The sequence below is a fragment of the Parasphingomonas halimpatiens genome (genome assembly GCF_036663795.1).
Classification (GTDB): Bacteria; Pseudomonadota; Alphaproteobacteria; order Sphingomonadales; family Sphingomonadaceae; genus Sphingomonas.
The window spans coordinates 230,687-285,958 of record NZ_JAXOJP010000001.1; the positions used below are offsets into that span (position 1 = coordinate 230,687).

At 67.5% G+C, this 55,272-nt stretch carries 57 protein-coding genes (2 of these 57 only partly in view); 25 read left to right on the top strand and 32 right to left on the bottom strand.

The window, feature by feature from the left end; genetic code table 11:
- On the top strand, positions 1-573 hold the 3' portion of the coding sequence (locus U1839_RS01055) for an HlyD family secretion protein (RefSeq protein WP_332801819.1). The gene continues 549 nt to the left of window position 1, outside the view; 573 of the gene's 1,122 nt are visible here — the last part of the coding sequence; its start codon lies off the left edge, out of view; the stop codon is at positions 571-573.
- Between the two features lie 6 nt (positions 574-579).
- On the opposite strand, the gene U1839_RS01060 is transcribed toward U1839_RS01055, so the two are convergent.
- Positions 580-1,224, bottom strand: a complete 645-nt coding sequence (locus tag U1839_RS01060) for a TetR/AcrR family transcriptional regulator (protein WP_332801820.1) — start codon at positions 1,222-1,224, stop codon at positions 580-582.
- A gap of 96 nt (positions 1,225-1,320) precedes the next feature.
- On the opposite strand from U1839_RS01060, the gene U1839_RS01065 reads away from it, so the two are divergent.
- The 4 genes from U1839_RS01065 to U1839_RS01080 all read left to right on the top strand — a co-directional run bounded on the left by U1839_RS01065 (position 1,321) and on the right by U1839_RS01080 (position 6,405).
- Positions 1,321-1,986: an O-methyltransferase gene (locus U1839_RS01065; protein ID WP_332801821.1), complete on the top strand. Its 666-nt coding sequence runs from the start codon at positions 1,321-1,323 to the stop codon at positions 1,984-1,986.
- A gap of 237 nt (positions 1,987-2,223) precedes the next feature.
- The gene (locus U1839_RS01070; protein WP_332801822.1) at positions 2,224-3,915 is read left to right on the top strand and encodes an MFS transporter; all 1,692 of its coding nucleotides are present in this window, start codon (positions 2,224-2,226) and stop codon (positions 3,913-3,915) included.
- Position 3,916: 1 nt separating this feature from the next.
- Positions 3,917-5,023 (top strand): HlyD family secretion protein, encoded by a 1,107-nt coding sequence (locus U1839_RS01075; protein WP_332801823.1) that lies wholly within the window; start codon positions 3,917-3,919, stop codon positions 5,021-5,023.
- The gene (locus U1839_RS01080) at positions 5,020-6,405 is read left to right on the top strand and encodes an efflux transporter outer membrane subunit (RefSeq protein ID WP_332801824.1); all 1,386 of its coding nucleotides are present in this window, start codon (positions 5,020-5,022) and stop codon (positions 6,403-6,405) included. The genes U1839_RS01075 and U1839_RS01080 overlap by 4 nt, the downstream gene beginning before the upstream one ends.
- A gap of 58 nt (positions 6,406-6,463) precedes the next feature.
- On the opposite strand, the gene U1839_RS01085 is transcribed toward U1839_RS01080, so the two are convergent.
- Together U1839_RS01085 and U1839_RS01090 are read right to left on the bottom strand one after the other, a co-directional pair.
- A complete protein-coding gene (locus U1839_RS01085; RefSeq protein ID WP_332801825.1) occupies positions 6,464-6,754 on the bottom strand; it encodes a type II toxin-antitoxin system RelE/ParE family toxin in 291 nt (96 codons plus the stop codon).
- A complete protein-coding gene (locus tag U1839_RS01090) occupies positions 6,747-7,133 on the bottom strand; it encodes a type II toxin-antitoxin system ParD family antitoxin (RefSeq protein ID WP_332801826.1) in 387 nt (128 codons plus the stop codon). The genes U1839_RS01085 and U1839_RS01090 overlap by 8 nt, the downstream gene beginning before the upstream one ends.
- A gap of 44 nt (positions 7,134-7,177) precedes the next feature.
- Here U1839_RS01090 and U1839_RS01095 point away from each other — a divergent pair, with 44 nt between their 5' ends.
- From U1839_RS01095 to U1839_RS01105, 3 genes are all read left to right on the top strand, one after another.
- Positions 7,178-8,335 carry an acyl-CoA dehydrogenase family protein gene (locus U1839_RS01095; protein WP_332801827.1) on the top strand — a complete coding sequence of 386 codons (1,158 nt, stop codon included), beginning with the start codon at positions 7,178-7,180 and terminating at the stop codon, positions 8,333-8,335.
- An 89-nt stretch (positions 8,336-8,424) separates the two neighbouring features.
- A complete protein-coding gene (locus tag U1839_RS01100) occupies positions 8,425-9,096 on the top strand; it encodes a thioredoxin domain-containing protein (protein WP_332801828.1) in 672 nt (223 codons plus the stop codon).
- Positions 9,097-9,281: 185 nt separating this feature from the next.
- The gene (locus U1839_RS01105; RefSeq protein WP_332801829.1) at positions 9,282-10,604 is read left to right on the top strand and encodes a methyltransferase family protein; all 1,323 of its coding nucleotides are present in this window, start codon (positions 9,282-9,284) and stop codon (positions 10,602-10,604) included.
- A gap of 21 nt (positions 10,605-10,625) precedes the next feature.
- Here the strand turns inward: U1839_RS01105 and U1839_RS01110 are convergent, their stop codons facing one another.
- From U1839_RS01110 to U1839_RS01145, 8 genes are all read right to left on the bottom strand, one after another.
- Positions 10,626-11,207 (bottom strand): hemerythrin domain-containing protein, encoded by a 582-nt coding sequence (locus U1839_RS01110; RefSeq protein ID WP_332801830.1) that lies wholly within the window; start codon positions 11,205-11,207, stop codon positions 10,626-10,628.
- Between the two features lie 51 nt (positions 11,208-11,258).
- A complete protein-coding gene (locus U1839_RS01115; protein ID WP_332801831.1) occupies positions 11,259-11,618 on the bottom strand; it encodes a ribosomal maturation YjgA family protein in 360 nt (119 codons plus the stop codon).
- 137 nt (positions 11,619-11,755) lie between these two features.
- On the bottom strand, positions 11,756-12,787 hold the full coding sequence (gene mtnA / locus U1839_RS01120) for an S-methyl-5-thioribose-1-phosphate isomerase (RefSeq protein WP_332801832.1): 1,032 nt from the start codon (positions 12,785-12,787) through the stop codon (positions 11,756-11,758).
- Positions 12,788-12,797: 10 nt separating this feature from the next.
- Positions 12,798-13,436, bottom strand: a complete 639-nt coding sequence (gene mtnC, locus U1839_RS01125; RefSeq protein ID WP_332801833.1) for an acireductone synthase — start codon at positions 13,434-13,436, stop codon at positions 12,798-12,800.
- Positions 13,433-13,984, bottom strand: a complete 552-nt coding sequence (locus U1839_RS01130; RefSeq protein ID WP_332801834.1) for a 1,2-dihydroxy-3-keto-5-methylthiopentene dioxygenase — start codon at positions 13,982-13,984, stop codon at positions 13,433-13,435. The genes mtnC and U1839_RS01130 overlap by 4 nt, the downstream gene beginning before the upstream one ends.
- Positions 13,981-14,613 carry a methylthioribulose 1-phosphate dehydratase gene (locus tag U1839_RS01135; RefSeq protein WP_332801835.1) on the bottom strand — a complete coding sequence of 211 codons (633 nt, stop codon included), beginning with the start codon at positions 14,611-14,613 and terminating at the stop codon, positions 13,981-13,983. Before U1839_RS01135 ends, U1839_RS01130 begins: the two co-directional genes overlap by 4 nt.
- 482 nt (positions 14,614-15,095) lie before the next feature.
- Positions 15,096-15,395, bottom strand: coding sequence for a HigA family addiction module antitoxin (locus U1839_RS01140; protein WP_332801836.1), 300 nt, complete (start codon positions 15,393-15,395; stop codon positions 15,096-15,098).
- On the bottom strand, positions 15,395-15,682 hold the full coding sequence (locus tag U1839_RS01145) for a type II toxin-antitoxin system RelE/ParE family toxin (protein WP_332801837.1): 288 nt from the start codon (positions 15,680-15,682) through the stop codon (positions 15,395-15,397). The genes U1839_RS01140 and U1839_RS01145 overlap by 1 nt, the downstream gene beginning before the upstream one ends.
- A gap of 198 nt (positions 15,683-15,880) precedes the next feature.
- Here U1839_RS01145 and U1839_RS01150 point away from each other — a divergent pair, with 198 nt between their 5' ends.
- Complete coding sequence (locus tag U1839_RS01150; RefSeq protein ID WP_332801838.1) at positions 15,881-16,216, top strand: hypothetical protein; 336 nt, start codon at positions 15,881-15,883, stop codon at positions 16,214-16,216.
- Positions 16,217-16,250: 34 nt separating this feature from the next.
- Here U1839_RS01150 and U1839_RS01155 read toward each other — a convergent pair whose 3' ends face one another.
- The 5 genes from U1839_RS01155 to U1839_RS01175 form a co-directional block, all read right to left on the bottom strand.
- Positions 16,251-16,454 carry a hypothetical protein gene (locus U1839_RS01155; protein WP_332801839.1) on the bottom strand — a complete coding sequence of 68 codons (204 nt, stop codon included), beginning with the start codon at positions 16,452-16,454 and terminating at the stop codon, positions 16,251-16,253.
- 725 nt (positions 16,455-17,179) lie between these two features.
- Entirely contained in the window at positions 17,180-18,553 is a 1,374-nt protein-coding gene (locus U1839_RS01160; RefSeq protein ID WP_332801840.1) for a glutamate--cysteine ligase, read from the bottom strand.
- Positions 18,554-18,644: 91 nt separating this feature from the next.
- Entirely contained in the window at positions 18,645-19,046 is a 402-nt protein-coding gene (locus tag U1839_RS01165; protein WP_332801841.1) for a hypothetical protein, read from the bottom strand.
- A gap of 380 nt (positions 19,047-19,426) precedes the next feature.
- The gene (locus tag U1839_RS01170) at positions 19,427-20,167 is read right to left on the bottom strand and encodes a 16S rRNA (uracil(1498)-N(3))-methyltransferase (RefSeq protein WP_332801842.1); all 741 of its coding nucleotides are present in this window, start codon (positions 20,165-20,167) and stop codon (positions 19,427-19,429) included.
- Positions 20,168-20,604: 437 nt separating this feature from the next.
- Positions 20,605-21,039, bottom strand: coding sequence for a DUF2147 domain-containing protein (locus U1839_RS01175; RefSeq protein WP_332801843.1), 435 nt, complete (start codon positions 21,037-21,039; stop codon positions 20,605-20,607).
- A 136-nt stretch (positions 21,040-21,175) separates the two neighbouring features.
- On the opposite strand from U1839_RS01175, the gene U1839_RS01180 reads away from it, so the two are divergent.
- The 4 genes from U1839_RS01180 to U1839_RS01195 all read left to right on the top strand — a co-directional run bounded on the left by U1839_RS01180 (position 21,176) and on the right by U1839_RS01195 (position 25,399).
- Positions 21,176-21,598 carry a hypothetical protein gene (locus U1839_RS01180; protein WP_332801844.1) on the top strand — a complete coding sequence of 141 codons (423 nt, stop codon included), beginning with the start codon at positions 21,176-21,178 and terminating at the stop codon, positions 21,596-21,598.
- 254 nt (positions 21,599-21,852) lie between these two features.
- Entirely contained in the window at positions 21,853-22,767 is a 915-nt protein-coding gene (gene ubiA / locus U1839_RS01185; RefSeq protein WP_332801845.1) for a 4-hydroxybenzoate octaprenyltransferase, read from the top strand.
- 519 nt (positions 22,768-23,286) lie between these two features.
- Positions 23,287-24,633 (top strand): TldD/PmbA family protein, encoded by a 1,347-nt coding sequence (locus tag U1839_RS01190; RefSeq protein WP_332801846.1) that lies wholly within the window; start codon positions 23,287-23,289, stop codon positions 24,631-24,633.
- Complete coding sequence (locus U1839_RS01195) at positions 24,626-25,399, top strand: 3'(2'),5'-bisphosphate nucleotidase CysQ (RefSeq protein WP_332801847.1); 774 nt, start codon at positions 24,626-24,628, stop codon at positions 25,397-25,399. Before U1839_RS01190 ends, U1839_RS01195 begins: the two co-directional genes overlap by 8 nt.
- 19 nt (positions 25,400-25,418) lie before the next feature.
- Here the strand turns inward: U1839_RS01195 and U1839_RS01200 are convergent, their stop codons facing one another.
- From U1839_RS01200 to U1839_RS01210, 3 genes are all read right to left on the bottom strand, one after another.
- Positions 25,419-25,763, bottom strand: coding sequence for an energy transducer TonB (locus tag U1839_RS01200; RefSeq protein ID WP_332801848.1), 345 nt, complete (start codon positions 25,761-25,763; stop codon positions 25,419-25,421).
- A 90-nt stretch (positions 25,764-25,853) separates the two neighbouring features.
- A complete protein-coding gene (locus U1839_RS01205) occupies positions 25,854-26,258 on the bottom strand; it encodes an energy transducer TonB (RefSeq protein ID WP_332801849.1) in 405 nt (134 codons plus the stop codon).
- A gap of 145 nt (positions 26,259-26,403) precedes the next feature.
- On the bottom strand, positions 26,404-28,947 hold the full coding sequence (locus U1839_RS01210; RefSeq protein ID WP_332801850.1) for a TonB-dependent receptor: 2,544 nt from the start codon (positions 28,945-28,947) through the stop codon (positions 26,404-26,406).
- A 193-nt stretch (positions 28,948-29,140) separates the two neighbouring features.
- Here U1839_RS01210 and U1839_RS01215 point away from each other — a divergent pair, with 193 nt between their 5' ends.
- The 3 genes from U1839_RS01215 (at position 29,141) to U1839_RS01225 (ending at position 33,348) form a co-directional block, all read left to right on the top strand.
- On the top strand, positions 29,141-30,799 hold the full coding sequence (locus U1839_RS01215) for a M23 family metallopeptidase (RefSeq protein ID WP_332801851.1): 1,659 nt from the start codon (positions 29,141-29,143) through the stop codon (positions 30,797-30,799).
- A gap of 83 nt (positions 30,800-30,882) precedes the next feature.
- Positions 30,883-31,911, top strand: a complete 1,029-nt coding sequence (locus U1839_RS01220; protein ID WP_332801852.1) for a hypothetical protein — start codon at positions 30,883-30,885, stop codon at positions 31,909-31,911.
- Between the two features lie 135 nt (positions 31,912-32,046).
- Positions 32,047-33,348 carry a dipeptidase gene (locus tag U1839_RS01225; protein WP_443030553.1) on the top strand — a complete coding sequence of 434 codons (1,302 nt, stop codon included), beginning with the start codon at positions 32,047-32,049 and terminating at the stop codon, positions 33,346-33,348.
- 334 nt (positions 33,349-33,682) lie between these two features.
- Here U1839_RS01225 and U1839_RS01230 read toward each other — a convergent pair whose 3' ends face one another.
- Complete coding sequence (locus tag U1839_RS01230) at positions 33,683-34,384, bottom strand: hypothetical protein (RefSeq protein WP_332801853.1); 702 nt, start codon at positions 34,382-34,384, stop codon at positions 33,683-33,685.
- Between the two features lies 1 nt (position 34,385).
- Complete coding sequence (locus U1839_RS01235; protein ID WP_332801854.1) at positions 34,386-35,588, bottom strand: toxic anion resistance protein; 1,203 nt, start codon at positions 35,586-35,588, stop codon at positions 34,386-34,388.
- A gap of 303 nt (positions 35,589-35,891) precedes the next feature.
- Here U1839_RS01235 and U1839_RS01240 point away from each other — a divergent pair, with 303 nt between their 5' ends.
- Together U1839_RS01240 and U1839_RS01245 are read left to right on the top strand one after the other, a co-directional pair.
- The gene (locus U1839_RS01240) at positions 35,892-37,178 is read left to right on the top strand and encodes a Xaa-Pro dipeptidase (RefSeq protein ID WP_332801855.1); all 1,287 of its coding nucleotides are present in this window, start codon (positions 35,892-35,894) and stop codon (positions 37,176-37,178) included.
- Between the two features lie 41 nt (positions 37,179-37,219).
- Positions 37,220-38,083 (top strand): RMD1 family protein, encoded by an 864-nt coding sequence (locus tag U1839_RS01245; RefSeq protein ID WP_332801856.1) that lies wholly within the window; start codon positions 37,220-37,222, stop codon positions 38,081-38,083.
- Positions 38,084-38,338: 255 nt separating this feature from the next.
- Here the strand turns inward: U1839_RS01245 and U1839_RS01250 are convergent, their stop codons facing one another.
- Both U1839_RS01250 and U1839_RS01255 read right to left on the bottom strand, forming a co-directional pair.
- Complete coding sequence (locus U1839_RS01250; RefSeq protein WP_332801857.1) at positions 38,339-38,764, bottom strand: DUF1810 domain-containing protein; 426 nt, start codon at positions 38,762-38,764, stop codon at positions 38,339-38,341.
- A 9-nt stretch (positions 38,765-38,773) separates the two neighbouring features.
- The gene (locus U1839_RS01255) at positions 38,774-39,541 is read right to left on the bottom strand and encodes an EF-hand domain-containing protein (protein ID WP_332801858.1); all 768 of its coding nucleotides are present in this window, start codon (positions 39,539-39,541) and stop codon (positions 38,774-38,776) included.
- Positions 39,542-39,754: 213 nt separating this feature from the next.
- Here U1839_RS01255 and U1839_RS01260 point away from each other — a divergent pair, with 213 nt between their 5' ends.
- Together U1839_RS01260 and U1839_RS01265 are read left to right on the top strand one after the other, a co-directional pair.
- Complete coding sequence (locus U1839_RS01260; protein ID WP_332801859.1) at positions 39,755-40,048, top strand: hypothetical protein; 294 nt, start codon at positions 39,755-39,757, stop codon at positions 40,046-40,048.
- A gap of 64 nt (positions 40,049-40,112) precedes the next feature.
- Entirely contained in the window at positions 40,113-40,514 is a 402-nt protein-coding gene (locus U1839_RS01265; protein WP_332802083.1) for an EVE domain-containing protein, read from the top strand.
- 236 nt (positions 40,515-40,750) lie between these two features.
- On the opposite strand, the gene U1839_RS01270 is transcribed toward U1839_RS01265, so the two are convergent.
- The 5 genes from U1839_RS01270 to typA form a co-directional block, all read right to left on the bottom strand.
- A complete protein-coding gene (locus U1839_RS01270) occupies positions 40,751-41,194 on the bottom strand; it encodes a DUF805 domain-containing protein (RefSeq protein ID WP_332801860.1) in 444 nt (147 codons plus the stop codon).
- Positions 41,195-41,222: 28 nt separating this feature from the next.
- Positions 41,223-41,666 (bottom strand): DUF805 domain-containing protein, encoded by a 444-nt coding sequence (locus U1839_RS01275; protein WP_332801861.1) that lies wholly within the window; start codon positions 41,664-41,666, stop codon positions 41,223-41,225.
- 25 nt (positions 41,667-41,691) lie between these two features.
- Positions 41,692-42,141, bottom strand: a complete 450-nt coding sequence (locus U1839_RS01280; protein WP_332801862.1) for a DUF805 domain-containing protein — start codon at positions 42,139-42,141, stop codon at positions 41,692-41,694.
- A 69-nt stretch (positions 42,142-42,210) separates the two neighbouring features.
- On the bottom strand, positions 42,211-44,319 hold the full coding sequence (locus U1839_RS01285; RefSeq protein ID WP_332801863.1) for a tetratricopeptide repeat protein: 2,109 nt from the start codon (positions 44,317-44,319) through the stop codon (positions 42,211-42,213).
- A gap of 560 nt (positions 44,320-44,879) precedes the next feature.
- Positions 44,880-46,703, bottom strand: a complete 1,824-nt coding sequence (gene typA, locus U1839_RS01290) for a translational GTPase TypA (protein ID WP_332801864.1) — start codon at positions 46,701-46,703, stop codon at positions 44,880-44,882.
- Positions 46,704-46,841: 138 nt separating this feature from the next.
- On the opposite strand from typA, the gene U1839_RS01295 reads away from it, so the two are divergent.
- The 3 genes from U1839_RS01295 to U1839_RS01305 all read left to right on the top strand — a co-directional run bounded on the left by U1839_RS01295 (position 46,842) and on the right by U1839_RS01305 (position 50,118).
- Positions 46,842-47,189: a hypothetical protein gene (locus U1839_RS01295; RefSeq protein WP_332801865.1), complete on the top strand. Its 348-nt coding sequence runs from the start codon at positions 46,842-46,844 to the stop codon at positions 47,187-47,189.
- A gap of 162 nt (positions 47,190-47,351) precedes the next feature.
- Entirely contained in the window at positions 47,352-48,503 is a 1,152-nt protein-coding gene (locus tag U1839_RS01300) for an aldose epimerase family protein (protein WP_332801866.1), read from the top strand.
- Positions 48,504-48,528: 25 nt separating this feature from the next.
- On the top strand, positions 48,529-50,118 hold the full coding sequence (locus tag U1839_RS01305; RefSeq protein WP_332801867.1) for an alpha-N-arabinofuranosidase: 1,590 nt from the start codon (positions 48,529-48,531) through the stop codon (positions 50,116-50,118).
- A gap of 292 nt (positions 50,119-50,410) precedes the next feature.
- On the opposite strand, the gene U1839_RS01310 is transcribed toward U1839_RS01305, so the two are convergent.
- Entirely contained in the window at positions 50,411-50,698 is a 288-nt protein-coding gene (locus U1839_RS01310) for a type II toxin-antitoxin system RelE/ParE family toxin (RefSeq protein WP_332801868.1), read from the bottom strand.
- A 2-nt stretch (positions 50,699-50,700) separates the two neighbouring features.
- Complete coding sequence (locus tag U1839_RS01315; RefSeq protein WP_332801869.1) at positions 50,701-51,009, bottom strand: antitoxin; 309 nt, start codon at positions 51,007-51,009, stop codon at positions 50,701-50,703.
- A 160-nt stretch (positions 51,010-51,169) separates the two neighbouring features.
- Here U1839_RS01315 and U1839_RS01320 point away from each other — a divergent pair, with 160 nt between their 5' ends.
- Positions 51,170-52,573 (top strand): amidase, encoded by a 1,404-nt coding sequence (locus U1839_RS01320; RefSeq protein WP_332801870.1) that lies wholly within the window; start codon positions 51,170-51,172, stop codon positions 52,571-52,573.
- 20 nt (positions 52,574-52,593) lie between these two features.
- A complete protein-coding gene (locus U1839_RS01325) occupies positions 52,594-53,208 on the top strand; it encodes a hypothetical protein (RefSeq protein ID WP_332801871.1) in 615 nt (204 codons plus the stop codon).
- A gap of 102 nt (positions 53,209-53,310) precedes the next feature.
- On the opposite strand, the gene U1839_RS01330 is transcribed toward U1839_RS01325, so the two are convergent.
- Both U1839_RS01330 and U1839_RS01335 read right to left on the bottom strand, forming a co-directional pair.
- The gene (locus tag U1839_RS01330; protein ID WP_332801872.1) at positions 53,311-53,949 is read right to left on the bottom strand and encodes a hypothetical protein; all 639 of its coding nucleotides are present in this window, start codon (positions 53,947-53,949) and stop codon (positions 53,311-53,313) included.
- A gap of 165 nt (positions 53,950-54,114) precedes the next feature.
- Positions 54,115-55,272: the 3' portion of a TolC family protein gene (locus U1839_RS01335; RefSeq protein WP_332801873.1), read on the bottom strand. Its footprint extends 294 nt past the window's final position; 1,158 of the gene's 1,452 nt are visible here — the last part of the coding sequence; its start codon lies beyond the right edge, outside the window; its stop codon occupies positions 54,115-54,117.

Genomic DNA, 55,272 nt, shown 5'->3' on the forward strand with positions numbered 1-55,272 from the left:
GGCGCCGCCGCGCAGCGCGAGCGCAGCCGGGCCGATCTCGGGGTCAGCGGCGAGCAGGAAGCGGTCACCCGCGCCCGCCGTCCGGTGTTGCAAGCGCAACTCGCCCAGGCCGAGGCGAATGCGGCAAAGGCGCGCGCCGCGCGCGACCTCGCGCTGCAGGATCGCGACCATGCGCTGGTCGTCGCGCCGATCGACGGCGTGGTCGGCAATCGCCAGGTGCAGGTCGGCGATTATCTCCAGCCCGGCTCGCGCGTGCTGACGCTGGTGCCGCTCGCCTCGCTCTATGTCGTGGCCAATTTCAAGGAGACGCAGACGCGCGACATGCGCGTCGGGCAGGCGGCGCAGATCACGGTCGATGCGCTGGGCGGCGCCGTGCTTACCGGCCGGATCGAAAGCTTCGCGCCCGGCGCGGGCAGCGCCTTCACGCTGCTGCCGTTCGAGCCGGGCTCGGGCAATTTCACCAAGATCGTCCAGCGCGTCGGCGTGCGGATCAGGCTCGACCCCGGCCAGCCGGCGCTGGCGCGCCTGCGGCCCGGCCTGTCGGTGACGGCGAAGGTGGCGCTGCGGAGCTGAGGCGCCTCAGCTGCCGTGCGCCGCCCCCATGAGGCGGTGGAGATAGGCGTCGAACATGTCGGCGAGCGCCTCGGCATAGGCATGGATCTCGTCCGGCGTGCGCGGCGTCGCCGAGAAGGACGCGCCGACCTCCCTGATGGTGGTCTTGATCAGGTCGGCGGCCAGCACGCGCACTGGATCGGGCGCGTCGGGCAAGGCCTCGCGCATGAACGCCTCGACCACGCCGGCGCTTGCGGCGCGTATCTCGACCGCTTCCGCGGCATCGCGGTAGAGCGGGGCGGCGTCGTTGAGCGCGCCGCGCACCGCTGCCTCCTCGCATTCCGAGCGGAGGAAGGCGTGGACGAGGCGCCGCAACCGCGCCGGCGGCGACGGCGTGCGATCCTCGAGGATGTCGCGCAGCATCTGCGACGTCTCGCGCCACTCGTCGCTTTGCAGGCGAAACAGGATCGCCGCCTTGTTGGGGAAATATTGGTAGAGCGACCCCACGCTGACGCCCGCGCGTTCCGCGACGCGCGCGGTGGTGAACCGCGCCGCGCCCTCGCGCGTCAAAACCTGAACAGCGGCGTCGAGTACGGCCGAAACCAGCGCGGCTGAACGCTGCTGGCGTGGCTGCTTGCGCGAGGAGACGGCGGTGGTTTCGGCGCCTGCCATGGGGTGTCGCTGCCAATGCGAATAGGGAACGCGACGGATTAGTCGTATTTTCCGGGGCGGGCAAACACCCATCCGCCCGCACCATGGAGATACGCAATGACCACCCTGACCAGCGCCCCGGTGGCGCCCCTGCTCGCGCGCCTGTTTGCCGAGGCCGAGGCGCAATCGCCGGCGACCGACCCCGCCTTTGCCGCCATATCGCCCGAGGAACGCGAACGGCTGATGCGCAGCCGGGCCGATTATCGCATGCTCTATGCCGGGCTGAAGGATTATGCGCTGCCTGTCTCCCCGGACACTGGCCGGCTGCTCTACATGCTGGCGCGGGCGGTGCGGGCGCGGTCGATCGTCGAGTTCGGCACGTCGTTCGGGCTGTCGACGCTGCACCTAGCGGCGGCGCTCCGCGACAATGGCGGCGGCCGGCTGGTGACGAGCGAGTTCGAACCGTCGAAGGTGGCGCGGGCCAGCACCAACCTCGCGGCGGGCGGGCTGGCCGACCTGGTCGACATCCGCGTCGGCGATGCCCTGCAGACGCTGGCAAGCGATCTCCCCGAGACGGTCGACCTGTTGCTGCTGGACGGCGCGAAGTCGCTTTATGGCGACATCCTGGCGCTGGTCGAGCCACGCTTGCGGCCGGGCGCGGTGATCGTCGCCGACAATGCCGACTATTGCCCGGCCTATGTCGCGCATGTCGGCGCCGTCGCCAACGGCTATATCAGCTTGCCGTTCACCGACGAGGTCATGCTATCGGTCCGGCTGGGATGATCGCAGTGCAACAATTCGTTGCCGAGGCGGAACAAGCCGCCGGGCACGGACGTTGCGCGCCATGCGGATGACCAACCGTCGCCTGCCCCGTGACGGCTGTCATGGGGCGGCGCGGTGGCGCGCCGCGTGTTGCTTTACGACTATAAGACAGGGGTGGGCTCCGGCCGACCTCACCCAAGATATCGACACCGCCCGGTCGCTCGCCTGACGACCGCCGGACCGCAAGGCAGAGTTTTTTTGGCCGACCAGACCGCCGATCCTGAAGGCTATACATTCCAGCCGCACGAGCGCCCGACGCTGCCAGGGTCGCCGGCCAACCCCGATCATCCGACGCGCCGCCGCGTCGGCTATTTCGCGATCGGCGGGCTGATCGGCGTCACCGCCGGGCTCGGCAATGCGCTGGTGCTGGTCAACCTCAATTTCGCGCAAGGCACGCTCGGCCTGGCGCCCAACGAGAGCGCCTGGCTGACCGCAGCCTATTACATGACCAACGTCACGGCGAACCTGTTGCTGGTGAAGTATCGCCAGCAATTCGGGCTGCAGCCGTTCATTCGCTATGCGCTCGTCGTCTATGCGCTGAGCACGCTGCTGCACCTGTTCGTGCACGGTTTCTGGACCTCGGTCGCGGTGCGCGCGATCAGCGGCGTCGCGGCGAGCGGCCTGTCCACCCTGACCATCCTCTACTTCATGCAGAGCATGCCGGCGGCCAAGCGGCTTGCCGGGGTGATGTTCGGCATCTCGATTCCGCAGCTCGCCACCCCGCTGGCGCGCGCGCTGTCGCCGGGGCTGCTCGACTGGGGCGACTGGCACATGGTCTATTGGTTCGAGCTTGGCCTCGCGCTGCTCTCGCTGGTCGCGGTGATGGCGCTGCCGCTGCCGCCGAGCGAGCGCGAAAAGGTGTTCGAGCCGCTCGATTTCCTGACCTTCGCGTTGCTCGCGCCGGGGCTGTGGCTGCTCATCGCGGTGCTGTCCGAAGGACGGATCGAATGGTGGCTGGAGCGCGACTGGATCGGTTATGCGCTGGTCGCGAGCGTCGTGCTGATCGCGGCGGCGGTGGTGGTCGAGCATCAGCGCGTCAATCCGCTGATCGATACGCGCTGGCTCGCCACGCGCGAGATCGTGCGGCTGATGCTCGTCGCCGGCTCGGTGCGCATCCTGCTGTCGGAACAGGCGTTCGGCTCGGTCGGGTTGTTGACGGTGCTCGGCATGCTCAACGACCAGATGATCACGCTCAACCTGATCATCGTCGCCGCATCGCTGCTCGGGCTGGTCGTCGCCGTGCTGACCTTCCGGCCGGCGAGCCTCGCCCGGCCGATCAACATCGCGGTCATCCTGATCGCGATCGGGGCCTTCATGGACGCATTCTCGACCAACCTGACGCGGCCCGAGAGCTTTTATCTCAGCCAGGCGATCATCGGTTTCGCCTCGGTCCTGTTCCTGGCGCAGGCGATGGTGATCGGCATGGCGCGCGCGATCCTGACCGGCGGCAAGCATTTCATCACCTTCGTCGTGCTGTTCTCGATCAGCCAGAGCATGGGCGGGCTTGCCGGCAGCGCGCTGCTCGGCACCTTCCAGGTGGTGCGCGAAAAGGTCCATTCGCACGAACTGGTCCAGGCGATCGTGATGACCGATCCGCAGGTCGCGGCGCGGATCCGCGGCGGCGCGGGTATCTATGCCGGGACGATCGGCGACCAGACGCTGCGCGGCGCGGCGGGGGCGGCAACGCTCGCCCGGCAGGTCGCGCGCGAGGCCAATATCCTCGCCTTCAACGACGTGTTCCTGCTGGTCGGTGTGCTCGCCGTGCTGACCGCCTTGTGGGGTTTTGCGATCCGCTGGTCGATCTGGCGGCGCGAGGAGGTGTCGCCGGTCGTGCAGCTCCAGCAAAAGATGATGCAGGCGATGGCGACGCCGGATGCCAAGGGAAAATAAGATGGACGAAACGGTCATGACGACGCCCGATCCGCAGGTCGACGCGCCGCCGCGCGGCTGGCGCCCGCCGGCGCGGAGCGGCACGACGCTGGTCATGATCGTCGTCATCGCGTTGCTCGCGGTGCTGGCGATTCTCTACGCCTGGCGGCTGCCGCCGTTCGCCGGGCTGCGCGAGGACACCGACAATGCCTATGTCCGCGGCAAGGTGACGATCATCAGCCCGCAGGTCAGCGGTTATGTCACCTCGGTGCCGGTGCAGGACTTTGCCGAGGTCAAGGCGGGGCAGGTGCTGGCGACGATCGACGACCGCATCTACCGCGCACGCGTCGCGCAGGCGCAGGCCAACGTCGCCGCGCAGGAGGCGGCGCTGGCCAATTCGGCGCAGGCGCAGCGCTCGCGCGAAACCGCGACGCTGAGCCAGGACGCCGCCATCGCCAGCGCACGGGCGCAGCGCGACAAGGCGCGCGCCGACATGCGCCGCGCCGACACGTTGGTCGCCGATGGATCGATCTCGGCGCGTGAGCATGACCAGACGCGCGCCGCGCTGCTCGCGGCCGAGGCGACGGTGCGCCAGGCCGAGGCCGGGCGCGCGATCGGCACGCAGGACGTGCGCACCGTGATGGTCGGGCGCGGCGGGCTGCAGGCGGCGGTCGAGGCGGCGAAGGCGCAGCTTCGGCTGGCGCAGATCGACCTCGACAATAGCGTGATCCGCGCGCCGGTCGACGGCCAGCTGTCGGAGATCGGGGTGCGCAACGGCGCGTTCGTCAGCCCCGGCACACAGCTGTTGTTCCTCGTGCCGCACGACGTGTGGATCGTCGCCAATTTCAAGGAAGCGCAGACCCGCGACATGCGCATCGGCCAGCCGGTGACCTTCCGCGTCGATGCGCTGGGCAACGTAAAGCTGCGCGGCCATGTCGAGAGTCTGGCGCCGGCGGCGGGGTCGGAGTTCGCGGTGATCAAGTCCGACAATGCCACCGGCAATTTCGTCAAGGTCGCGCAGCGCATCGCGGTGCGCATCGCGATCGAGCCGAACCAGTCGATGCCGCGGCGGCTCCAGCCCGGCATGTCGGTCGAGGTGGCGATCGATACGCGCGGGGGCGGGCGATGACGCGCGCGGGCGCGGCGGCGCTGCTGCTGGCGGGTGCGCTTGGCGGGTGCGCCCGGCCGCATATCGCGACCACGCCGGTCGCGCCGGTCACGCCGGCAGCGGCATGGCGCACCGACCCGGGCGCGGTGGCGCCGCTCGACCGGCTGTGGTGGCGCGGCTTTGGCGATCCGGCGCTCGCCGCGCTGGTCGACAAGGCGCTGGCCAACAACAGCGACATCGCGATCGCCGCGGCGCGGGTGCGCGAGGCGCGCGCCACGGCCGATCTGGCGCGCGCGCAGCAGTTGCCGACGCTCGACGGCGGTGCCGGCGCGGGCCGGTCGCGCGCGGTGAGCGCGTTCGGCACGCCGCAGGTGCAGAGCTATTTCCAGCCGCAGCTCCAGGCGGCCTATGAGGTCGACCTGTTCGGGCGGCTCGCCGACAGCGCCTCGGCGGCGCGCAGTGCGTGGCTGGCGAGCGCGGCGGCGCGCGACGCGGCGCGGCTCGCGGTGACCAGCGCGACCGCCAATCTCTACATCACCCTGCTCGGGCTCGATGCGCGGCTGGCGGTGGCGCGCGACACGCTGGCGGCCCGCGCCGGCGCGCTCAAGCTGGCGACCTCGCGCGACAGAGCGGGCTATTCGCCGCGGCTCGAGCTGCAACAGGCGCAGGCCGAATATGACGCGACGGCGCAGATCATCCCGCAGATCGAGGCGTCGATTGCGCGCGCCGAGAATGGGCTGAGCCTGCTGACCGGCGACGTGCCGGGGCCGATCGCGCGCGGCGGCACGCTCGCCGCGCTGGCGCTGCCGCCGATCCCCGACGGCCTGCCGTCCGACCTGCTCGAACGCCGCCCCGACATCGCCCAGGCCGCCGACCAGCTCGCCGCGGCGGATTCGTCGCTGGCGGCGGCGCGCAAGCGCTTCCTGCCGCAATTGCGGCTGACCGGGGCGGCGGGCGCGGCCTTTTCGACGCTGCTCGGCGACCCGATCACGATCTGGTCGATCGGCGGCAGCGTGCTCGCGCCCTTGTTCGAGGGCGGGCGGCTGCGCGCCCAGGCCAATGTCGCCGCCGCGCAGCGCGACCAGGCCGCGCAGGGTTATCGCCGCACCGTGCTGACCAGCTTCCGCGAGGTCGAGGACGCGCTGGCGACCAGCAGGCATCTCGACGAGCAGATCGCACTGGCGCGGCACCAGCGCGACACGCTGGCCGAGGCATTCCGCCTGGCGACCAACCGCTACCGCGAGGGCTATTCCTCCTATCTCGAACAGCTCGACGCGCAGCGCGGCCTGCTCAGCGCGCAGCTGGCGCTGGTCGGGCTGGAAACCGATGCGCGAACGGCGCGGGTGCAGCTCTATCAGGCGATGGGCGGCGGCTGGCGCGCGGGGGATGTGGACCGGCATTGACGCTCGCGCCGGATGACTTGCCGGTGTTCGCAAGCCTTTCCGGTCATGTCAGACGGCATCAAAGGTGACGGGCAGCATCCATGCGTTGGTGCAGGATGCGGACGACAGCGATGCCGGAGCGCGTTACGCGGAAATAGATGACATGTTGTTCGATGCTGCGCCGGCGATAACCCGGCCTGATGCTCGTACAGTCCTGCGCGCGCTGCGGCGCCTCGGCGAGATCGGCGCAGGCGGCCGCGATCAGGTCGGTGTAATCCAGCGCTTGCCGCAAGCCCCACTGCGCGACGCTGTAGTCGAACACCGCGTCGAGATCGCGCTGAGCGCGCGGCGTGAGGCGAAATTCAGCCATGCTCTGCGGTTTTGCGCTGCTTGAAGGCGGCAAAATCGAACCGCTCCGGCGCGCCGCTCTGCTCGCCTTCGATCAGCGCCTGGCGGATCGTCTCGATTTCGAAACTTCGTTCCTGCGCGCGCCGGATGAGATCGCGGATTGCCTCGCTGTCATTGGTGTAGCTGCCGGCCTCGATCTGGGCGGCAATCCACGCATCCTGCTGCGTGGTGAGCGTGATGGTCTTGCGTACGGTTGCCATGAAGGAATCCGATCTACCGGTCGTGAATTGGATCATCATACTATTGGTGCGTAATAGTGCAAAGCCGCCCGACAGCGTTTGCGACGCGCCGATGTGCGATGTTGCTGCGCCCGCCGACGGGTGTTCCTTGCGCTGCCGCACTGGGGCATGACGAGCGGCGGTAGGAACGTGGGACGGGTAGCGGCATGAACTTCGAACTGGATGACGAGCATCGCATGCTCAAGGAGCTGGTGCGGCGCTTCGTCGACAGCGAGCTGATGCCGCTCGAGCCGCGCGTGCTGGAGCGTGAGGCGGCGGGACAGTCGCCCGCGCTGACCGCGGAGGAAGCCGCAAAGGTCGACGCGGTGTCGCGCGACATGGGACTGTGGGGGCTCGATGCGCCGCTCGATGTCGGCGGGGTCGATCTGCCGGCGGTGGCGATGGTCGGGGTCAATGAGGAGATCGGGCGGACGATCGTGCCTTATACGCTGCCGCCCGACTCGCCCAATCTGCGCATGCTGATGGCGACCGTCACCGAGCGCCAGCGCGACGCCTATCTCGCACCCTATGTGCGCGGCGAGACGATCTCGGCGATCGGCATCTCCGAGCCCGGCGCGGGCTCCGATCCGGCGGCGATGACCACGAAGGCGGTGCGCGATGGCGAGGACTGGGTGCTGAGCGGCCGCAAGATCTGGATCAGCCGCGCGGCAGAGGCCGACTTCACCATCGTCATGGCGGTGACCGGGCGCCACGGCGACCGCAGCGCGATCTCGGCCTTTCTCGTCGACCGCGACACGCCCGGGTTCAACGTGCTGCGGCGCATCCCGATGATCGGCGGGCAGGCGACCTATGAGGTGGCGCTCGACGATTGCCGCGTCCCGGGGTGGAAGCTGCTCGGCACCGAAGGCGCGGGTTTCGCGCCGATGCAGCTGCGGCTCGGCACGCGGCGGATCGAGATGGCGGCATGGTCGATCGGCATGGCGCAGCGTGCGCTCGACATGATGATCGACTTTGCCCCGCAGCGCTCCACCTTCGGCCAGAAGCTGTCGGAACGCCAGGCGGTGCAATTCTGGGTCGCGGATGCCGCGACGCGCATCCATGCCGCGCGGCTGATGACCTATGACTGTGCGTGGAAGCTCGACCAGGGGCGTGACGTGCGGCTGGAAATCTCGATGATCAAGGCCGACGCGATCGAGATGGCATGGACCGTGGTCGACCATGCGATGCAATGCTTCGGCGCGATGGGCATGACGCGCGAGCTGCCGCTGCACCTGATGGCGAGCCGGCTGCGCGCGATGCGCATCTATGACGGGCCGACCGAGATTCACAAATGGGTGGTGGCGCGCAGCCTGTTGCGCGGCTGATCCCAGGCACTTGCGGCAAACGGCTTGTGAGCGCGGGCACGGCGGCGCAGGATCGGGCTTCCCGTCTTCCCGCGGAAAGGGCCGGACCGATGACCTGTCGCCAACTGCTCGCGCTGCTGCTGCTCGGCCTGGCATGGCCTGCCGCGGCGCAGACCGGCAGCCCGCCCGCCACACCCGCCGGGCAGACCGAGACCCCACCCGCTACGGAGGAGGATCCCGCACTGGCACCGCGGCTCGAGGACCGGCCATTCGGGGTGCCGTTCGGCCATGCCTGGCTCGGCGCGGCGGACGGCGACGTGACGCTGCTCGTCTTTGCCGACTATGCCTGCCCGGCGTGCCGCGCGGCACAGCCGGTGATCGACCAACTGATTGCCGCAGATCCGCATCTGAGGGTCGTCTATCTCATCCTCGTCAACGAGGAGGAGGGACGCCAGGCGGCGATGACCAGCGTGGCGGTCGCGCAGACCGGCGCCGACTGGAGCAAGTTCCACCACGCGCTCGATGCCGGCGGCGACCCCGGCCCGGCGGGTATCGCCGCCGCGCTCAAGGCCGCCGGGATCGACCCGGCGAGCCTGCCGCCGCTCAGCGGCGACGCGCTGATCGACAGCCCGGTACTGGCCGAGCTCAACCGCAACGACCGCCTGCTGGTTGATCACAAGGGCACGGCATTGCCGGCATGGCTTATCGGCACGGGCAAGGCGCGCAACGGTTTCGACCCTGTGGTGCTGCGCGCGGTGATCGCCAAGGCGCGGGCGAAGTAGCGGGCGGGCCTGCAAGACAATCCGTCATGCCGGACTCGTTCCGGCATCCACCGGCCCGCAAGAGCGTCGGCCTGTGAGCTTGCGGCACAGTGGACCCCGGAACAAGTCCGGGGTGACGGTGTGGGAATGCTCCACCCGCGCATCCTTCACGGGTTGCTTACCATTTTCGGGCTAGGCCAGCGGCGATGTATCACGACACCGCCCTCGCCACCGCGGCCAAGGCCGATCCGCGCCCGACCTCCGCCGTTTCGACCGGTTGCGGGCTGGCCGGCCTCGCCGGGCTGCTTTGCTGGGTCGGCGTGGCACGCTGGTACGGGATGGACGGGCCGTTCGCGGCGCTGGTCAATCTCGCGGCGTGCGGGCTGCCGATGATGGTCTGGGCGGTGCTGGTCGACAAGGTCCACCTGAACGCCTCGACCGGGATCGCCTGGGGCCATGCCAAGCCGTGGCGCGAGACGATCGATATCAGCCTGACCAAGCTTGCCGGGCTGTGGCTGACCTGGGCCGGGATCGCGCTGATCTACGGCACCGGGCGCTTCTATTGGCAGGGCAATTTCGCCTTTGCGATGTGGTGCTTCGGCTATGCCGCGCCGATCCTGTTCGTCGCCTCGATCCCTTATATCATCCTGCTCGACCAGCGCGCGACCGACCCCAAGGACGGTTGCTGGTCGCTCGGCGCATGGCTGATGGGGCTCGACGAGCCGGTCGACCGCGAGGCGATCTTCAACCATCTGCGTAGCTGGGGGGTGAAGACCTTCTTCCTCGCCTTCATGCTGGCGATCGTGCCGGGCGGCTTCGGCGATTTCGTGCGCGGCGATCTGTCGGCGGTGCTGCACGATCCGGTCGCGCTGGCCAACTGGCTGATCACCTTCATGTTCGTGATCGACGTGGCGTTCGCGACCGTCGGCTACATCCTCGCGATGAAGCCGCTCGACTCGCACATCCGCACCGCGACGCCCTATGCCGCGGGCTGGATGGCGGCGCTGATCTGCTATCCGCCGTTCATCCTGATGGCCGATGGCGGGCCGCTCGATTACCATCCCGGCACGTCCGACTGGATGCACTGGTTCGCCGGGCATCCGGTGCTCCTCGCCGCGACCGGCGCGGTGCTGGTCGGGCTGACCGCGATCTATGCCTGGGCGACGATCGCCTTCGGCTTCCGCTTCTCCAACCTGACCAACCGCGGCATCCTGACGCACGGGCCCTATGCCTTTACGCGCCACCCGGCCTATCTGTCGAAGAACCTGTTCTGGTGGATCTCGACCATCCCGTTCCTGACCACCACGGGCTCGCTGGTCGATGCGGCGCGCGCGACGATCATCCTCGGCTGCGTCAGCGGGGTCTATTACTGGCGGGCGAAGACCGAGGAGCGGCATCTGTCGCTCGACCCGGACTACCGCGCCTATTCGGCATGGATGGACCGCAACGGGCTGGTGCCGCGTGCGTTCGACTGGGCGCTGGGACGCCAGCGCCCGGTGGCTCTCGACAGCAACCCGCCCCAGGCTTGACGCCGTCGCCGACGCGGTACCTCAGCCGACGCTGCGCTCGCCATGTTCGAGCATTGCCGGGATGACCAACTCTTCCTCGTCGGCCAGATGCCGGCCGAGCAGCGCGTGCAGCCGGTCGGCGGCGGCGGCGTGGCGGTCGGTGGCGCGGCGGCGCGTGTCGTCGTCGCCCGGCAACGCGGCGAGCAGCGCGCGCGCGGTGTCGATCGAAGCGGTCAGCGCGTCATGGATGATCGCATGGTCGCTTTCGAGCAAATCGAACCCGGCGACCATGCGCGGGTCGAGCGCGCGGAATTTGGGGAAATAGGCGGCATCCTCGATCTGGTGATGGCCGTTCAGATGCTGCAGGAAATGGTTGAGGCGCGGGACGAACAGGCGCTGGAACGATTCAGCGTCGGCGCGGCGCTCGCGGAACGACGACACGATCCGCTGCAGCGCCTCGCCTTGTTCTTGCAGATTGGCATGGATCCGCAGCCAGAAGGCGGCGAGCTCGCCGAAATTGTCGTGCCCGCGCCAGGTCGGCGCCGGCCAGGCCGCGCGTAGATAGGCGATCTCCGCCGGCAGGCCGGTGCGGTCGGGCAGCAGCAGGTCGGGCGGTATCGTCATGCGGATCGCTTCTCTGGCATGCGGCACGGCCCGCAAGGCGGTGGCGCCCGGTTAGGCCGCGTGCTGCGTCAGGGCAAGGCGCCCGCGCCACGCCGCCTCGGCGACGAGCAGCATGACCACGCCGCCGGCATAAGCGAGGAAATCCCACGGGTCGAAACCGGTGCCGAGCACCACGCGCGCGACGCGGCAGTGGCCCAGGCCGATCCGGTCGACGAGATGGACGAACTGGCCGAGCTCGATCGCGCAGGCAATGGCGAAGGCGCCGACGGCGGCGGAGCGCACCCCGAGCGGCGCCACCGCGCGCAGCGCGCAATAGACCAGCACCACCGCCAGGCCGTCGCCGAGCCACGGGCGGACGAAGCCGTCATGGACGAAGGCGGCGATGGCGGCTTCGCTCAGGAAGACGAGCAAAGCGACGATGGCGTAGGAAATGCGCGACGTGATGATGCTGCTCCCCGGATTGGCCGTGCCGTCATGGCACCCGGGGATCGAGATATGATGCAGCGGCGCGGCTGATTCCGTGGAGCGCGGCGTCGCCGGCCGGCACGCTAGACCGTGGCGAGCAAGCCGCGCTCGGTAAGATACCCCGTCACCAGCCGTGCCGGGGTGACGTCGAAGGCCGGATTGGCGGCGGGCGATGCGGTCACGCGGATCGTCCCGCCCTCACCCGCGACCGTCGTCACCTCGTCGCCGCTGCGCTCCTCGATCGGCACCTCGGCGCCGGTCGCGGTGGCGGCGTCGAAGGTAGTGTAGGGCAGGGCGACATAGAAGGGCACGTCATTGTCCTGCGCGGCGAGCGCCTTGAGATAGGTGCCGATCTTGTTGCAGACATCGCCATTGGCGGTGACGCGGTCGGTGCCGACGATCACCGCGTCGACCTGGCCCTGCATCATCAGATGGCCGCCGGCATTGTCGACGATCACGGTGTGCGGCACGCCGTGCCCGGCCAGCTCGAACGCGGTGAGCAGCGCGCCCTGGTTGCGCGGCCGCGTCTCGTCGACCCAGACATGGACCGGGATGCCGGCATCGTGCGCGAGATAGATCGGCGCGGTCGCGGTGCCGTAATCGACCGTCGCCAGCCAGCCGGCATTGCAATGCGTCAGGATGTTGAGCGGCCGGTCGGGATGCCGGGCATGCAGCTCGCGGAACAGCGCGAGCCCATGCTCGCCGATCGCGCGGTTGAGCGCGACATCCTCGTCGCAGATCGCATCGGCATGCGCGAACGCCGCGGCGCCGCGTTCGGCCGGGGGCAGCGGGCGCACCGCCGCCGCGACGGCATCGAGCGCCCAGCGCAGATTGACCGCGGTCGGCCGCGACGCGAGCAGCAGCGCATGCGCCGCGTCGAGCGCGGCGTCCGAGCCATCCGCCGCTAGCGCGATCGCCAGGCCATAGGCGGCGGTCGCGCCGATCAGCGGGGCGCCGCGCGTCCACATCTCGCGGATCGCACGCTCGGCCTCTTCGACGCTGCGTAGCTCGACCCAGACGACCTCCCAGGGCAGCCGGCGCTGATCGAGGATGCGCGCGCCGCGCCCGTCGGTCGTGCGCGTGATCGAGCGCTGGTGACGGCCTTCGAGTTTCACAGCACTATCTTCACAGGTCGATCTCCTCGAACGTGGCGATGTCGCCCGTGCCGCCGGTGCGGTCGATCAGCAGCGCCTGCAGCCCGGCGGCACGCGCGGCGGCGATCTCCTGCGGGGTATCGGACAGGAACAGAATGGCCGCCGGCGCGAGGCCGATCGCGGCGGCGATCGCGTGGTACGAGGTTGCCTCGCGCTTGGGCCCGGTGGTGGTGTCGAAATAGCCCGAGAAGAGCGGGGTCAGGTCGCCGGCGTCGCTATAGCCGAACAGCAGCTTCTGCGCGGCGACCGAGCCCGAGGAGAAGATGTGCAAGCCGATGCCGTCGGCGTGCCAACGGCGCAGCGCCGCCGCCGCATCGGGATAGATGTGGCCGGTGAATTCGCCGTCGCGAAAGCCGTCGGCCCAGATCATGCCCTGCAAGGTCTTGAGCGGGGTCGCCTTGCGATCCTCGTCGATCCAGCGGAGCAGCGTTTCGACCGGATCGCCCGCTTCGGTCGCCGCGACCTCGGCGAGCAGCGGTGCGCTCTCGGCCGGATGCGCCGCGACGAAGGCCGGCAGCCGCGCGCGGGCATAGGGGAACAAAGTCTCGGCGACGAAGGCGATGCTGCTCGTCGTCCCCTCGATATCGGTCAGGATCGCGGCGGGCTTCACGCGGCGACGGGCTCGTGGCGGGGGAAGCGCGCGGCGATCGGGTCGCCGGTGAAGCGCGCCACCCAGCCATCGGGATTGACGAACAGCCGGATCACGGTGAAGCGCGGCGCGGCCCCCATGTCGAACCAGTGCTTCATCCCCGCCGGCACCGCGATCAGGTCGCCGGCGGTGCACAGCATGTTGAACACGCGGCCGCCCTCATGCAGCGTGAACAGCCCCGCGCCATCGACGAAGAAGCGCACCTCGTCCTCGGCATGGACATGCTCCGACAGGAACTTGTCGCGCAGCGTCGCGCGCTCGGGATGGTTGGGGGCGAGCGACATGACGTCGACCGAGCGATAACCGCCGCGCGCCTTGAGCCGCGCGATCTCGGGGGCGTAGAGGTCGAGGATTGCGGCGGGATCGCCGATGTCGCCGAGGTCGAGGGTCGGCCAGCGTTCGAACACGACTTCGACCTGCGCAAGCTCGGACGCGATCGTCTCGAGGTCGGCTGTGTCCAGCAGCGGCGTGGTGCCGTCGGTGTCGTCGAAGATCTGCAACCGGCTCATGGCTTGCTCCCGTGACGGAACCCGATTTCGGCGAGTTCGGCGGCGATCATCCACTCGATCCCCTCGATCACCCGCTCCGCTTCCGCCATGTCGCGGCCCCAGCCGTACAGCCCATGGCTGCGGATGAGATAGGCCGGGATCGCGCCCGGCGCCAGCAGCTGCCGCGCGACGGCGGCGTCGATCACCGCCATGTCCTGGCTGTTGTCGACGATCGGCAAAGCGACGGCCATGTCATGCGTGGTGATGCCGGGCAGGACCTTGAGCATCTCGTGCCCGCGCAGTTCATAAGAGGCGGCGGGGGCGAAGGCGCGGCTCAGCCCGACCGCCGCGGGGGAATGGCCGTGGAGCACCGCGCCGGCCTCCGGGAAGTCGCGATAGATGGCGAGATGCAGCGCGGTTTCGGCCGAGGGTTTCCTGCCGTCGAGCGAATGCCCGGCGGCGTCGACCGTCATGACATCGTCCGCGGTCAGCCGCCCCTTGTGCTTGCCCGACACCGTGACGGCGAAGCTGCCATCGGCGAGCCGCATCGAATAATTGCCCGCCGTCGCCGGTGCCCAGCCCTTGGCATCGAGCCAGCGCCCGACCGCGATGATCGCGTCCCGTCCTTCGGCAAGCGTGGTGGCGACCATTTGCGCGATGTTCCTTCGGACCTAAAGGGAGGGACGGACGAGGCGCTTTGCGTGCCGGCGCGGATTATCGGTTAGGCGGGTCGTGTACAAGCGCGCCGGTGCCGGCGGTTGCCTTCCTGTTATAGCCTGTATTTCGGCGCTTTGTTTTTTGCTCCCTGTTCCGATGGATTTCGGCAATGCAAATAGTGTGCCGCGCCAACGGGTTGAGGGCGATTGTCTGTTACGTCGGGAACAGGTCGCGCAACAGGGCGATAACAGGACCGATAACAGGAGGAACAGGCGCAATAACAGGAGCGCCGCCCCGGAGGCGTGCGCCCCTTGATGATAAACGACGATGAGAAACAGCGGGCGCGGTCGCGCGCGCCGGTGCTGCACGAGTTGCGGGGGAAGTTGAATCGCTCTCGGCGGTGAGGGACGCGGTGCAAGGCGCTGCAGTAACGGATTGTCGGTTTGCGCTGGCCCTATCTGCCTGGAGAATCGCCTTACGCCGCTTCGGTGAGCCGTTCGATCCTGACCGCGCCATGCAGGCGCGCCTGGGCAAGCTCATAGGCGGACTGCATGCGCATCATGGTGTCTGCCCGGACGCCGAAGGCCTGCTCGAAACGCAGCGCCATCTCGGCGGACAGCGCTGCGCGGCCGTTGAGCACGGCACTGAGCGCTGCCCGTGTCACGCCGAAATGCGCCGCCAGCGCGGTGACGGTCAGCCCGGCGGGTGCGACGATCTCGGCTCGCAGGAACGCGCCGGGGTGGACGGCGATCGTCGGATGTAGCTGGATAGCCATCAGTGATAATCCTCCAGGTCCAGATCCTCGATCGCGAGGGCTTGGTTGAGGCGGAATGTCATCCGCCAGTTCTTCGTCACGGTGAGCGACCATGTTCCGGCACGATCGCCGGTCAATTGATGCGCACCGAAATTCGGCGGGGTCAGCAGTTCCTCGACCGTCGCAATGGCAGTAAGGAAAGAGAGCATATTCCGCAGGCGATCGATGATGTTCGCGTTGAGGCCCCTCGTGCTGCCGGTTTCGGCAAAGCGGCGAAGTGCCTTGTGGCGAATCGACTCGATTTCCATGAGGAAATATAGGCGATCGAGGCGTATTGCGTCAAGCTACGCTATACGACTGAGCCCCGCTCGCGTTTATAGCGGAAATGACGGCGTATCGGACCTGGTTTTGCAACTCGACGATAACTGCTTGGTCGAAATCGATGGTGGCAGTCGCAGCGTGGGCGCCAGCATGATAGGCTGACACAAATAGGAGCATCGCGGGCCATGCGCATTTTGATCATCGGACTGTTGGTTGGTGGAGCGATGGCGCTCGAGGGCTGCGTCCCGATGATGGCGGCCAGCGCGGCCGGGGCGGCCATCCGTGGCGCGCGGGGCACCCCGGCGAGCAACGAAGGAGCCGAACCGGCGGCACGAGCCGCCTGTTCTGCTCGCGCCGAACAATATGGCGTTGCCCATGTTATCGATGTCGAACGCCGGTCGTCGGGTAAAATTGTCGTCTGGGGCACGGCGGGTGAGGGCGAAAACCGACGATCGTTCCAATGCGCTTATGGCAGCAAGATCACCTCTTTTACGCTGCGAGCGATTACTGCGCGGCGGTGATCGTTCTTAGCTCGTGCTCGATCATCGCTGCTGATCACGGCACAAACCGCTTCCAGAGCGCGCCACCAATTGCGCTTATTCCGACTGGTACCGGTCCCGTCTGCCACGACACGAACATCACCGTCGAGAGGATCAAGCCCAGCGCAAGCAACCCAATCCACGGGCGTTTGCTGTTGGCGATCGCCGATGGAATGTCGGCAATGCCCGTGCGGTGTCCCTTTGGTTTGGTGTCCTTCACTACACTCTTCCCGAATAGGTTTCGATGCCGTGACGTCCCCAACACGTGTTTACGAGATCGGGGCATCAACATTCGTCAAGCCTCTTTCCACAGAAAAAAACAGGTTTGAAACGGCAACGCGACAACCGCTGTCCACCACTCGAATGAGCCTCATCTATTCCCTCGCTATGCACCTTCGCAATTTCAGGATTTACCGCCTGTGATTACGGCGGGTTTGCAGCCACCGCTCGATGTGCAGAGCTAGCTCGTGGACCTATCTTGAAAAAGACCGCGCCTTCCTCGACGGCCCAGATGCTAACATTGGGAGCGATGATGCCGGGGATCAGTACCTTGTCTCCAAGGTCGAATCGGACGCATAGTAGCTGACGGGACAGGAAGACGGCGCGATGTGCCCTTTTGGAAGGGGCGCACCTTCTTGGCAGAGCGTCTTCCTGTTCCGCCCCTCACCACACCTTGGACCAGCGCAGCGAAGGCTGAGTTCCTGGGTTCGGACCCGAACTCAACATCAACAAGATTAGGTCGAGTCGGAAAAATAGCCAACCATGAAGGCGGGCCATTTCCATCCATTGGTCTCGCGCTGTCTTGGATTGCTGTTCGGCATGCGCGGACGGTGGCTACGCGAGCGTCGCTCATCGTTCGACTGACCGCGCATGGATGCTGAAACGAGTTCAGCATGACGAGCTGATTTTTGTGACGTTCCCCGGAAGGGAGGGGGCGAGATCAGATCAGAACCGCATTTCCTCATACACCTTCGACACATCCTCTCCCCACGCGCCGTAATAGCGATCGAGCAGCGCCTGCGCCGGCACCTTGCCGGTGCGGACGATGTCGCGCAGCGGATCGAGGAAACCCGTTTCGTTGCTGCCCGAGCTGTCGAAGCGCGCGCGCGCCGTCAGGCCGGCGGTGGCGATGTCGAGCACCTCGCCGGCGATATCCTTGAGCTTGCCGCCGCCGGGGATCGGCGCGTCGAGCGCGAGGCGGGGTACCGCGCTGCGCAGCGCCTCGCGTTCGTCCATCGTCCAGTCCTTGACCATGTCCCACGCCGCGTTGAGCGCGCTATCGTCATAGAGCAGGCCGACCCACAAGGCCGGCAGCGCGCAGATCCGGCCCCATGGCCCGCCATCGGCGCCGCGCATTTCGAGGAAGGTCTTGAGCCGCACCTCGGGGAAGGCGGTCGAGAGATGGTCGTTCCAGTCGTCGAGCGTCGGCTTTTCGCCGGGCAGAACGGCGAGCTCGCCCTTCAGGAAATCGCGGAACGACAGGCCGGCGGCGTCGATATATTTGCCGTCGCGGTAGACGAAGTACATCGGCACATCGAGCGCATATTCGGCATAGCGCTCATAGCCGAAGCCGTCCTCGAACACGAAGGGCAGCATGCCGGTGCGCGCCGGATCAGTGTCGGACCAGATATGGCTGCGGTAGCTGAGCATGCCGTTGGGCCGCCCTTCCGTGAAGGGCGAGTTGGCGAACAGCGCGGTCGCCAGCGGCTGCAGCGCGAGGCCGACGCGGAACTTCTTCACCATGTCGGCCTCGGACTGATAGTCGAGATTGACCTGGATGGTGCAGGTACGCAGCATCATGTCGAGCCCCATGGTGCCGACGCGCGGCATGTGGCGCAGCATGATCGCGTAGCGGCCCTTGGGCATGATCGGCAGCTCGGCACGCGTCTTGTCGGGCCACATGCCGAGGCCGAGAAAGCCGATGCCGAAGCGATCGCCGATCGCCTTGACCTGTTCGAGGTGGCGGCCGGTTTCGGCGCAGGTCTGGTGGAGATTGTCGAGCGGCGCGCCCGACAGCTCGAACTGGCCGGCGGGCTCAAGGCTGATGCTGCCGTCGGCGCCCGACATGGCGATCGCGTTGCCGCCCTCGAGCACCGGCTTCCAGCCATAGGCGGTCAGCGCGTCGAGCAGATCGCGGATGCCGCCCTTCTCGTCATAGCTCGGCGCATGATGGTCGGAGAGCGCATAGACGAACTTCTCATGCTCGGTGCCGATGCGCCACGCCGTGGGCGGTTTCTCGCCCCGGGCGAAGCTGGCGATGAGCTGGTCGCGCGACTCGATCGTCGGTGATGCGGCCTTGGTGTCGAGATGCGTGGTCATGATCGCGCCATAGCGGCCGCGCGGGTGGCCCGCCAGCGCGTTTCGAATTGCTACGGGGTTGGGCGTCCGGGGCAGCCCGCGATCCCGTCGGCTATCGGACTATGTGATCCCTGCGCCCCTCGAAGCATTTGATGTGCTGCATTGCCCGGCACAGGCGGGACGCTTCCAGCATGGCCCGAATTGCCTGCACGCGATCGCACGGCGCTGCCGGATCGGGGTTTACGATCACTTGGGGAATCGGCTGCAGCCATCCCCACCGCCTGATCCGGTCAGCCAGTTGCACGTCGGAGATTTGGGTCTCGCCATCTTCGAGCAATCTGCCCTGTGCATCGATTCTCAGTTCGTGAAACCACCCCTCGTGATCGAGACGATCCGATTCAGTGCGCCAGTGCGGTAGCGGCGTGTGACAGGCCTGCGCGTAGGTCGGGGGAGAGCACGCCGATTGCGACAGCGCGAGCGCACAGGCGAGCAACGCGATCAGTCGCACGTTCATGGTCCGATGATGCGTCAGGGGCGACCAGCATGCAATGGCCGCTGGCCGCCATCCCCGGATTAGCTGCCGTCGCATCTGTGCTCCGGATGCGCGGGTCGAGCGAAATGCCGAGCCTGCCACCCCGAGGACGCGAAGGCAGCACCTCCTGAAACAAATGCGTCGCGATGCCAACGCTGCGGGGCGCTGAGGGCCGCGCATTCTTCTCCCTCTCCCCTCAATGGGGAGAGGGTCGGGGAGAGGGGTGGCCACACGGGAGATATCGTTTTGGGGTCGCCCCCCTGTACCCGGCCAGCATTGGGTAAGCGGCGCCCCGCCGCTGTTCAGGTCATGCCGGGGGCATGACCGACCCGATGCTCCCCCAATGGGGAGAGGGAGAAGTGTCACCAATCCCCGTTCGCGGCCATCCACAGGCTGACCGCCGCCGCTGCTGCCGTATCGGCGCGCAGGATGCGCGGGCCGAGCGAGATGCCGACCGCGCCGGGCGTGGCGCGGATCGCGGCGCGTTCGTCGCTGTCGAAGCCGCCTTCGGGGCCGATCAGGATCGCGGCCGGGCCGGGGGCGGCGCGCATTGCTTCGAGCGCGGGGGTGCCGCCGGTCTCGTCGGCGAAGAACAGCGTTCGGCCGGCCGGCCAGTCGCGCAGCAGCGCGGCGAGCTTCACCGTCTCGGCCAGCTCGGGCAGCGCGGTGCGGCCGCATTGCTCGGCCGCCTCGACCATGTGCGCGCGCAGCCGATCGGCCTTGGGGTTGTCGACCACGCTGCGGCGCGTGACCACGAGCACGACGCGCGCGACGCCGAGCTCGCAGGCCTTTTCGACCATCCAGTCGATCCGGCCCTTTTTGAGCGGCGCGGCGCACAGCCACAGATCGGGCACTGCCTCGCGTTCGCGCAGCCGCTCCGTGACATCGAGCATGATGTCGCGGCGGCCGACATTGTTCGCCACGCCGAGCCATTCGCCGGTCCGGTCGTCGAACAGCTTGACCGGGTCGCCGGTCTTGAGCCGCATCACCGCGATCAGATAGTGGGCGGGCGGGCCGTCGATGCGCAGCGGGCCGGGCGCGAGCTCGCTCTCGACGTAAAGCCGTGGGGTCGATTGCGGCGGCCAGGCGGGGGTGGCGGGCATGACGCGGTCCTAGCCGGTGATGCGGCGGGCGTCATCCCGTCGATGATGCGGTTGAGGCCGGGAAGATTTTTCACGCGAAGGCGCTAAGGCGCGAAGAGTAGAAGATTGGTTCGCGCGGAGGTGTTGCGTCCGTGGTGGTGTTCCGGCTCGCTCGCGAGCCGGGGAATAGCGGCAAGGGATTCCTGCTGCGCGCTGGCCCTGCGGCGGGGCCAGTGTAGCGCAGGGCGACGGGCAAATATCTCTTCGCGCCTTCGCGCCTTCGCGTGAAACCCAGATGTTCACGCAGAGCCGCGAAGCGTCACCCGAATCTCCGCGTCTCCGCGCCTCCGCGTGAAAAAGAAAAATCGGTTCACGCGGAGACGCGGAACGAAAATTGCCGCAGGCGCGCGGCGTGGTTTTCCTGGTTGCGAACCGGGCCTGATGGATCCCGCGGCGCTTCAGCCGATGCGCCACCAATGCTGCGTCTTGCAGGCGAGGCCGAACAGCATGCAGCCCGACACCAGCATCGTGTCGCGGCCGGTCGGGGTGACGGTGCCCGAGGCGCTGGCGTTGAGGTCGGGGATGAACACCTTGCCCTTCCACGTGCCGTCGCCGGCGGGGCGGAAGTTGCGGAACAGCTGGCGGCCGATCAGGTCCTGGCCGCTGCCGCTCTTCGCATCGGCGCGCGCCTTGGGGATCGCCCAGACGACGGTGCCGCACATGCCCTGGCCGCAGCGCGCGGCGCGCAGATGGACGGTGTTGTTGGTGTTGCGCCAGGTGCCTTCCCACGCGTTCGCCGCGCCAGCGGCGGTCGGTTCGGCGGGCGGCGGGGCCGGCGCGGCGGCAACCAGCAGCGCGGCGGCGGCAAGCAGACGGAAGAAGGGTACGGTCACGCAGGCATCTCCATGCCCCCCGTCCCCGCGCATCATATGGAAGGCGAAAATGGCCGTTCCAAGGCGATATGTGGCATGAATTCCACAATCCCTATTTATATGGTATGAATTAGCCTCAACGAACGGGAGAGGGGCGATGCGCGGGCTTTTCACGGGTTTGATCGCGATGGCGGCGATGCTGGGCGGATGTCACGGGGTCCGGAGCGGCAGTGGCGAGGACGGCCATCGTGGTCGTTATGCCGGGGTCGGTCTTTACGGTGCGGACCATGGCTGGGCGCATCTCGCGGGCGCGGCGGCGCCCGCCGACAAGGCTGTCGCGAGAACGGCCGACGATACGACGGTGATCGTTACGGTCGATGGCGCGACCGGCGAGATCCGCCAGTGCGGCAATTATTCCGGCCACTGCATCGCGATGAACCCGTGGCGCGGGCCGCTCGGGCCGCAACAGGCAGAGCCGGTGACGCTGACCGCACGCGACGAGGCGGTGAGCAACGTCGTCGCCGCAGCCGGGGGCGACGAGAACGAGGTGGCGCCTGCGGGCGCGCCGGCGGAACGCTAGCGCGGCCAAAGCGGGATGCGGGAAATCTGATTCGCGAAACGCACAGCAGCGCCATCTCTCTCGCTTCCCCGGCGAAGGCCGGGGCCCAGTCGGGATAGCGGATATGATGAGCGGCGACGCCCGTCGCAGCGTCTCCCAACTGGGCCCCGGCCTTCGCCGGGGAAGTGGGGGCAGATGCGGCGATGTGGCTCAAATCTTCCAGGACACGCCAGGGCGCGGTTTGCCGGGTTGCGACATTGTGGCACAGCGCCACGATGACCACGCCCGCCGAGATCGTCCCCGATACCCAGCATCGCGGCCTTGTCGGCGCGTTGCCGGCGGGCTTGCGTGCCTTTGCCTTGCTGGCGCGGTTCGACCGGCCGATCGGCTGGTGGCTGTTGTTCTGGCCCGGCGCCTGGGGCGTGGCGCTGGCCGGCGGGGCGTTCGAGCGCTGGCGGCTGATCCTGTGGCTGCTGCTTGGCGCGATCGCGATGCGCGGCGCGGGCTGCGTCTATAACGATATCGTCGACCGCGACCTCGACCGGCAGGTCGCGCGGACGCGCAGCCGGCCGCTGGCGAGCGGCGCGGTGTCGCTGCGCGCGGCGTGGGTGTGGCTGGTGCTGCTGTGCCTCGTCGGGCTGGTCGTGCTGCTCCAGCTCGGTGTCTATGCTGCGATCGTCGCGCTCGCCAGCCTCGCGCCGGTCGCCGCCTATCCCTTCATGAAGCGCATCACCTGGTGGCCGCAGGCATGGCTCGGCATCGTCTTTTCCTGGGCGGCTTTGGTCGGTTGGGCGGAGGTGTGGGGCAGCCTCGCCGCGCCGGGGCTGCTGCTCTATGCCGGCAGCATGTGCTGGGTGGTCGGCTACGACACGATCTATGCGCTGCAGGACCGCGAGGACGATGCGATGATCGGCGTGCGCTCCTCGGCGCTGCGCATGGGCACGCGGGTGCGCGAGGGCGTGGCGGCCTTTTACGGCGCGGCGCTGCTGCTGTGGGCCGGGGCGATCTGGCTGGTGCGGCCCGAGCCGATCGCGCTGCTCGCCTTGCTGCCGATGGCGGGGCATCTCGCGCTGCAGGTGGTGCGGATCGACGCGGCCGATGGCGACCAGGCGCTGGCGCTGTTCCGCTCGAACCGCTTTGCGGGGTTGCTGATGTTCCTTGCCTGCGTGGTGGTGGGGACGGCGATCTGATCCGGCGGGCGGTTCGCGTGGGGCTTTTTGTTCACGCGAAGGCGCGACGGCGCGAAGCTAAAAGAAGATTTGTTCGCGCAGAGGCGCAGAGGCGCGGAGAGAAGGATTTTCCTTCGCGGCATCGCGCCTTCGCGTGATCATCCTTCTTGCGCGCTGGCGCGCGCTTGCGGGGGAGAGAGACGACTTGCGCAATCGATCTCTCTGCGCCTCTGCGCGAACCATTTTTCTGCCGGTGCGCCTAAGCGTCGCGGCCTTTGATGTAGCTCTCGCGAAGGCGCGAAGAAGGTTGTTCACGCGGAGACGCGGAGACGCGGAGGAGATTGGCTTCGCGCCTTCGCGTGAACAATCGCTCTGTTGCAGCGGGTTCCGGTTCGTCTGGATGAGACACCTCCGCGTCTCCGCGGCTCCGCGTGAACGATTCTTCCTGCTGCCGCGCGCGCCGGCGGCCTGCTGCCCTCACCCGTTGCCCCAACAGGGAGAGGGATTGTCGCCTTGGCCTTCCGCCCCTAAGTCGCGGGCATGCTGACCAACCAAGAGGCGCAGGAACGCGCCGCCGATATCGTGGCGCGTGCGGTTGCCGCCGGTGCCGACACCGCCGACGCGGTCTATGCCGCCGATACCTCGCTGGAGGTGTCGATCCGACTCGGCGCGCTGGAGGATGTCGGGCGCTCGGAAAGCGCCGAGCTTGGCCTGCGCGTCTTCGTCGGGCGGCGCTCGGCGAGCGTGTCGTCGTCCGACCTGTCGCACGAGGCGATGACCGCGTTGGTCGAGCGCGCCGTGGCGATGGCGCGCGAGGCGCCCGAGGATGCCTGGGCCGGGCTCGCGCCGGAGGACCGCCTGCTCAAGGGCGCGCCGCCGCAGCTCGATCTCGATGACGGCGGTGTCGTTGCGCCGGAGGAACTCAAGGCCGCCGCGCTCGCCGCCGAGGATGCCGCGCGCGCCGTCGCCGGGGTGACCAACAGCGAGGGCGGCGGCGCCAGCGCGCAGCGTTCGCAATGGGCGATCGCGACGAGCCATGGCTTTGCCGCCTGCTATGCCGCGACCAGCTACGGCGTCTCGGCCAGCGTGCTGGCGGGCGAGGGCGGCGCGATGGTGCGTGATTATGATTATCACAGCGCGCGCCACCGCAAGGCGCTGGAAGACCCGGCATCGATCGGCCGCCGCGCCGGCGAGCGCGCCGTGGCGCGCGTCAATCCCGGGCGGATGGCGAGCGGCGCGGTGCCGGTGATCCTCGATCCGCGCGCCGGGTCGAGCCTGCTCGGCCACCTGATCGGCGCGATCGGCGGCCAGGCGATCACGCGCAAGACGAGTTTCCTGCTCGACGCGCTCGGCACGCGGGTGTTCGCGCCCGGCGTCACTGTCGGCGACGATCCGCATCGCCCGCACGGGCTGCGCTCGCGGCCGTTCGACGGCGAGGGGCTGCCGGTGTCGCCGACCGCGATCATCGCCGACGGCATGCTCGAAACCTGGCTGCTCGACAGCGCCTCGGCGCGGCAATTGGGGCTCGAGCCGACCGGCCATGCCGCGCGCGGCGTCAACGGCGCGCCGGGCGTGTCGACCAGCAACCTCTATATGGCCGCCGGCGTGGTGCCGCCCGAGACGCTGATCGGCGACATCCAGAACGGCGTCTATGTCACCGAGCTGATCGGTATGGGCGTCAACGGCGTGACCGGCGATTACAGCCGCGGCGCGGCGGGCTTCCGCATCGAGGGCGGCGAGATCACCGGCCCGGTTGCCGAGTTCACCATCGCGGGCAATCTGAAGGACATGTTCCTCGCGCTGACCCCGGCCAACGACCTGGTGTTCCGCTACGGCACCAATGTGCCGACGATCCGCATCGACGGCATGACGGTGGCGAGTGGCTGATAGGCTCGCTGACGCCGTCGCCGCGATCGCCGCCGAGGCGGGGGCGGTGGCGCTGGCGCAGTGGGACGGCGACTTCGCGCGGTGGGAGAAATCGCCGGGCAATCCGGTATGTGCGGTCGACCTCGAACTCGACGCGTTGCTTCGCGAACGGCTCGAGGCGCTGCTGCCCGAGGCGGGGTGGCTGTCGGAAGAGACGATCGATGCGCCGGCACGGCTTGCCGGGCGGCTGCTATGGGTGGTCGATCCGATCGACGGCACGCGCGACTATCTGCGGCGGCGGCCCGGCTGGGCGGTGTCGGTCGCGCTGGTCGAGGACGGGCAGCCGGTGTTCGGCGTGCTCGACGCGCCGGCGCGCGGCGAGGTGTGGCGCGCCGAGGCGGGGCAGGGCGCGACGCGCAACGGCGTGCCGATCCGTGTGGCGGCGCGCAGCGTGTTCGCCGGCGCGCGCGTGCCGAGCGACGGCCTGCCCAAGGCCGACCGTGATCTGGTCGCGGTGGCCAAGCCCAATTCGATCGCGCTCAGGATCGCGATGGTCGCGGCGGGCGAGGCCGATCTCGTCGCGACCTTGCGCTGGGGCTATGAATGGGACGTCGCCGCCGCCGTGCTGATCGCGCGCGAGGCGGGCGCGGTGACGAGCGACGCGTTCGGCGAACCGCTCGATTTCAACACGCCGACGGCGCAGGCTTTCGGCGTACTGGTGACCGCGCCGGGGATCCACCCGGCGGCGGTGGACCGGCTCAGGGAGCGGGCACTGGCGTTGCGGTAGCGACCGCTGGTCACCGACTTCACGGCAGGACGTAGCGCATGGGCAGATCGTAGGTGCTTTCGACGGGCTTGCCGGCATCGTCCTTGGCGGGCGTGAAATGTACCCTGCGCAGCGCCTTTTCGCAGGCATCCGCATCAAGCGAGGGTGATCCGCTGCTTGTCGTGATCGTGCAGGCGGTCACCGCGCCTTGCGTCGATATAGTGAGGTGCATGACGACGCGACCCTGCTGGCGCAGTCGCAGCGCTTCGGCGGGATAATATTCCGGTCCGAAAAACCGGCCTTTCTTTTCCTCCGCATGGGCTGATGTGACCCCGGCGACGCAGAGCAGGATGGCGGGGCCGAGCCATGAACGTTGTCGCTTCATCTTAGCATTGTCCCTTGTCGAGGTCTCGCGCGCGGGCTTCTGGCGTGTTGGTGACCGCGCCAGGTATCCACCCGGCGGCGGTGGCGCGGGTCAGGGGGCGGGCGCTGGCGTTGCGCTAGTCTTGTCCGGCCACCCGGGCGGCGGCGGTGTGCTTGGCAGTTCGAAACGGATTGGCAGGTCGGCGACACCTTCCACGGGTTGCCCGGCGGCGTCCTTCGCGGGTGTGTAGCGCACCTTGCTGCGGGCGATATCGCACGCACCCGCATCCAGCGCCGGTGAGCCGCTGCTTACCGGTACGGTGCATGCCTTTACCCTGCCGTCGATCCCGATCACCAGATGGGTCACGACGCGGCCTTGCTGGCGTGCGCGCGCTGCCTCGGTCGGGTAGGTATCGGCAGGAAAATTGCCGCGCTCCTTCTCTTGCGCGCCCGCCGGTGTTGCGCCCGTTGCCGCAATGAGGGTGTAGAGCCCGGCACAGAGAATTTGGCGGATCATCGTCTGCGCTCTTTCCGGGTTCACTATCAGCGCGCAACGCTAGCCAATCGTCCCCCGCGCGCAATCCCTGTCAGCATTGGCATGGAGACAGGGATTGCGGCCGTTGCCCGGCCGGGTGGAGCTATCCCCACCCGGCCAGGCCACCTCAGAACCCCGCCGCCAAGGTCAGGAACCATTGGCGCGGGGCGATTGGATAGGCGGAGTAGCTGTTGGTCGCCGAGCCGACCGAGATGGTCGATACGCCGTGAACATCGGCGAGGTTGGTGACGTTGAGGCTGATCTCGGCCTTGTGCAGCGGGCCGGCCGCCTCGGACAGGTGCGCGGCGATCCGCAGCGAGGTCAGGAAGTAGGACGCGACACTGGTGTCGTTGGTAAAGGTGGCGAAGCGCTTGCCGACATAATCGCCGACCAGCTGCGCGTCGAACGGGCCGATCGCCAGTGACGCCACCGTCTTGTTCATCCATTTCGGCGAGCCCGGGATCTGCTTGCCGCAGGTCGGCACCGTGCCCGCCGTCACGGTGAAGCCGCCGATGCAGGTGCCGGTCGCGGCGCCGATGCCGCTCGCGGTTGAGGCATAGTCGCTCTTGTAGGTCGATGTGTTGTACGACAGCGCATTGTACAGCGAGAAGACCCGGCCGAGCCGCACGGTGAAGGCAGCGTCGATGCCGTCGGTATGGACGTCGCCGACATTGACCAGCACCGAGGTGCCGCCGGTGATCGCGCCGCCGGCAATGCCGCCCGGGTTGGTCGGGATGCCGAGCTGGCGGTTGTTGAACACGACATGGTAATAGTTGAGCTGCGCCTCGAAGCCGCTGATCAGGCCGCCTGAAAAGCTGCGCTTGGTGCGCAGGCCGGCCTCATAGGTCCAGCTCGACTCGGGCTTGCCCTGGTCGGCGAAGGCGTCGAACGCGGCTTGGCTGCCGGTGAACCAGGGCGAGAGCGAGCCGCCGCCGAGATAGGTCATGTACTGGTGCAGGTTTTTCTGCACGTTGAAATAGACCTGCTCATGGCCGTTGAAGTCATAGGTCGCGCCGAGTGAAGGCAGGAACCAGCGCAGCGTGTTGATGCGACCGCTGGGCAGCTTGCCGGTCAGCCCCGACAGCGAGCCCGCCACCGGCTGGACCGGGAAATAGCCATTGGCCCATTGCGCGCTGGTCTTGATGCCGCCCTCGACCAGCAGGCGATCGGTGACCTTCCAGCTGTCTTCGAGGTGCAGCTGGAGCACGTTGACGCGCGCCTCGCCCTGATATTGCGTGAACAGCGGGTTGGACGGGCGGATATAGGGCGAGCTGTCCTGCGGCTTGTTGATGTCGAGCCCGTACCAGCGGCGATATTGCGTCGCGCTGTTATGCTCGAACCAGCCGCCGAGCTGGATATGGTGATCGCCGAGCTCCAGGTCGAGATTGGAGATCACGCCCTCGCGGTCGATGCGATATTCGGTGGTGCGCGTGACCAGACCCGAGCCGCCGGTCGCGGCGACGAGCTGGTTGCCGAGCGCCGTGCCTTGTGCGGCGGTCATCGTCGTGCAGCTGGCCGGGAAGGTGCCGTTGCTGTTGCTGCCGAACTTGCAATCGCTGGCATAGTTCGGGTCGAGATAGGCCTGGATCACGGTGATCGACTGGCCGAGCGGCCCGGCCACGACGCCGACGCCGTCGTTATGATGGTAATAGCCGGTGGTCGACCAGGTCGCGTGCGCGCCAAGATGCGCGTCGTAGCGCGCATAGCCGAGATAATCGGTGCGCTGTGCGTCGGAATAATAGTTGCGGTAATTGCCGCCGACCGCCGCGGGCGTGTTGCCGAAGGCGTCCATATAGGCGCGCATGCCGCCCAGATCGTCATAGAAGAACGGGCGGGTATAGGGGACATAGGCCTGGGCCGGGGTGGTCGCCGGGATGCGGAAGGTGGTCGCGTCCTCGTTGGGCTCCTTCTTGTCGGAATAGTCGACAAACAGCGTCAGCTTGCCGGCGGCATCGTCATGGACGAACTTGCCGTTGACCTGCCAGCCGCCCTGCACGCCGTTGAAATCCCAGGCGCGCGAGCGCTGGCGCGCGACGGCGACATAACCGCTATTCTGGCCGCCCGGGCCGAACTGGCCGCTGTCGAGGCGCAGATAGGTGCGCGACGTGCCGTAGCTGCCGATCGTCTGGTTGATCTGCGCGCCCATATGCGGCGCGGGCGCGGCGGAGAAGGTCTCGACCGTGCCGCCGAGATTGCTGGTCGAAGGGGTGGCGAGATCGCCGGCACCCGTCGTCACCACGACGCGGCCGACATTCTCCGAGATCACCGCGCGCTGCGGCGACAGGCCGTTGTAATTGCCGTAATTCTGGTCGCCCAGCGGCAGCCCGTCCATGGTGTAGCCGAGCTGCTGGAAGTTGAAGCCGTGGATGAAGATCTGCGCGTTCTGCTCGTTATTCCCCCACGGGTCGGCGGTGATGTAAAGCACGCCGGGCAGGGTCCCGATCGCCTTTAGCGGCGAGACGCCGGGCAGGATCTTCTGGATCTCGCTGCCCGGAATGGCGGTCGCCGAGCGCGTCGCCTTGGCGGTCACGACGATGTCGGCGCCGTCGGCCGCGGCTTCGGGGGTGTCGGCGGCGGGCGCCGCCTGCTGCGCGCTGGCGGGCAGCGCGAGGGCGGCGACGGCGAATGCCGCGGCCGAGGCGGTGGTGCGAAGCAACAGACGAAGCGACATTGGAAATCCCCCTTTTTTCGTGCGGCATGCTGCACGTGCGAAGGGCGGCCTAGCGGCGGTTCGTGACGGGGATGTTGTGGATTAAAGACGCTTCCGTGAATGCCGGTTGGCGGCGCCGGCGTGATTCAACTGTGGATTCGCCTGCCTACTCCTGAACCGCCCGCGCCTTTGCGGGTGAGCGCAGGAGTGCAGCATGACGATCATCGTCCCGGAAGGAAATCGTGTCGGCCTTGCCGACCCGAGCGACGCGGCATTCAACGCGGCGGATTATGGCGGTAGCGGGCGCAAAGCGCCGGGTGCAGGACTGGCGACGCAGGATGACGGCGGCGAGCAACGGGCGACGGCGCGCGACGAGCGGCGTCGGCGCGAACTCGCTGCCGTCCTCGCTGCGCTGGGTGACGATCATCAACGCAACATCGACGATGCCGCGGTGAAAAAGGCCTATGTTCAGCATAGCGACGAGGCGGCGGCGCTGCTCCACGGCACGGATGGCCTGCTCAGCCGGACCGGGATCGACGCCCATGCGACGTTTCCCGAGGTGGTGCAGCGCCTCGCCGAATCCCATGATCAGGCACTTGCGCCCCTGACCGAGGATCAGCGCGGGACGGTCGCGGCGATTCTCGCCGATCGGTTGCGCAAGGACGTCGCGGTGGCCGGCGCGCATGTCCACGCCCAGGGCATCGCCGAGCAACGGTGGCAGAGCGCGCGGCTGCAACAGGCGGCCGCGCGGGACGCGATCGACCATGTCGATGATCCCGATCTCCATGACCACCATATGGCGACCGGCGAGAACGCGATCCGCCAGCAGGGGATGATCGACCATCTGCCCGATCGGGCGGTCGACCGGCAGGTCGCGGATTATCGCTCGGCGGTGTACGCCGCGAGTATCGCGGCGCTGGCGGCGCGCGAACCGCGACAGGCGGCCCAGTGGTACGCCCGCTTTGGCGATGCGCTGAACGGGCCGGATCGGCAGCGCGTCGAATCGACGCTGATCGATGCGCATATGGCGCCGCCGTCGGCGCCCACATTTGCCGCGAGCGAAGATCCCCGGCTGGCCGGGGTGGAGACCATCGCAGCTTCGCTTCGCCCCGTGTCCGCTGAGCGGCGTGCGGCCACCCCGTCGGGCGCCGGCGGCACGTCGTCACCGGTGCCCGCGCCCGCGACACCCGTGGTGATCCACGTGCCGGAGGGCAAAGCTGCCCGCAATTGGCCGCTGCTCACGCCCGGTCAGCCCGACGTGGCGGACGGTAATGGCACACGCGGGCCGAACGGCAATCACTATGCCGATGGCTGGTACGACCCCGAGCATCGGCGCACCAATCCGCAAGGTGGCAAATGGCGACTCAAAGCGCATTATGGCGTCGACTTCAAAAGCGAGGATGGCAATGACGTCTATGCCGCAGCCGCAGGCAAGGTGCTGAAGACCGGTTTCGACGGTCACGGGTGGGGATATTATGTCGCGGTGGCTTCGCCCGATGGCTATGTTCAACTCTATGGCCATTTGACGAAAACCAAATTCGCCGGGCTCGCCCCAGGCAGCGATGTCGCCCAGGGGCAGGTGCTCGGTACGGTCGGCAACACCGGCAATGCAGAACATTATGGCGACCATCTGCATTTCGAAGTGCGCCGATCCAACGGCAGCGCGACCTTGGCCCATGCCTCGAAATATCAGGGTTCGACGGTCGATCCGCTGGCGTGGCTGAGAGGCGAGTTGCCGGACGCACGGGCGGTCGGCCTGCGTGAGGCGCCTTATCTCCCGCTTGACGTGCCGACCGTCGCGAAGCGGGCCAAGGCAGCTTCGGTATCGGGTGGCACGACCCCACGGCATCCGCCGTCGCGGCGCGAAAAATGATGCGACCGGTCTTGATCGGCGCGGTGAATCGTTGTGATCTCGTCGTGCATTGGACCGGGAGAGCCAGGATGCGCAAAGCATGTGTGAGCGCAATGATTCTATTATTGCTGGCGCTGCCGGGCGGGCGCGGCGCGCTGGCGATGCCGGGTGGCGACGATGCGCCCCCGGCGGCGCTCACCTCGCCCTATCCGTTCGATAAATATCAGGGCTGGCTGTCGAGCTCGCTTCCTGATGAGGACTCCGGGAATCCCGCCATCACCCGCGTTTCGGGCGATCGCCGTTCGCGTTTCTATTATTATCTTTCCAATGGCGATTTCCGTTCGGAGGATGGTCGTCTGCTGGCACATGTCGCTGGCGACTTGAAGACATATGGCGTGCGCAAGACGGCCACGTCGCTGCACTTCTTCCTCTACCGTCGTGTCGAAAACCAACTTCCGCGCTACGACATCGTCACGCTGGCCGACGGTCGGGGAACGGTTCGTCGCTGCTCGATCGACATGTCGACCTTGAAGGGCCTGGTCGATCGGCCCGACAAGAGCGACGCGGCCATGCTGGCGAGCCATTGGAAGTATAGCAATATTGTCGTGAATGCCCTGCAGGCGGCTGAGCCGGCGTTCGCTCGCGACCATTGCCGGGTGGTGGCGAACGGCACGAACAACCGCCGCGGCGCCAGGCTGCAGCCCGTCCTGCGCCAGCCTTTCCCGCGCGTCGGCGATCGCTTCGTACCGGACGATCGTGGTCTGAAAGGTGGTTGGCTGTGGGGCGGGGTGTCGAATTACGGCCCGGGAAGCGGCTATTGCTGCGTTCTGCAATATTATGGTGAAAATCGCGATGCGATCATGTTCGCCCTTGTGCTCCGCGATAATAGCAGGCTGGTGCGGGTCCATCGGATATTCTTCGTGAAGGATTTCGTCCGTTACGGCATCGGCTGTCGGATCGACGGCGAGCTGGCGGCGATCGCCGTCGGCGATGCGGACTGGAAGCACGGCCGCGCCTATCTCATGCAGGGCAAGATCACCGAAGGCCGTGAGCCGCGCATCGTCGAATGGAGCGGGGAGGCGCCCGAGGGTTGCCGCAACTATTACCACGAGACCCCGCCCGTCCCCGGCTGATCGGCGACCGAACCGGTAACCCGGCGGCGCGCGATATCGGATGCAACAATCCATCTTCCATGCCTGCGCTTCGCCGCATCGTCGGCGGGGGCGCGGCATTGCGGTCGCGCGACAAGCGCCCTAGCCTGCGTCCCCATGAACAAGCCGCTCCTGCTCGCCGCCGTCGCGTTCGTCGCGCTTTCCGCCACCCCCGTCATGGCCAAGGGCGCCGCGCCCGGCACCGACTATGCCGCCCGCGTCGCGCGCGTCCTGAAGGAGACGCCGCTGATCGACGGGCATAATGACTGGGCCGAAACGCTGGCCGGCCGCGCCGGCGAGAAGCGCTGGACGATCGACCTGCGGCGCCTGCCGGGCAGCGGCGACGAGCGTTACAACACCGATATCGAGCGGCTGCGCAAGGGCGGGGTCGGCGGGCAGTTCTGGTCGGTTTATGTCCCGGCCGACCTGCCGCCGCTCGACCAGGTCAAGGCGACGCTCGACCAGATCGACCTCGTCCGCGACATCGTCGCGCGTTATCCCGAGACCTTCGAACTGGCGCGCACCGCCGCCGATGTGCGGCGCATCCACAAGGCCGGGCGGATCGCGTCGATGATGGGGGTCGAGGGCGGCGGGCAGATCGCCGGCGACCTGTCGGTGCTGCGCGCCTATCAGGGGCTCGGCGCGGGCTATCTCACGCTGACGCACGCGCTGACGATCGACTGGGCGGATTCGGCGACCGACAATCCGAAGCATGGCGGGCTCACCCCATTCGGCGAGGCGGTGGTGCATGAACTCAACCGCATCGGCATGCTGGTCGACCTCAGCCATGTCAGCGAGGATACGATGCGCGACGCGCTGCGCGTGACCAAGGCACCGGTGATTTACTCGCACTCCAGCGCGCGCGCGCTCGACGATCATCCGCGCAACGTGTCCGATGACGTGCTCAAGCTGGTCGCGGCCAATGGCGGCGTGGTGATGGTCAATTATGCGCCCAATTACGTCTCCGAGGCGATCCGCCACTGGTCGGCCGATCGCGCCGCGGAACGCGCGCGGCTCAACACCCCGCCTTATGGTGGCCTGTTGATCGGCCAGCCCGAAAAAGCGGATGCGGCGATGAAGCAATGGGAGGCGGACCATCCGCGCCCGCTCGTCACGCTGGCGATGGTCGCCGACCATATCGACCATATCGCGAAGGTCGCGGGGGTCGACCATGTCGGGCTCGGCTCGGATTTCGACGGGGTCGGCAACGAACTGCCGCAGGGGCTGGAGAATGTCGACACCTATCCCGCGCTGCTCGCCGAGATGATGCGGCGCGGCTGGAGCGACGCCGATGTGGCGAAGCTCGCCGGCGGCAACGTGCTGCGTGTCATGGAACGCGCCGAGGCAGTGGCGGCGTCGATGAAGGCCGAACTGCCCGCGACGGGGACGGTCGCGGAGTTGGACAAGGCTGCGAAGTAGCAGCTTTGGTTCACGCGAAGGCGCGAAGACGATAAGCCGTCGCGTACAGCCGCGATCGCACCGCCCGTGACCAGGTCAAAATGATTTGTTCACGCGGAGGCGCGGAGGCGCGGAGAGTTTCGCCTCGGTCCGGTGCCCCGCGCTATCATGAACCCGCGTGCAGCGGGCGATGAGGTCGATTGGCTGACGCCGACGTCGCGGCGGGCGGAACACCTCCGCGCCTCCGCGCCTCCGCGTGAACCAATTACCTTCTTCTGGCGAGCATGGCGCCGCAAAACCTGCGGTCCGATCGGCGGTGCTGCCCTCCCCCAACCCCTCCCAAAGGGAGGGGAGTTTAAGAAGCCACGCCGTCGTCGCGGTACTTGATCTCGAGGAACCGCCCGCGCGTCGCCAGGCCGTCGAGGTCGCCCTGCGCCAGCTTCACGGTCATCTCGGCGATTTCCTCGTCGATGACGCGCAGGCCGTCGGCGAGTTCGGTGTCGGGCGACTTGCCGTTGCGTTCCACCTTGCGCAGCGGCTCGGGGACGCGGGCATAGCCCTTGAGGAATTCGGGCAGCTGTTCGCCGACCAGCTTGCGCACCTCGACCGCCGCCGGATCGTCCTCGCCCAGTGTGGCAAGCTGCGGCGCGAGCGTGTCGAGCTTCACGCCGATGCCGTCGAGCAAGGTCCGCGCCGGCGCGGGCAAGGCCGAGCGCTGCGTGTCGAGCCAGCGCGCGGTCTGCGCCGGCAGCGCCTTGAGCGGCGTCTCGCGCAGCCGCTCCGGCGTCGGCTCGGGGCCGACCGGCATCGCCGCGAAGAACAGGGTGGCGAGCAGCAGCATCACGATGACGGCGGTAAAGCCGAGGATGCCGAGCGGCACGAACAACCCGATGACCACCGCCGCGGCGATGATCACGCCGTCAGCCAGCACCACGCGCGTCAGCCGCGCCCCCGCCTCGCCGACACGCGCGCGCTGGCGCGCGCCGACGCGGCGCTCGTCGGCCACGCGGTGGAGCAATTCGCCGGCACGGGCGACGGCGCGATCGACTTCGCTCATCTCAAACGGCCTCGAGCTTGAACTGGTCGGTCGCGGCCTTGCCGGCATTCTGCGCCTGGCCTTCCGCGCGCGCGATATAGCCCTTCGACTTCTCGACCTCGGTCGAGAGCGTGCCGACCGTCGTCTTCATCGAATCGAGCGCCTTCAGCTTGAACACGTCGATCGCGTCCATCGTGTCGTAGATGTTCTGGAAGGCGCGCTGCAGCACCTCGACCGGGATGGTCGCGCTGGCGGCCTGTTCGTGGATCGCCGCGCTCTGGCTCTTGAGCAGCTTGCCGGTCGAATCGATCAGCCCGGCGGTGGTGGTGTTGAGCGCCGTCACCTGGTCGAGCACCAGCTTCTGGTTGGACAGCGCCTGCGCCACGGTGACCGCGGTGCGCAGCGCGGCGACCGTGGTGGTCGAGGCGCGATCGACGCCCTTCACCAGCTCGACATTGTTCTTCTTGACCAGGTCGAGCGCGAGATACCCCTGCACCGTGACGGCCATCTGCGTCAGCAGGTCCTGCGTGCGCTGGCGGACATAGAACAACGCGGTCTCGCGCAGCGCCTTGGCCTTGGCCGGGTCGCTATGGTCGAGTTCGTTGGCCTTGTCCTCGATCCGCCCGTCCATCGTCTTGGACAGCACGATCATCTGTTCGAGCTTGCCCATCGAGGTCCACAGATTAGCGCGCTCGACGTCGATCGCGGCATTGTCCATCAACAGCTCGTCCTTGCCGCGCCCGAGCGCCTTGAGGATCGAATTGATGTGCGACTGCGACGATTTATACTTGTCGAAATAACCGGTGATCTTGTTGCCGAAGATCTTGTCGAAGAACCCGCGCGAGGTCAGCGCGCCCGACGGATCGAGCTTCTCGACCGTGCGGCGCAGCTCGATCAGGTCGGCGCCGACGCCGCCCTCCTGGTCCATCGCCTTGACCGGGCGATCGAGGAAACGGTTCGACTGGCCGGCGGCGTCGCGGATCTCCTTCTGCCCCATCGCGGCGATGGCATCGACGCGCTTGCCGAATTCGGGGCTGTTGACGTCCTGCGCGACGAGGTCGTCGACGAAGCTGTCGACCTTGGCCTCGAGCTGGGTGCGCGTGCCGGCATCGACCGGCACCAGGCCGACCGCCTGGCTCTGCGTCACCACGGGCACGGGGTCGGGCGGGGTCAGCACCAAAGGTGCCTCGGTCGGGGCAGTCATCGTCTCAGGCGTCGTGGCCATGCCAGTCTCCGTGCGGTGCGCGAGATGCGAGTCTAAAGCACTCGCGCGCCGGTTCAAGTGTGTCATTCATGTAATACGGTTGGTGGCGGGGCGCCAGTCCTTGTTTCGCTGGGCCACCGTGCCGCGCAAGCAAAGGCCGGTTGGATTGCAGCCCGGTGGATGCCGGAACAAGTCCGGCATGACGGGGGAGGGAGAGGCGGGCCACCCGCCCCGTCACCCTGGGTTCCTGCGTGCGCAGGAACACCGGTCCATGTTTGCAAATTGCCTCTGTCCCAACGCCGCGCAGCACGGCATGTAAGCGCCATGACCTTATCAAATCCGCGCCGCGCGCTGCTCCTCGCCCTCGCCCTGTTCACCGCCTCCGCTGCCTCGGCGAAAACCGTGGTGGTCAGCGCCGACCATATGATCGACGTGCTCGCCGGCAAACGCGTCGACAATGTCCAGGTGACGGTGGTCGACGGGCGCATCACGACGGTCGGCCATCGCGGCGATGCCATCCCGGCCGGCGCGGAGACGATCGATCTCGGTACGCGCACCCTGCTGCCCGGTCTGATTGACATGCACGTCCATCTGACCGGCGACCCGCATCTCAGCGGCTATCGTGCCCTCGAATTCACCGACAATCTCGCCACCGTGATCGGCGTGGCCAATGCCAGGAAGACGGTCGAGGCCGGCTTCACCACCGTGCGCAATGTCGGCTCGGGCAATTTCGACGATGTCGCGCTCAAGCAGGGCATCGAGGGCGGCTACATTCCCGGCCCGCGCATCGTCCCCGCGACCTATGCGCTCGGCGTGACCGGCGGGCATTGCGACGCGACCGAATTCCCGCCCTCGGTCACCGTGCCGCATCCGCAGATCGCCAATTCGCCGGCCGAGTTCCGCGCGCTGGTGCGCTGGATCCGCAAATATGGCGCGCAGGTGATCAAGGTCTGCATGACCGGCGGGGTGCTGTCCAAGACCGACTCGGTCGGCGCGCAACAGCTGAGCTATGACGAGATCAAGGCGATCGTCGACGAGGCGCACATGCTCGGCATGAAGGTCGCGGTGCACGCCCACGGCGCCGACGGCATCAACACCGCGCTGCGCGCCGGAGTCGACACGATCGAGCATGCCAGCCTCGCCGATGCCGAATCCTTCCGCCTCGCCAAGGCGAGCGGCGCGTGGTTCGACATGGATATCTATGACGACGATTATATCCTCGCCGAGGGTGCCAAGAACGGCGTGTTCCAGGAGAGCCTCGACAAGGAGCGCGCGATCGGTCGGCTGCAGCGCGAGACCTTCCGCGCCGCGCATGCCGCCGGCGTGAAGATGCTGTTCGGCACCGATGCCGGGGTTTATCCCAATGGCGACAACGCGCTGCAATTCGCGACGATGGTACAATGGGGCATGACGCCGATCGAGGCGATCCAGGCCGCGACGCGCAGCGCCGCCGAGGCGCTCGACAAGACCGGCGATGTCGGCGCGATCGCGCCGGGGCGTTATGGCGACATCATCGCGGTCGATGGCGACCCGCTCGCCGATGTCCGCACCTTGCAGCGCGTGGCGTTCGTGATGAAGGGCGGCGCGGTGGTCAAGCCGGCCGCGAAATGAACGAGGTGCGCCGTGCCGGCTGAGGCCGGGTCAGGAGAGCGATGACGGACACGCCAGGACCCGCCACGCCGCCGTCGCCCGTCGCGACTCGCCCCGCCGGCGTCGGTATTCGCGAGGTGCTGGGCTTCCCGATCGCCGGCGGCGCGCCCAGCGCCGATATCCGCGCGCTGCTGCTCGGCACGCGGATCGACACGCGCCATCTGCCACGCTTCGTCGAGCCCGAGGCGCTGCGCCTGTCGGGGATCGGCGCGGCCTTCGTCTTCCGCTACGGCGTGCTCGTGCTGTTCGGCGCGTCGGCGGCGCTGGAGAAGGAGCTGGTCGCCGAACTGATGCCGCACGTCATCGAGCCGGCGACGACACCCGAACTCGAAACTGCCTGGATCGAGATCAGCCCCGATGGCGAGGAGAATGTCAGCGCCGACGGCCGCATCCGGCTGCGCGCCGCGACGCCCGAGCGGCTGCTGCTCACCGCGACGGTGCTGGCGCGCAGCGTCGTGCTGGCGCGCGACGAAAGCCGCATCGCCGAGACCTTCGATCGCATTGAGCCGCTGGTCAACGAACTGCGCACGCACGGCCGCGCCGGCCTGTCGATCAGGCGCGTGATGCAGCATATCGGCGGCGTGCTGGCGACGCAGCACCGCGTCGTCGGCCGCGCGCAGATCGGCGAGAAACCCGACTTGCTGTGGGACCATCCCGAGCTCGACCGGCTCTATGGCCGGCTCGAGGCCGAATTCGAACTGGGCGACCGCGCCCGCGCGATCGAGCGCAAGCTGACGGTGATCGGCGACGCCGCCGACGTGCTGCTCAACCTCGTGCTCGACAAGCGTTCGTTCCGGCTCGAACTGGCGGTGATCATCCTGATCGCGTTCGAGATCGTCGTCAGCCTGATCGGCTTTCGCTACTGAGGGGGGCTTCGTCTGGCGCGTGTGGCAAGCGCTGTCGAAGTGCCGTTCCCGCAAGATCCGACCCATCGCGCCGCTCTCCTCCTCACTTCCCCGGCGAAGGCCGGGGCCCAGTTGGGAGGACGGATATGATGAGCGGCAACGCCTGTCGCAGCGTCCCCCAACTGGGCCCCGGCCTTCGCCGGGGAAGCCAACAACACGAAACCAAAAGGAAAGTGCGTCGGCGTGCTCCGTCGTTCAGATCTCGCGCAGCCCGCCCTACCCAACACCAAGCAACGCCAGCGTCCGCGCGTCGGGCGCGCCGCACCAGCGGACGATCGCCGCGTCGAGCGAGGCTGACGGCCGTGCCGCCGCGAACAGCGTGAGCGACGAACACAGCTTCATCGCATCGACCTCCCCGAACACGCCGCGCGCCGTCGCGTTGGGCGGCAGCGCAGCCAGTGCCGCGACGCATGCCGCATAACGCGCGCCGAGCAGGGGATGATCGAGATAGGCGCGCGCCTCGTCCAACGAGCTTATCGCATAACGCTGCGCCATCGGACTCGACCCCAGCCCGGCAAGCTGCGGAAAGACGAACCACATCCAGTGGCTGCGCTTTTGCCCCGCCATCAGTTCGGCGCGCGCGCGGTCATAAACCCCCGCCTGCGCGGCGACGAAGCGGTTCAGGTCGAAGCGATCCTCCACCCGCCCGCGTTACCGCCGCCGCTTCGGCCCGTTCTTGTGGCGCAGCGCGTCGGGCTCGGGCAGTTCTTCGAGCAGCAGGTAACCGCGCTGCTTCTGGTCGAGGATGGCGAAGCGCCGCGCCGCCGCGGCGTGGAGTTCGCGGCGGTCGATCGTGCCGGTCAGATTGGTGTCCATCGCGGTGAGCGGCTCGGGGATCGCGATCATTTCGTAGCGCGAGGCGCCGCCCTCGGGGACGTAGAGCGACTGCGCGCGCGGCGTGTCGCTCTGTTCTTCCTGCCCGCCTTCCTGGCCGCCCTCCTGGCCGGCCGCTTCATCGTCGCCATGATAGCCGCCCGCGCCGCCGCCGCCGCCAAAGCTGCCGAATCCGCCGCCGCCCTGGCCGCCACGGTGATGCCCGCCGCCGCCGGGCCGCCCGCCGCCATGGCGCCCGCCTTCGCCGAAGCCGCCGCTGGCAAAACCGCCGCCGCGCAGCTCGGGCACCATCCGTTCGTAACGCTCGATCTCGTCGGAGCGCAGCGTGCCGTCATGGTCGGTGTCGAGCGAATCGAAGAAACGATCGAAGTCCCAGGTGAATTCGGTCAGGTCGACGCGCCCGTCATGATTATGGTCGGCGCCGGCAAACCATGTCGCGAGCGGATAAGGCGCATCCATCGGCGCGCGGAACGGCTCGCCCGACGGCGCGATGAACAGCCGCGTCGGCGCCGGGCGCGGCGGGGGCGCATCCTGGGCGAGCACCGCGACGGGCATGATGATCGACAGCAGCGGCAGAAAACGCATGGCAAGGTCCTTGCAACCAGGAATGTGCAGGCGGCGCCCCGCGCGGGAGGAAGGCACGGACGACGCCCGAAAGGGTAACGATCGTCATCCGTGCCCGAACGGCACCCTAGGCGCGCCAGGCTGACGCGAACATGACGATCTTATGGCGTGGGCGTGAAGGCAAGCGCGAACTTGACGATGAGATATTTCTCATATATAGAAGGCGACGCTCGCATGTCGCCCGATTCCTCCCGCTCCGGCGAAACGCCGCACCTCACCGCTCTGGTGGCGTTACGCGCGGCATGCGAGCACGCCATGGCCGATGCCGCACGCGGCGCCTTGTTCGACGGCGTCGCCGGCATGCGGCTGTGCAACGCCGCCTATGACGTGTTCGAGTGCGACGCGCTCTACGACATGGCCGGCGACATCGCCGCGCCGATGGGCCTGGCGGCGGATGGCTCACCCGTGCTGCACCTCGCCGATCGCGGCCACTGCGACGCGGTTGCCCGGGGCGATATCACGGCTTAGGCAGCGGGCAGGGGCGCGGTTGCCACCGCGCCTGCCACTGACCGCCGAGAGAGTGACGAGACCCATGGCCTATTGGTTGCTGCGATCCGAGCCCGACACCTATGGCTGGGACGATCTGGTGCGCGACGGCACGACCGAATGGGACGGCGTGCGCAACTATACCGCGCGCAATTTCCTGAAAGACATGGCGGTCGGCGACCGCGCGATCTTCTACCACAGCAACACCGAAAAGGCCGCGGTCGGCGTGATGGAAATCACCCGCGCCTGGCGCCCCGACGGCGACAAGGACCAATGGGCCAGCGTCGCGGTGAAGGCGGTCGAGAAGCTCCCGCGCCCGGTGACGCTCGCGCAATTGAAGGCCGAACCGCGCCTCGCCAAACTCGAGGTGCTGCGCCAGAGCCGGCTGTCGGTGACGCCGGTGCGCGACGACGAATGGGCGGTGGTGATGGAGCTGGCGGGCGCCTGAGTTCCGTCCAGAGCGGAGGGCGGCCCACACCCCCACCGTCACCCCGCACAAGTTCCGGCCACCGCGCAAACCGACCGTCACCCCGGACTAGTTCCGGGGTCCACCGCGCCGCGCAACCTCTCGCGGCACCGTGGTGTTCGAGCGAGCTTGTGTTCCCCGAACACCAGCCTGGCTTGCCCGGGGGCAAGCCAAAGCTCGAACACGGCACGAGTCCGGCATGACGGAAGCAGGCAGTGTCACGAAAACACCTCGCCCAGCGCGGCAGTGTCATCCGCGTCCTCCGGGTCACGCGGATCGAAGCCATAGCGGTTTTCGCCACGCGGTGCCGGAATGAAGATGATGATGAAAGTCAGCAGCCACCCCAGCACCTGCCCGATAAACGGCACGAAGACGATCGCCAGCCACGCGCCCGGCAGGCCGAGATCGTGCATCCGCCGCACCGTCACCGCCAGGCCGGGCACGACCGAGGCAAGGATGAACAGCAGGATAGGGGCGCTCACGAACAGGCTGAAGGTGGCTTTGCCCGCCAGGCTGCCGAAGTTCAGGTTGAGGAACCAGCCAAGCAAGGCGATGCCGATCAGCCCCCCATAAAAGGTCAGGACGAACAGCAGATATTCCAACCGCCGCGCGCGCCCGCGAAAATCGGCATAATGGCGCCACGGCCGCAGCAACAGGTTCATCGTTCCATCCCCCCGGCACAACGGCCCGTCACGAAAACACCGCCCCCAGCAACTCGGTCGACACCGGCGCCGGGTAACGCGGATCATGGCCGTAATCATTCTCGCCATCGGTACCGCGCGCAAAGGCCAGCGGCACCCAGAAAAACAGCCCGACCAACGGAATGAGCGTGAACAGATAGCCGGTCCACGGCACATTGCGATCATGCAGCCGGCGGATCGAGACCGACACATGGCCGATCGCCAGCAACAGCAGGAACAGCCCGCCCTCGCCGAGGATCACGATCGCCACGATCGGCCCGGCACCGGCCGGCTGACCGAAAAAGGCGAAGCCCAGCGCCGCGCCGACCCCGGTCAGGATCGTCGTCAGCAAATACAGCGCGACGATGCCGGCGTGGAACAGCGCATATTCGCGCCGCGACGCCCGCCCGCGAAAATCGAACAGGTGCCGCCACGGGCGGACCAGCGGGTTCATCGCCGCCGCCGCGCCGCCGCCGGCATCACGAGAAGACCGATCCCAGCGCCTCGACCGAATCCTGCTCGGGCTGGCGCGGGTCGGGGCCGTAATCATTCTCCCAGTCGTCGCCGCGCGTGAAGACGAGCATTATCCAGAAGATGAAGCCGATGAACGGGATGAAGGTCATCAGATATTTGATGCCCGGCTCGCCATGATCGTGCAGCCGCCGGATCGCGATCGAGATATGGCCGATCAGCACCGCCAGCAAGCCGAGCAGCGACACGATCGCCAGCAGGGAGACGATCGCCAGCGACAAGATCGACGCGAATGACTGCACCCCCGGCTGGCCGAGCAGCGCCTGGATAATAGCGGACAGGAAACTCATCCCAAAGAAGGCGATCACCGCCGTGATGTGGAACAGGCCATATTCGGACCGCGTCGCCCGCCCGCTGAAATTGAATATCTGCCGCCACGGCCGCACCAACGGATTCATTCGATTCTTCCCCCGAAATTCAGCGGGATGCTATCGGGGTGGCGGGGTGATGGGAAGCGGGGTTGCTTCCTAGCCGCGAAGCCGCGCGAGGTCGGCCTGCACTTGTGCCAGATCGCGGGCGAAGCCGGGATGGTCGGGCCAGCGATCGACCAGCGCCACCATCACCCTCTCTGCGGCAGAAAAGCGCACAATGGCGCCCGCCGGATCACGATCGGTCTCGGCAAGCTGCGCCAGCTTTGCGTTGCTGACGAACAAGTCACGCTGCCACTCGGCATTGCCCGGCTCCTGCGCCGCCAGCCGCTCGCTGATCGCCAGACCCGCCGTATAACGCCGCCGCGCCTCGGCAAGGTCACCCGCCGCCACCGCAACATTGCCTAGCTTGACTTTGCTAACAAAAAGGTCGCGCTGCCACCCGGCATTGCCCGGCTCCTGCGCCGCCAGCCGCTCGCTGATCGCCAGACCCGCCGCAAAACGCCGCCGCGCCTCGGCAAGGTCGCCCGCCGCCACCGCCACATCGCCCAGCTTGTTGTGGCTCACCGACAGGTCGCGCTGCCACTCGGCATTGCCCGGTTCCTGCGCCGTCAGCCGCTCGCTGATCGCCAGACTCGCTTCATAGTGCCGCCGCGCCTCGCCAAGGTCACCCGCCGACACCGCCACATCGCCCAGCCTGTCATGGCTCACCGACAGGTCGCGTTGCCATTCGGCATTGCCCGGCTCCTGCCCCGCCAGCCGCTCGCTGATCGCCAGAGCCGCCGCATGACACCGCCGGGCCTCGCCAAGGTCACCCGCCGACACCGCCACATCGCCCAGCTTCTCATGGCTCACCGAAAGGTCGTGCTGCCACCCGGCATTGCCCGGCTCCTGCGCCGCCAGGCGCTTGAACACCTCAGCATAAGACAGATAATGCGCCTTTGCGGCGGCAAGATCGCCAAAGGCAACCGCTATGTCACCCAGTTCGCATTGGATGACGGCACGCTGACGATCAGTCGTAGCATGTTGTTGCGCACTGGCGAGATAGCGTTTGCTGTCAGAGCGTTGCCCAGCCGCTTCACACAGGCGGCTCAATTCGATCCACGCCCACACATCGGATGGATCAAGGTCGACCGCTTTGCGATAAAGGCGCATGCCGCTTTGAAGCGACTCAAGCGCTGCAAATGAAGCGAGGCGACGATACCGCGCTGCCGCATGCACGATCTCGCTATCGATACGTTGCTCGGTTTCCTCGATAAGCGCCTTGCGCTGTTCGCCGGCCAGATTGCGTAGAGCGGCGGTCAACAGGTCCGGATCATTTGCGACCGCGAGCTCTCGTTGCGCACTGGCGATCAGAGGCGCCGGAATTTCCGTCGTGTCGCGGAGATACTGACCGTAGATTTCGGACAGGTGGGTTCGCTGTTCGGTAGACAGCCGGTCCTCGCGCGCCGCGCGCTCGATGATGTCGATGGCCTCACCCGGCGCGACTTCACCCCGGCCCAATGCCGCTTCGATCCGCTCAAATGCCGCCTTTTGTTCGGCAAAGGCTGCGCGCGTCTCGGCGCGAAACTCCGCAACGTCGTCGGACAGTTGATCGAGATGGTGCGCCTGCTCACTAGCCAGCGCGACCAGCTCGTTGAGCCGATCGAGCGTCAGGATACGATAGACCTCGACATTCTTCTTCACCTCGGCGGCGAAATAGAGCTCGAAGGTGTCGGCCCAGCCCGTGAACCGGCCATGTCCGTTGCGAAACACCTCCCGCAACGGTTCGGTCAACGGCTCGCCCATCGCCTGCTCGACCAGGTCGATGACAAGCTCGGCCGCCGCTGCCTTGGGCGCAACCTCCTGTCGTCCGTAGATCGCCCGAACGCGCTCTTCGAGCGTCTCGACCGGCAGCTTGGCGTCGTCCAGCTTGAGGTCGCGAAGCTCCGATGACCGCGCGAACTTCTGCAAGGCGCGGCGCGAGAAATTGTCGGCGGCCGAGCCGCCGGCGCTGTCGGCGGCGCGCGCCATCATCGTGATCGAGTCGGTGAAGGCACCGTGCATCGCATTCAGGACATGGTGGTTCTGCGGCATGTTGCCGCCGCCGAACTGGCGCGCGCACTGCATCGCCGCTGCCATGAATCCACCGTCCACGCGATTGCCGATCAGCCCGCTGACACAGGCGTTGATCAGGTTCGCAGCGGTAAAGATCTCGGCAATCGGCATGGCGCCCCCGTCAGCGTCTCATCCAACATGGCTGATTGCCGGGGTTAATCAAGTATCGCGCGTCGTTTTACTCGCCGATGGTAAGAACGCGCTCGACCGCAACGCCAGCCACCCCCCGATTCACTTTCCCGCCCACCCCCGCCAAACTCGCCGCAGCCCGACAGCCCGCACCATCCCGGTGCGCGTTGGATCAGCGGCTGCGAACGAGACGGACCCGGCCAATGCTTGCGCAGATAAAATCACCGCGCCTCCAAAACTATTCGAAAATCGAGGCTATTCGCCGCGCGATTCCAGCCCGCGCGCCACGATCAGCGCCACTAACGCCTGTTGGCTTTGGCGCGAAGTTCGTCGCGCGATTTGGCGCGTGCGGCGACGCCGAAGACGAGCGCAAACGCCCCATGAGGGTCGTCAAAAGTCCTGAATACTTGCGATATCGCGTGGCGAATACTTGGCCGTTACGCAAACGAAGAAGCGCGCCGGGTCCAACACCCGACGCGCTTCTCTTCGGTCCTGAAAGCCTGGGGCTGGGCCGCGGTCTGCGCCCGCCGGCCTGCCGCCGCTTACGCCGCCTGCTTCGCCCGCGAGGCGCGCTTGCGCTCATTGGGGTCGAGGAAGCGCTTGCGCAGCCGGATCGACTTGGGGGTCACCTCGACCATCTCGTCGTCGTCGATATAGGCGATCGCCTGTTCCAGCGTCATCTTCTTCGGCGGGGTGAGGCGGATCGCGTCATCCTTGCCGCCCGAGGCGCGGAAGTTGGTGAGCTGCTTGGCCTTCATCGGGTTGACTTCGAGGTCGTCCGGCTTGGCGTTCTCGCCGATCACCATGCCCTCGTACAGCGCCTCGCCGTGGCCGACGAACAGGATGCCGCGCTCCTCGAGCGGGCCGAGCGCATAGCTGTTGGCTTCGCCCGAACCGTTGGAGATCAGCACGCCGTTCTTGCGGCCCTCGATCGTGCCCTTGTGCGGGCCGTACTTCTCATAGAGCCGGTTCATGATGCCGGTGCCGCGCGTGTCCGACAGGAACTCGCCATGATAACCGATCATCCCGCGGCTCGGCGCCGAGAAGGTGATGCGGGTCTTGCCGCCGCCCGAGGGGCGCATGTCGGTCAGCTCGGCCTTGCGGATCGCCATCTTCTCGACGACGGTGCCCGAATATTCCTCGTCGACGTCGATGATCACGGTCTCGTACGGCTCGGTCTTCTTGCCGTTCTCGTCCTCGCCGAACAGCACGCGCGGGCGGCTGATGCCGAGCTCGAAGCCCTCGCGGCGCATCGTCTCGATCAGCACGCCGAGCTGGAGCTCGCCGCGCCCGGCGACTTCGTAGCTGTCGCGGTCGGCGGCTTCCGTCACCTTGATCGCGACGTTCGATTCGCCTTCGCGCAACAACCGGTCGCGGATCATCCGCGACGTCACCTTGGTGCCCTCGCGCCCCGCCATCGGCGAGTCGTTGACCGCAAAGCGCATCGACAGCGTCGGCGGATCGATCGGCTGGGCGTGGAGCGGTTCGGTCACGCTCGGGTCGCAGATCGTGTTCGACACGGTCGTCGTGGTCAGCCCGGCGATCGAGATGATATCGCCGGCCTGCGCCTCGTCGGTCGGCACGCGCTCGAGCCCGCGAAAGGTCATGATCTTCGACGCGCGGCCGGTCTCGACGATGTTGCCGTCATTATCGAGCGCATGGATCTGCTGGTTGGTCTTGACCGAGCCGGAAAAGACCAGGCCGGTCAGGATGCGACCGAGGAAATTGTCGCGGTCGAGCAGGGTGACGAGGAACTTGAACGGGCCATCGGGGTCGGCCGCCGGCGGCGGGACATGGTCGACGATCTTCTGGAACAGCGGGCGCAGCGTGCCTTCGCGCGCATGATGGTCGTCATTGGCATAGCCGTTGCGGCCCGAGGCGTAGAGCACCGGGAAGTCGAGCTGCTCGTCGGTCGCGTCGAGGCTGACGAACAGGTCGAACACCTCGTCGAGCACTTCCTGGATGCGCTCGTCGGGACGGTCGACCTTGTTGACGACGACAATCGGCTTGAGGCCGAGCGCCAGCGCCTTGCCGGTGACGAACTTGGTCTGCGGCATCGCGCCTTCCGACGCGTCGACCAGCAGGATCACGCCGTCGACCATCGACAGGATGCGCTCGACCTCGCCGCCGAAATCGGCGTGGCCCGGCGTATCGACGATGTTGATGCGGATGCCCTCCCACTCGACCGAGGTGCACTTGGCGAGAATCGTGATGCCACGTTCTTTTTCGAGGTCGTTCGAATCCATCGCGCGCTCTTCGATGCGCTGGTTGTCGCGGAAGGTGCCGGACTGACGGAACAGCTGGTCGACGAGGGTCGTCTTGCCGTGATCGACGTGGGCGATGATCGCCACGTTACGGAGGTTCATATGATATCCTGATTGTCGCGGGTATGCGGGTTCGCGGCGCCCTTAGCCGAATTTGTGCGATGCGGAAAGAGGCGAGCGCGATATGGACTCGTCCGCGTTGTGTGTCATATGGGCAATACACATGGTGGAGGTGCGGTGATGCGCTTGAATTCCCGGCTGGTTTTGGTGGGCTTGCTGTTCGCGCTGGGCGCCTGCGGCAAGACCGAACGCAGCGCGGTCGCGCTGGAGGTGACCGGCGATCTGGGCAACGGCGCGGCGACGGTGAGCTGCATCAGCTCGACCAGCGGCACCTGCCATATACTGTTCATGGCCGGCGACGTGACCAAGGCGGCGTCGGCGCCGGTCGGCGGCAGCACGACCGTCACCGGCCTGACGCCGGGCGTCGGCTTCTGCAGCGGCGCGACCGCGCCCGAGCCGGGCGGCTGCAAGCCGACAGTGCTGGTCGATGGCCGCCAGATCGTACGGCGCGAAACGAAGGGAACGTAACGCTTGGTCTTGGCGCGGCGCGACGGGCGCCGCCGTCGTTCATCGCTGCCGCGTTGAAAAACCGCCGATCCCCCATTGCTCGACTCCAAATTGTCTGAGTAAAAGCAGGGGCGCACGACGCGGACGATCGGCGCGGCAAAGGCGTGGGGAGGGAGTCGGGTCATGAAGAGGTCTTTTGCGATGCTGGCGGTGCTTGCCGCCGCGCTGCCGGTCGCGGCCAATGCCGCCGAGGCGAAGCGCGATGTCTTCGGCCACCTTGCCGATGGCAGCGCGGTCGATGCGATCACGCTGAGCAACGCGCACGGCATGACGGTGCGCGTGATCAGCTATGGCGCGATCCTCCAGTCGGTGCGCGTGCCCGACCGGCGCGGCGTGGCCGAGGATGTCGTGCTCGGCTATGCCGATATGGCCGGCTATCTCGCCAAGCCGAATTATTTCGGCGCGACCGTCGGGCGCTATGCCAACCGCATCCGCGACGGGCATTTCACGCTCGACGGGCAGCGCTACACGCTGGCGATCAACAATGCGCCCAACGCGCTGCACGGTGGGCTCAGGGGCTTCGACAAGCGGCTGTGGCGCGTGCTGGCGGTGAAGAGCGGCGCGGTCGCCTCGGTCACGCTGGGCTATACCAGCGCGGATGGCGAGGAAGGTTATCCCGGTGAGCTGAGCGTGACCGCGACCTATGCGCTCGACGAGCATAATCGCCTGTCGGTCGATTATGTCGCCACCACCAGCCGCGCGACGATCGTCAACATCACCAACCACAGCTTCTGGAACCTGTCGGGCGAGGCGAGCCAGCGCTCGATCTACGACCATCTGCTGACCATCCCGGCGGACAGCATCACCGCGGTCGACCCGACGCTGATCCCGACCGGCGATTTCCGTCCCGTCGCCGGCACGCCGTTCGACTTCCGCCGCCCGACCGCGATCGGCGCGCGCATCCGCGACGGGCGCGATCCGCAGATCGTCATCGGCCAGGGCTATGACCATAATTACGTGCTGGCGCGCACCGTCGCCGCGACGCCGCGGCTCCATGCCCGGGTCGAGGATCCGTTGACCGGACGGGTGATGGAGATCCTCTCCAACCAGCCGGGGGTGCAATTCTATACCGGCAATTTCCTCGACGGAACGGCGGTGGGCAAGTCGCACCATGCCTATCGCCAGGGCGACGCGCTCGCGCTCGAACCGCAGGTCTTCCCCGACACGCCCAACCAGCCGGCCTTCGGATCGGCGCGGCTCGACCCCGGCCAGACCTATCGCAACAGCATCGTCTACCAATTCTCGGTGCGGCCCGCGCCGCGCGGGGGGCATTGAGATGCGGCGCGCTATCGCCACGCGGATGACGCGCCTGTTTGCGCCGCTCGGCCTGCTCGCGCTCGCCACACCCGCCGCGCATGCCCAGGCCCAGCCAGCCGAGCCGCCGCTGGTCGTGACGATCACGCCCGACACCCCCGGCCCGACGATCGACCGCGACATTTTCGGCCAGTTCGCCGAGCATCTCGGCACCGGCATCTATGGCGGGGTGTGGGTCGGGCGCGATTCGCCGATCCCCAATGTCCGCGGCATCCGCAGCGACGTGGTCGCCGCACTCCGCGCGATCCGCGTGCCCAATGTGCGCTGGCCCGGCGGCTGCTTCGCCGACGAATATCACTGGCGCAAGGGCATCGGCCCGGCCGACAAACGCCCCGCCACGCTCAACGCCAGCTGGGGCGGGGTGATCGAGCCCAACAGCTTCGGCACGCACGAATATATGGACTTCCTCGATCAGATCGGCGCCGAGGCCTATCTGTCGATCAATGTCGGCGGCGGCACCACCGAGGAGGCGGCCGACTGGCTCGACTATATGACCGCCGACCAGCCGACCGCGCTGGCGCGCGAGCGCGCCGCCAACGGCCATGCCGCGCCGTGGCGGATCAAATATCTCGGGCTCGGCAACGAGAATTGGGGCTGTGGCGGCGCGATGTCGACCGAGCATTATGTCGAGGAGATGAAGCGCTTCAGCCATTATGCCCGCAACCTCAACGCCGCGCAGACCGGCGCCAGCGCGATGCGGCGGATCGCGGTCGGCTCGGACGGCGGCAAGCTCGATTACACCGACGCGGTGATGCAGGCGTGGAAGGACAAGGTCTATAGCTGGGACATCGACGGTGTTTCGCTGCACAATTACACCGTCAATGGCTGGCCGCCGCATCTGCCGGCCACCGGCTTCGGCGAGGACGATTATGCCGCGTTGCTCGATGAGACGCTCAGGATGGACGCGCTGATCGGCAAGCAGAGCGCGATCATGGACCGCTACGATCCGGCGAAGAAGCTGGCGCTGGCGGTCGACGAATGGGGCGCGTGGCTGGCGCCGACGCCGGGCTCCAACCCCGGCTTCCTGCAACAGCAGAATTCGCTGCGCGACGCGCTGCTCGCCGCGCTCAACCTCGACATCTTCATGCGGCATGCCGATCGCGTACGGCTGACCAACATCGCGCAGATGGCCAATGTCCTGCAGGCGATGGTGCTGACCGACGGGCCGCACATGGTGCTGACCCCGACCTACCATGTCTATCGCCTCTATGTGCCGTTCCAGGATGCGGTGCGCGTGCCGGTGAGTTTCGCCGCCGGCAGCTATCGCCACGGTGCGATCACCCTGCCGCGGCTCGACGCGGTCGCTGCGCGTGATGCGTCGGGCAAGCTGTGGCTGGCGCTGACCAATATCGACCCGGTGCGCCCGCTGACGATCGCCCCGAGCATCGCCGGCAAACGCATCCGCGCAATGTCGGGGCAGGTGCTGACGGCGGCCAGCGTGGCCAGCGTCAACACGGTGGCGGCGCCGGATACGGTGACGCCAAAGCCGATAGCGGCACGCGCGGTCGGCGACACGCTGACGCTGGTGCTGCCGCCGAAGTCGGTCAGCGTGGTCGAGGTGACGGTCGCGCCGTAGTGGTGTTTCCTGTCCGCGCGAGACGCGCCATACGGGACGTGTCGGTGCCAGGATGACGCTGCATGTGGGTTTCGCGTATTACCTCGTCCCGCAGATCAGAACTTTAAGCCCCTCCCCTTCAGGAGTGGCAGGAGAACCATGCCCCGCATGGTTCAGGTCAGGCCGGGGGCCTGACCGACCTGCCGCTGGGTTGGGGTGGGGCCTCTCCCCAGACGCGGCGTTTGCGGCACTGCCCCACCCCCTACCCCTCCCCTGAAGGGGAGGGCTTCAGAGAGACACAAGAATTGGGAATTTACCGCCCCAGAATCGCCCCGACATCGCGCGCCGCATGGAGAATGCGGTACAGCGTAATCCCGTCATCGTCGGGCGCATAGAAGAGCACATAATTGCCCACCGCGAAGCTGCGCAATTCCTCGCGCAATTCCGGGCGTGGTGTGCCGAGCATCGGGTTGTCGGCCAGCCGCTCCAGCTTTTCGGTAAAGCGGGCGAGTGTCGCATCGGCGAAGTCGGGGCTGTCGCGCGCGATATAACGCCAGATCGCCACCGCATCGCCTTGCGCGGCGCGCTTGTAGCGGATCATGCTCAATCGTCGTCGGCCACGCCATCGCCGCGTGCGAGCCGCCTGATCTCGTACGCGTCCCATTCGCCCGCATCGCCGCTGTCCGCACCGGCGTCGATCAGCGCGCGGAGCTGGTCGATCCGCCGTGCGACATCGTCGCCGATAGCGTCCGCCGCTGCATCGAGGTCCCGCCGATCGCCCGTAGCCGGCTCGAGGATCACCTTGTCGCCCTCGCGCCGGATGCTCACCTCGCTCCCGGCGAAGCGATATTCCTTGGGCAGCCGCACCGCCTGGCTGCGACCGTTCCAGAAGATCTTGGCCATGTCATTCATCGCTTCGGCTCCCATGGTCGCTACCAACGGTATATATCATCAACCCGCGTCGGTCACCATCCGCGCGCCATCGGCTCAAAGCAGGTAGCGCCGCGCATTGCCCTGCGCCGCCGTCCGCGCCACAACCCACCGCAACGATAGCGAATGGAGAGCGACGGGCATGGCACGGGACGAGAGCGCGGACTGGGATGCGACCGAAATGGCGGCGGCGATCCGCTCGGGGGCTGTGTCGGCGCTGGAGATGGTCGATGCGGCGATCGCGCGCGCCGAGGTGCTCGACCCGCAGCTCAACTTCCTCGTCGCCGAGGATTTCGCGCGCGCCCGTGAGCGCGCCAGGGCGCCGCTGGGCGACGGGCCGTTTGCCGGGGTGCCGTTCCTGATCAAGGATCTCGACGACCAGACGGGCATGCCGACGCGCTCGGGCTCGCGCGCGACCGCCGGCCTCGGCGCGGCGACGCGGCAGGCGCCGTTTACCGACGGGCTGTTCGCCGCCGGGCTAAACCCGATCGGCAAGAGCGCGACGCCCGAGCATGGCTTCCTGCCGACCACCGAGCCGCTCGCCTTCGGGCCGACGCGCAACCCGTGGGACGTGACGCGCTCGTCGGGCGGCTCGTCGGGCGGCGCCGGCGCGGCGACGGCGGCGCATGTCGTGCCGTTCGCGCATGCCAGCGATGGCGGCGGGTCGATCCGCATTCCCGCCTCATGCTGCGGGCTGTTCGGGCTGAAGACCTCGCGCGGGCGCACGCTGGCGACCGATCCGGGGAATTTCCCGATGCCGCTCAGCGTGCAGCTATGCGTGTCGCGCAGCGTGCGCGACAGCGCCGGGCTGCTCGCCGCGGTCGAAGGGAGCGGCGCGGGGCTGCCGAAGGTCGGGCTCGTCAGCGGCCCGTCGAGCAGGCGGCTGCGCATCGGGCTGGTGCTCGACAGCGTGTCGGGCGGCAAGCCCGATGCCGAGGTTGCGGGTGCGATCGCGGCGATGGCGGCGCTGCTCGGCGATCTCGGCCATCAGGTCGAACCGACCGCCTGGCCGGCGCCGATTACCGGCATGTCCGACGCCTTCCTGCTCGCCTGGTCGAAGGGTGCGGCGGACATTCTCGCCGAGGCCGGCGCGCGGCTCGGCCATGCGCCGGGGCCAGACGATGTCGAACCGTTCAGCCTCGCCATGGCCGGCATCGTCGCGATGGCGCCGGATGGGGCGGTTGCACAGGCCGTGGCTTATCTCGACGGGCTGCGTGTGCCCTACGACGCCTGGCTGGCCGATTATGACGTGATCCTGTCGCCGGTGCTGTCGGCGCCGCCGCCCGCACTGGGCTGGCTCGCACCCAATCTGCCGGTCGAGACCATGGCCGAGCGGCTGACGCGCTATGTCGGCTACACGACCCCGGTCAATGTCGTCGGTGCGCCGGCGATGAGCGTGCCGGGCGCATGGAGCGCGGCGGGCCTGCCGATCGGCGCGCAGTTCCAGGCCGCGGTCGGCGACGAGGCGACCTTGCTCGCTTTGGCTTATGAGATCGAGGTGGCGCGGCCATGGGCCGGGCGGCGGCCGGGGGTTTGCGCGCAATAGTCATGCGCGGCGCGGGGGCGATGATGCGGGGTGGGACGATCGAAGGTGCGGCGCGGTCGCGCTGGTGGCTGTTCTGGGTGTTGGCGCTGGCGGTGTCGGCGATCCTCGCGCTGGCCGCCGCGACGGCGCCGCCGGGGGTGGCGGCGATCCGGCTGGCGATCCGCGTGACGGCGCGGACCTCGCTGCTGCTGTTCTGCACCGCGTTCGTCGCGTCGGCGCTGGCCGGCTGGTGGCCCGGCCGCGCGACACGCGCGCTGCTGGCGTATCGTCGGCAGATCGGTCTGGCCTTTGCGTGGTCGCATGCGCTGCACCTTGCTGCGATCATCGTGCTGGCGCGGGTCGATCCGGTCGGCTTCCATGCCAGCGCCGTCACACGCATCTTTGGCGGGTTCGCCTATGACCTGATCGCGGCGATGGCGGCGACCTCGTTCGATCGCACGGCACGCTGGCTCGGCGCGCGGCGCTGGCGGCTGCTGCACGTGATCGGCAGCTATTATGTGTGGCTCATCTTCACCAACAGCTATGCCGGGCGCGCCTTCCGCGACGCTTATTACGTGCCGATGCTCTCGCTATTGGTTGTCGCGATGGTGGTACGACTGACCTGGGCTGCGCGGCGTCTGCGGGGGCGAGCGTAGAGACTAGGTTTAATTCAGGGGCATGTTGCAATTGGTACCGACATTGCGAACTCGACCTAATTATGGCGTCCATTTAATTGCATATGACCGCTGTATCGTTAATTAGTGCGGTTCATCATGCGCCGATTTGTGATCAATTGGTCGGTACATCTTAACAAACTGATCGTGATATTTATCCTCATGAGGAGATTCGGATATTTCTCGATTCTCCGGACACGGTTGCATATCGGTAAATTGTTGATAGTACCTTCGATGACCTGTTTTGAGTTTCTGGTAGTATATCAGGACGATTATTTGATCGTCGAAGGGAAGTTGCAATTTTCCAAACTGTGCAGTATTGTTTTGATATACAAAACAGCAATTTGGATTGCTCGATATAACGTCTTCCGCGTTATTGTACCTGATAATATCGGCGTCATTCGAGTAACGGCTCTGTGTGGCAATATTTTCTGCAGCTTGAGCAATCAGTTCGGTGGTATCGACTTCCGATCCTGCATCGCATCTGCTTATGTCAGCAAGACTGCATCCGGACAATGAAAGCGGAGCAAGCAGCGCGAATGCTGCGTTGACGACCATCCGGAACAAGGTGCTTCCTCTGCCAATATCAGGGAACAGTAAGTCGAAAGTCTTTTCGGCTCCTGCTGCGACAGGCCCGAAAAATAGCCGATGCAAGGCCGTGACATTAGGCGTTACGGAGACACGCGCAAGCAATCTTGCTTCAACACAGGTGACCCGCGTCAAGCTCGGTTAGAGGGGGCGAGAAACCCGTATTCCGGCCTATGACGAGGGGCAGCCAAGTGCCTTACCAGCGCGCCCAGGCGAGAAATGCGGCGCGATACCTGCAATCGCTGCGGTGAAGAACTTTCGCCGTCGGGCCCAGGTGCCCGGCCTTTGACCGCGCCCGACTCACCGCTCCAGCCGTAGCGCGGCGCGGTCGGCGGTGGTCGCGGCGAGTTCGGCGCGTGTCGCCGCGATGCGCGCCTGTGCATCGATCAGCCGCAGGCGCGCGTCATTGGCGGTTTCCTCGCGCTGGTTGACGAGGAAGAAGTCGCCCGAGCCGAGCGCGAAGCGGCGTCGTTCGGCCGCCGCCAGTTGCTCGGCAAGGTCGCGTTCCTCGCGCGCGGTGGCGACGAGCCGTTCGGCCGCGTCGGCGGCGATGACGATCGACTCGACCTCGATCGCGATCTGCTCGCGCAGGAAGCGGCTGCGCTGGTCGAGCGCGCCGACCTCGGCGCGCGCCTCGGCGACGCGGCCGCGCGCGGCGCGGTTCTGCAACGGCACGGTCAGGCGAAAGCCGATCGCCGCCTCCAGCGGGGTACGGCTCGCGCCGCCGCGACCGACCGCGCCGACATCCTTGCCCAGCTCGCCGCGCAGGTCGAGCCGCGGGGCAAGATCATTCTCGGCCAGCATCAGCCGCGCGGCGGCCTGGTCGATCCGCGCCATGATCGCGCGGTAATCGGGGCGGGCGGCGGGCGCCTGCCGCGTGACCGGGCCGAGACCCGCCAGCGCGGTGGCGTCGGGCGGCAACCGCTCCGCCGCGACGGTGAGCGGTGCGCCCTGCTCGTCGCGCAAATAGAGCGACAGTGCATTGGCGGCGACGGCGAAGTCCTGTTCCGCGCGCAATGCCAGCGCGCGGCGTCGCACGAGGTTCTGGTCGTTCTCGGTCAGCAGGATGGCGGGGCGGGCGCCGAGCGTGACCTGTCGCGCGATGGCGCCACGGCGTTGCTCGGCGAGCTGCAACAGCTCGCGATAGGCGCGCAGCCGCAGGCCGGTCGCGACCCAGTTCTGATAGGCATCGACCGCGCGGCGCTGCACGCCGATCGCCGCCATTTCCGCCTCGAGCCGCGCGATGTCGATATCGCTGCCGGCGAGCGTGCGGCGGGTGCGGCGCTCGTCGATCGCGCGGTCGCGGAGCAGGGCGAACACCGCGCCGACCTTCGCCTCGCCGCGCCGGTTGGTATAGGCCTGGTCCTCATAGACCGGGAAGGTGCCGCGCGACGCGCGGTAGCCGCCATAGACATAGCCGCCATTGCCGGTCAGCGGGCGCGTCGCGCGCCCTTCCAC

Excerpts from the sequence above, each read along its gene's own strand:
- U1839_RS01060 (WP_332801820.1), bottom strand. The coding sequence starts at position 1,224 with ATGGCAGGCGCCGAAACCACCGCCGTCTCCTCGCGCAAGCAGCCACGC.
- U1839_RS01065 (WP_332801821.1), top strand. The coding sequence starts at position 1,321 with ATGACCACCCTGACCAGCGCCCCGGTGGCGCCCCTGCTCGCGCGCCTG.
- U1839_RS01075 (WP_332801823.1), top strand. The coding sequence starts at position 3,917 with ATGGACGAAACGGTCATGACGACGCCCGATCCGCAGGTCGACGCGCCG.
- U1839_RS01080 (WP_332801824.1), top strand. The coding sequence starts at position 5,020 with ATGACGCGCGCGGGCGCGGCGGCGCTGCTGCTGGCGGGTGCGCTTGGC.
- U1839_RS01085 (WP_332801825.1), bottom strand. The coding sequence starts at position 6,754 with ATGGCTGAATTTCGCCTCACGCCGCGCGCTCAGCGCGATCTCGACGCG.
- U1839_RS01095 (WP_332801827.1), top strand. The coding sequence starts at position 7,178 with ATGAACTTCGAACTGGATGACGAGCATCGCATGCTCAAGGAGCTGGTG.
- U1839_RS01100 (WP_332801828.1), top strand. The coding sequence starts at position 8,425 with ATGACCTGTCGCCAACTGCTCGCGCTGCTGCTGCTCGGCCTGGCATGG.
- U1839_RS01105 (WP_332801829.1), top strand. The coding sequence starts at position 9,282 with ATGTATCACGACACCGCCCTCGCCACCGCGGCCAAGGCCGATCCGCGC.
- U1839_RS01110 (WP_332801830.1), bottom strand. The coding sequence starts at position 11,207 with ATGACGATACCGCCCGACCTGCTGCTGCCCGACCGCACCGGCCTGCCG.
- U1839_RS01130 (WP_332801834.1), bottom strand. The coding sequence starts at position 13,984 with ATGAGCCGGTTGCAGATCTTCGACGACACCGACGGCACCACGCCGCTG.
- U1839_RS01135 (WP_332801835.1), bottom strand. The coding sequence starts at position 14,613 with ATGGTCGCCACCACGCTTGCCGAAGGACGGGACGCGATCATCGCGGTC.
- U1839_RS01140 (WP_332801836.1), bottom strand. The coding sequence starts at position 15,395 with ATGGCTATCCAGCTACATCCGACGATCGCCGTCCACCCCGGCGCGTTC.
- U1839_RS01145 (WP_332801837.1), bottom strand. The coding sequence starts at position 15,682 with ATGGAAATCGAGTCGATTCGCCACAAGGCACTTCGCCGCTTTGCCGAA.
- U1839_RS01150 (WP_332801838.1), top strand. The coding sequence starts at position 15,881 with ATGCGCATTTTGATCATCGGACTGTTGGTTGGTGGAGCGATGGCGCTC.
- U1839_RS01160 (WP_332801840.1), bottom strand. The coding sequence starts at position 18,553 with ATGACCACGCATCTCGACACCAAGGCCGCATCACCGACGATCGAGTCG.
- U1839_RS01165 (WP_332801841.1), bottom strand. The coding sequence starts at position 19,046 with ATGAACGTGCGACTGATCGCGTTGCTCGCCTGTGCGCTCGCGCTGTCG.
- U1839_RS01170 (WP_332801842.1), bottom strand. The coding sequence starts at position 20,167 with ATGCCCGCCACCCCCGCCTGGCCGCCGCAATCGACCCCACGGCTTTAC.
- U1839_RS01180 (WP_332801844.1), top strand. The coding sequence starts at position 21,176 with ATGCGCGGGCTTTTCACGGGTTTGATCGCGATGGCGGCGATGCTGGGC.
- ubiA (WP_332801845.1), top strand. The coding sequence starts at position 21,853 with ATGACCACGCCCGCCGAGATCGTCCCCGATACCCAGCATCGCGGCCTT.
- U1839_RS01190 (WP_332801846.1), top strand. The coding sequence starts at position 23,287 with ATGCTGACCAACCAAGAGGCGCAGGAACGCGCCGCCGATATCGTGGCG.
- U1839_RS01200 (WP_332801848.1), bottom strand. The coding sequence starts at position 25,763 with ATGAAGCGACAACGTTCATGGCTCGGCCCCGCCATCCTGCTCTGCGTC.
- U1839_RS01205 (WP_332801849.1), bottom strand. The coding sequence starts at position 26,258 with ATGATCCGCCAAATTCTCTGTGCCGGGCTCTACACCCTCATTGCGGCA.
- U1839_RS01210 (WP_332801850.1), bottom strand. The coding sequence starts at position 28,947 with ATGTCGCTTCGTCTGTTGCTTCGCACCACCGCCTCGGCCGCGGCATTC.
- U1839_RS01215 (WP_332801851.1), top strand. The coding sequence starts at position 29,141 with ATGACGATCATCGTCCCGGAAGGAAATCGTGTCGGCCTTGCCGACCCG.
- U1839_RS01225 (WP_443030553.1), top strand. The coding sequence starts at position 32,047 with ATGAACAAGCCGCTCCTGCTCGCCGCCGTCGCGTTCGTCGCGCTTTCC.
- U1839_RS01230 (WP_332801853.1), bottom strand. The coding sequence starts at position 34,384 with ATGAGCGAAGTCGATCGCGCCGTCGCCCGTGCCGGCGAATTGCTCCAC.
- U1839_RS01235 (WP_332801854.1), bottom strand. The coding sequence starts at position 35,588 with ATGGCCACGACGCCTGAGACGATGACTGCCCCGACCGAGGCACCTTTG.
- U1839_RS01240 (WP_332801855.1), top strand. The coding sequence starts at position 35,892 with ATGACCTTATCAAATCCGCGCCGCGCGCTGCTCCTCGCCCTCGCCCTG.
- U1839_RS01245 (WP_332801856.1), top strand. The coding sequence starts at position 37,220 with ATGACGGACACGCCAGGACCCGCCACGCCGCCGTCGCCCGTCGCGACT.
- U1839_RS01255 (WP_332801858.1), bottom strand. The coding sequence starts at position 39,541 with ATGCGTTTTCTGCCGCTGCTGTCGATCATCATGCCCGTCGCGGTGCTC.
- U1839_RS01260 (WP_332801859.1), top strand. The coding sequence starts at position 39,755 with ATGTCGCCCGATTCCTCCCGCTCCGGCGAAACGCCGCACCTCACCGCT.
- U1839_RS01265 (WP_332802083.1), top strand. The coding sequence starts at position 40,113 with ATGGCCTATTGGTTGCTGCGATCCGAGCCCGACACCTATGGCTGGGAC.
- U1839_RS01270 (WP_332801860.1), bottom strand. The coding sequence starts at position 41,194 with ATGAACCTGTTGCTGCGGCCGTGGCGCCATTATGCCGATTTTCGCGGG.
- U1839_RS01275 (WP_332801861.1), bottom strand. The coding sequence starts at position 41,666 with ATGAACCCGCTGGTCCGCCCGTGGCGGCACCTGTTCGATTTTCGCGGG.
- U1839_RS01280 (WP_332801862.1), bottom strand. The coding sequence starts at position 42,141 with ATGAATCCGTTGGTGCGGCCGTGGCGGCAGATATTCAATTTCAGCGGG.
- U1839_RS01285 (WP_332801863.1), bottom strand. The coding sequence starts at position 44,319 with ATGCCGATTGCCGAGATCTTTACCGCTGCGAACCTGATCAACGCCTGT.
- typA (WP_332801864.1), bottom strand. The coding sequence starts at position 46,703 with ATGAACCTCCGTAACGTGGCGATCATCGCCCACGTCGATCACGGCAAG.
- U1839_RS01295 (WP_332801865.1), top strand. The coding sequence starts at position 46,842 with ATGCGCTTGAATTCCCGGCTGGTTTTGGTGGGCTTGCTGTTCGCGCTG.
- U1839_RS01300 (WP_332801866.1), top strand. The coding sequence starts at position 47,352 with ATGAAGAGGTCTTTTGCGATGCTGGCGGTGCTTGCCGCCGCGCTGCCG.
- U1839_RS01305 (WP_332801867.1), top strand. The coding sequence starts at position 48,529 with ATGACGCGCCTGTTTGCGCCGCTCGGCCTGCTCGCGCTCGCCACACCC.
- U1839_RS01310 (WP_332801868.1), bottom strand. The coding sequence starts at position 50,698 with ATGATCCGCTACAAGCGCGCCGCGCAAGGCGATGCGGTGGCGATCTGG.
- U1839_RS01315 (WP_332801869.1), bottom strand. The coding sequence starts at position 51,009 with ATGAATGACATGGCCAAGATCTTCTGGAACGGTCGCAGCCAGGCGGTG.
- U1839_RS01320 (WP_332801870.1), top strand. The coding sequence starts at position 51,170 with ATGGCACGGGACGAGAGCGCGGACTGGGATGCGACCGAAATGGCGGCG.
- U1839_RS01325 (WP_332801871.1), top strand. The coding sequence starts at position 52,594 with ATGATGCGGGGTGGGACGATCGAAGGTGCGGCGCGGTCGCGCTGGTGG.